Origin of the sequence: Pseudomonas putida NBRC 14164 (assembly GCF_000412675.1) — a bacterium.
Taxonomy (GTDB): Bacteria; Pseudomonadota; Gammaproteobacteria; order Pseudomonadales; family Pseudomonadaceae; genus Aquipseudomonas; species Aquipseudomonas putida.
The window spans coordinates 4336424-4394094 of sequence record NC_021505.1 but is presented as its reverse complement, the minus strand read 5'-3'; the positions used below and the strand labels follow the sequence as shown (position 1 = coordinate 4394094).

General features: G+C 63.9%; 46 protein-coding genes, 8 tRNA genes and 1 pseudogene (2 of these 55 running past the window's edge). 43 read left to right on the top strand and 12 right to left on the bottom strand.

Features of this window, described 5'->3' with window-relative positions; translation table 11 throughout:
* The 9 genes from PP4_RS19400 to PP4_RS19360 form a co-directional block, all read left to right on the top strand.
* A tRNA-Ala gene (locus tag PP4_RS19400) sits at positions 1–5 on the top strand; it begins 71 nt to the left of the window's first position.
* Positions 6–47: 42 nt separating this feature from the next.
* Positions 48–123 (top strand) — tRNA-Glu (locus PP4_RS19395).
* A gap of 62 nt (positions 124–185) precedes the next feature.
* A tRNA-Ala gene (locus PP4_RS19390) sits at positions 186–261 on the top strand.
* 42 nt (positions 262–303) lie between these two features.
* Positions 304–379, top strand: a tRNA-Glu gene (locus PP4_RS19385).
* A 171-nt stretch (positions 380–550) separates the two neighbouring features.
* Positions 551–1090 (top strand): TetR/AcrR family transcriptional regulator, encoded by a 540-nt coding sequence (locus tag PP4_RS19380; protein WP_016500877.1) that lies wholly within the window; start codon positions 551–553, stop codon positions 1088–1090.
* Positions 1091–1105: 15 nt separating this feature from the next.
* On the top strand, positions 1106–1939 hold the full coding sequence (locus PP4_RS19375) for an alpha/beta fold hydrolase (RefSeq protein ID WP_016500876.1): 834 nt from the start codon (positions 1106–1108) through the stop codon (positions 1937–1939).
* A 185-nt stretch (positions 1940–2124) separates the two neighbouring features.
* Positions 2125–2559, top strand: a complete 435-nt coding sequence (locus PP4_RS19370) for an acyl-CoA thioesterase (RefSeq protein ID WP_016500875.1) — start codon at positions 2125–2127, stop codon at positions 2557–2559.
* Between the two features lie 50 nt (positions 2560–2609).
* Entirely contained in the window at positions 2610–3581 is a 972-nt protein-coding gene (locus PP4_RS19365; RefSeq protein WP_016500874.1) for a tRNA dihydrouridine synthase, read from the top strand.
* A 225-nt stretch (positions 3582–3806) separates the two neighbouring features.
* Positions 3807–4250, top strand: coding sequence for an Hsp20 family protein (locus PP4_RS19360; RefSeq protein ID WP_041168109.1), 444 nt, complete (start codon positions 3807–3809; stop codon positions 4248–4250).
* 63 nt (positions 4251–4313) lie between these two features.
* Here PP4_RS19360 and PP4_RS19355 read toward each other — a convergent pair whose 3' ends face one another.
* Together PP4_RS19355 and PP4_RS19350 are read right to left on the bottom strand one after the other, a co-directional pair.
* Positions 4314–7610, bottom strand: coding sequence for a PAS domain S-box protein (locus PP4_RS19355; protein ID WP_016500872.1), 3297 nt, complete (start codon positions 7608–7610; stop codon positions 4314–4316).
* A gap of 61 nt (positions 7611–7671) precedes the next feature.
* Positions 7672–8550: a LysR family transcriptional regulator gene (locus PP4_RS19350; RefSeq protein WP_016500871.1), complete on the bottom strand. Its 879-nt coding sequence runs from the start codon at positions 8548–8550 to the stop codon at positions 7672–7674.
* A gap of 131 nt (positions 8551–8681) precedes the next feature.
* On the opposite strand from PP4_RS19350, the gene leuC reads away from it, so the two are divergent.
* The 21 genes from leuC to PP4_RS19245 all read left to right on the top strand — a co-directional run bounded on the left by leuC (position 8682) and on the right by PP4_RS19245 (position 28956).
* On the top strand, positions 8682–10115 hold the full coding sequence (leuC, locus tag PP4_RS19345) for a 3-isopropylmalate dehydratase large subunit (RefSeq protein ID WP_016500870.1): 1434 nt from the start codon (positions 8682–8684) through the stop codon (positions 10113–10115).
* Complete coding sequence (leuD, locus tag PP4_RS19340) at positions 10112–10756, top strand: 3-isopropylmalate dehydratase small subunit (RefSeq protein WP_016500869.1); 645 nt, start codon at positions 10112–10114, stop codon at positions 10754–10756. Before leuC ends, leuD begins: the two co-directional genes overlap by 4 nt.
* Positions 10757–10903: 147 nt before the next feature.
* A complete protein-coding gene (locus PP4_RS19335) occupies positions 10904–11668 on the top strand; it encodes a class I SAM-dependent methyltransferase (RefSeq protein ID WP_016500868.1) in 765 nt (254 codons plus the stop codon).
* Positions 11669–11722: 54 nt separating this feature from the next.
* Positions 11723–12805 (top strand): 3-isopropylmalate dehydrogenase, encoded by a 1083-nt coding sequence (gene leuB / locus PP4_RS19330; RefSeq protein ID WP_016500867.1) that lies wholly within the window; start codon positions 11723–11725, stop codon positions 12803–12805.
* 63 nt (positions 12806–12868) lie between these two features.
* A complete protein-coding gene (gene asd, locus PP4_RS19325) occupies positions 12869–13981 on the top strand; it encodes an aspartate-semialdehyde dehydrogenase (protein ID WP_016500866.1) in 1113 nt (370 codons plus the stop codon).
* A 251-nt stretch (positions 13982–14232) separates the two neighbouring features.
* Positions 14233–15237, top strand: coding sequence for an aspartate-semialdehyde dehydrogenase (locus PP4_RS19320; RefSeq protein WP_016500865.1), 1005 nt, complete (start codon positions 14233–14235; stop codon positions 15235–15237).
* A 71-nt stretch (positions 15238–15308) separates the two neighbouring features.
* On the top strand, positions 15309–18062 hold the full coding sequence (locus PP4_RS19315; protein ID WP_016500864.1) for a FimV/HubP family polar landmark protein: 2754 nt from the start codon (positions 15309–15311) through the stop codon (positions 18060–18062).
* A gap of 194 nt (positions 18063–18256) precedes the next feature.
* The gene (truA, locus tag PP4_RS19310; protein WP_016500863.1) at positions 18257–19117 is read left to right on the top strand and encodes a tRNA pseudouridine(38-40) synthase TruA; all 861 of its coding nucleotides are present in this window, start codon (positions 18257–18259) and stop codon (positions 19115–19117) included.
* Positions 19118–19178: 61 nt separating this feature from the next.
* Positions 19179–19799, top strand: a complete 621-nt coding sequence (locus tag PP4_RS19305) for a phosphoribosylanthranilate isomerase (RefSeq protein WP_016500862.1) — start codon at positions 19179–19181, stop codon at positions 19797–19799.
* A gap of 216 nt (positions 19800–20015) precedes the next feature.
* Positions 20016–20909, top strand: coding sequence for an acetyl-CoA carboxylase, carboxyltransferase subunit beta (gene accD / locus PP4_RS19300; RefSeq protein WP_009686024.1), 894 nt, complete (start codon positions 20016–20018; stop codon positions 20907–20909).
* Positions 20909–22216, top strand: a complete 1308-nt coding sequence (gene folC / locus PP4_RS19295) for a bifunctional tetrahydrofolate synthase/dihydrofolate synthase (RefSeq protein ID WP_016500861.1) — start codon at positions 20909–20911, stop codon at positions 22214–22216. The genes accD and folC overlap by 1 nt, the downstream gene beginning before the upstream one ends.
* The gene (locus tag PP4_RS19290) at positions 22200–22865 is read left to right on the top strand and encodes an SPOR domain-containing protein (protein WP_016500860.1); all 666 of its coding nucleotides are present in this window, start codon (positions 22200–22202) and stop codon (positions 22863–22865) included. The genes folC and PP4_RS19290 overlap by 17 nt, the downstream gene beginning before the upstream one ends.
* 196 nt (positions 22866–23061) lie before the next feature.
* A complete protein-coding gene (locus PP4_RS19285) occupies positions 23062–23619 on the top strand; it encodes a CvpA family protein (protein ID WP_016500859.1) in 558 nt (185 codons plus the stop codon).
* 42 nt (positions 23620–23661) lie between these two features.
* Complete coding sequence (purF, locus tag PP4_RS19280) at positions 23662–25167, top strand: amidophosphoribosyltransferase (protein ID WP_016485526.1); 1506 nt, start codon at positions 23662–23664, stop codon at positions 25165–25167.
* 16 nt (positions 25168–25183) lie between these two features.
* Positions 25184–26395, top strand: a complete 1212-nt coding sequence (locus PP4_RS19275; protein ID WP_016500858.1) for an O-succinylhomoserine sulfhydrylase — start codon at positions 25184–25186, stop codon at positions 26393–26395.
* Positions 26395–27165: an SDR family oxidoreductase gene (locus tag PP4_RS19270; protein ID WP_016500857.1), complete on the top strand. Its 771-nt coding sequence runs from the start codon at positions 26395–26397 to the stop codon at positions 27163–27165. The genes PP4_RS19275 and PP4_RS19270 overlap by 1 nt, the downstream gene beginning before the upstream one ends.
* A 148-nt stretch (positions 27166–27313) precedes the next feature.
* Positions 27314–27389: transfer RNA gene (locus PP4_RS19265), tRNA-Val, on the top strand.
* A gap of 65 nt (positions 27390–27454) precedes the next feature.
* Positions 27455–27531: transfer RNA gene (locus PP4_RS19260), tRNA-Asp, on the top strand.
* 100 nt (positions 27532–27631) lie between these two features.
* A tRNA-Asp gene (locus PP4_RS19255) sits at positions 27632–27708 on the top strand.
* 141 nt (positions 27709–27849) lie between these two features.
* Positions 27850–27926, top strand: a tRNA-Asp gene (locus PP4_RS19250).
* A gap of 199 nt (positions 27927–28125) precedes the next feature.
* Positions 28126–28956 (top strand): DUF2242 domain-containing protein, encoded by an 831-nt coding sequence (locus PP4_RS19245; RefSeq protein WP_041167823.1) that lies wholly within the window; start codon positions 28126–28128, stop codon positions 28954–28956.
* 354 nt (positions 28957–29310) lie between these two features.
* On the opposite strand, the gene PP4_RS19240 is transcribed toward PP4_RS19245, so the two are convergent.
* From PP4_RS19240 to PP4_RS28175, 3 genes are all read right to left on the bottom strand, one after another.
* Positions 29311–30351: an AraC family transcriptional regulator gene (locus PP4_RS19240; RefSeq protein ID WP_016500855.1), complete on the bottom strand. Its 1041-nt coding sequence runs from the start codon at positions 30349–30351 to the stop codon at positions 29311–29313.
* 4 nt (positions 30352–30355) lie between these two features.
* Positions 30356–31474 carry a nitrilase-related carbon-nitrogen hydrolase gene (locus PP4_RS19235; RefSeq protein ID WP_041167822.1) on the bottom strand — a complete coding sequence of 373 codons (1119 nt, stop codon included), beginning with the start codon at positions 31472–31474 and terminating at the stop codon, positions 30356–30358.
* A 115-nt stretch (positions 31475–31589) separates the two neighbouring features.
* A complete protein-coding gene (locus PP4_RS28175; RefSeq protein WP_016500853.1) occupies positions 31590–32531 on the bottom strand; it encodes an RHS repeat-associated core domain-containing protein in 942 nt (313 codons plus the stop codon).
* A gap of 234 nt (positions 32532–32765) precedes the next feature.
* Here PP4_RS28175 and PP4_RS19230 point away from each other — a divergent pair, with 234 nt between their 5' ends.
* Both PP4_RS19230 and PP4_RS19225 read left to right on the top strand, forming a co-directional pair.
* The gene (locus PP4_RS19230) at positions 32766–34802 is read left to right on the top strand and encodes an NADPH-dependent 2,4-dienoyl-CoA reductase (protein ID WP_016500852.1); all 2037 of its coding nucleotides are present in this window, start codon (positions 32766–32768) and stop codon (positions 34800–34802) included.
* 51 nt (positions 34803–34853) lie between these two features.
* Complete coding sequence (locus tag PP4_RS19225) at positions 34854–35744, top strand: 1-aminocyclopropane-1-carboxylate deaminase/D-cysteine desulfhydrase (RefSeq protein ID WP_016500851.1); 891 nt, start codon at positions 34854–34856, stop codon at positions 35742–35744.
* On the opposite strand, the gene PP4_RS19220 is transcribed toward PP4_RS19225, so the two are convergent.
* Positions 35735–36280 carry a cytochrome b gene (locus tag PP4_RS19220; RefSeq protein ID WP_016500850.1) on the bottom strand — a complete coding sequence of 182 codons (546 nt, stop codon included), beginning with the start codon at positions 36278–36280 and terminating at the stop codon, positions 35735–35737. The two genes, PP4_RS19225 and PP4_RS19220, sit on opposite strands and share 10 nt — an antisense overlap.
* Positions 36281–36365: 85 nt before the next feature.
* A complete protein-coding gene (locus PP4_RS19215) occupies positions 36366–37361 on the bottom strand; it encodes a DUF1853 family protein (protein WP_167332719.1) in 996 nt (331 codons plus the stop codon).
* A 43-nt stretch (positions 37362–37404) separates the two neighbouring features.
* Here PP4_RS19215 and PP4_RS19210 point away from each other — a divergent pair, with 43 nt between their 5' ends.
* From PP4_RS19210 to PP4_RS29395, 11 genes and pseudogenes are all read left to right on the top strand, one after another.
* Positions 37405–38295 (top strand): NAD(+) kinase, encoded by an 891-nt coding sequence (locus tag PP4_RS19210; RefSeq protein ID WP_008090067.1) that lies wholly within the window; start codon positions 37405–37407, stop codon positions 38293–38295.
* Positions 38292–39266 (top strand): metallophosphoesterase, encoded by a 975-nt coding sequence (locus tag PP4_RS19205; protein ID WP_172488785.1) that lies wholly within the window; start codon positions 38292–38294, stop codon positions 39264–39266. Before PP4_RS19210 ends, PP4_RS19205 begins: the two co-directional genes overlap by 4 nt.
* A pseudogene (locus PP4_RS19200) lies at positions 39263–40150 on the top strand (rhomboid family intramembrane serine protease). The gene PP4_RS19205 and the pseudogene PP4_RS19200 overlap by 4 nt, the downstream one beginning before the upstream one ends.
* A 13-nt stretch (positions 40151–40163) precedes the next feature.
* Entirely contained in the window at positions 40164–40424 is a 261-nt protein-coding gene (locus PP4_RS19195; RefSeq protein WP_016500845.1) for a YeaC family protein, read from the top strand.
* Positions 40421–41251 (top strand): DUF2797 domain-containing protein, encoded by an 831-nt coding sequence (locus PP4_RS19190; RefSeq protein ID WP_041167821.1) that lies wholly within the window; start codon positions 40421–40423, stop codon positions 41249–41251. Before PP4_RS19195 ends, PP4_RS19190 begins: the two co-directional genes overlap by 4 nt.
* Positions 41252–41264: 13 nt before the next feature.
* Entirely contained in the window at positions 41265–43922 is a 2658-nt protein-coding gene (pepN, locus tag PP4_RS19185) for an aminopeptidase N (RefSeq protein ID WP_016500843.1), read from the top strand.
* Between the two features lie 266 nt (positions 43923–44188).
* Entirely contained in the window at positions 44189–45217 is a 1029-nt protein-coding gene (locus PP4_RS19180; protein WP_041167820.1) for a WD40/YVTN/BNR-like repeat-containing protein, read from the top strand.
* Between the two features lie 20 nt (positions 45218–45237).
* Positions 45238–47613 (top strand): efflux RND transporter permease subunit, encoded by a 2376-nt coding sequence (locus tag PP4_RS19175; RefSeq protein WP_016500841.1) that lies wholly within the window; start codon positions 45238–45240, stop codon positions 47611–47613.
* A 75-nt stretch (positions 47614–47688) separates the two neighbouring features.
* On the top strand, positions 47689–47979 hold the full coding sequence (locus tag PP4_RS19170; RefSeq protein WP_004577427.1) for a DUF5629 family protein: 291 nt from the start codon (positions 47689–47691) through the stop codon (positions 47977–47979).
* On the top strand, positions 47945–49075 hold the full coding sequence (locus PP4_RS19165; RefSeq protein ID WP_016500840.1) for a lactonase family protein: 1131 nt from the start codon (positions 47945–47947) through the stop codon (positions 49073–49075). Before PP4_RS19170 ends, PP4_RS19165 begins: the two co-directional genes overlap by 35 nt.
* Positions 49076–49197: 122 nt before the next feature.
* Positions 49198–49374, top strand: a complete 177-nt coding sequence (locus tag PP4_RS29395; RefSeq protein ID WP_016500839.1) for a hypothetical protein — start codon at positions 49198–49200, stop codon at positions 49372–49374.
* Between the two features lie 35 nt (positions 49375–49409).
* Here PP4_RS29395 and PP4_RS19160 read toward each other — a convergent pair whose 3' ends face one another.
* The 5 genes from PP4_RS19160 to PP4_RS19140 form a co-directional block, all read right to left on the bottom strand.
* Positions 49410–50003: a glutathione S-transferase gene (locus PP4_RS19160; protein WP_016500838.1), complete on the bottom strand. Its 594-nt coding sequence runs from the start codon at positions 50001–50003 to the stop codon at positions 49410–49412.
* The gene (locus tag PP4_RS19155) at positions 50000–53644 is read right to left on the bottom strand and encodes an AAA family ATPase (protein WP_016500837.1); all 3645 of its coding nucleotides are present in this window, start codon (positions 53642–53644) and stop codon (positions 50000–50002) included. Before PP4_RS19155 ends, PP4_RS19160 begins: the two co-directional genes overlap by 4 nt.
* Positions 53641–54879 carry an exonuclease SbcCD subunit D C-terminal domain-containing protein gene (locus tag PP4_RS19150; RefSeq protein WP_016500836.1) on the bottom strand — a complete coding sequence of 413 codons (1239 nt, stop codon included), beginning with the start codon at positions 54877–54879 and terminating at the stop codon, positions 53641–53643. The genes PP4_RS19155 and PP4_RS19150 overlap by 4 nt, the downstream gene beginning before the upstream one ends.
* A 173-nt stretch (positions 54880–55052) precedes the next feature.
* Entirely contained in the window at positions 55053–56687 is a 1635-nt protein-coding gene (locus PP4_RS19145; protein WP_016500835.1) for a BatD family protein, read from the bottom strand.
* Positions 56684–57671, bottom strand: partial view of a vWA domain-containing protein gene (locus tag PP4_RS19140; protein WP_016500834.1) — the 3' portion only. 731 nt of this gene lie beyond the right edge of the window; 988 of the gene's 1719 nt are visible here — the last part of the coding sequence; its start codon lies beyond the right edge, outside the window — the gene reads right to left on this strand; the stop codon is at positions 56684–56686. The genes PP4_RS19145 and PP4_RS19140 overlap by 4 nt, the downstream gene beginning before the upstream one ends.

Sequence of the window (57671 nt, the reverse complement as noted above, 5' to 3'; positions counted from 1 at the left end):
CACCAATTTTGCCGCGGTTCGCGTAAGCGGGCCGGCACGAAGGTTACGTCCCCTTCGTCTAGTGGCCTAGGACACCGCCCTTTCACGGCGGTAACAGGGGTTCGAGTCCCCTAGGGGACGCCACTTTTTCCTGCGTTTTGCAGGGCTTAAAAAGGCTCGTCGATTATTGATGAGCCTTTTGTTTCGGGGCTATAGCTCAGCTGGGAGAGCGCCTGCATGGCATGCAGGAGGTCAGCGGTTCGATCCCGCTTAGCTCCACCATTTCTGCCAGGGTTCACGCAAGTGAATCTTTGCGAAGGTTACGTCCCCTTCGTCTAGTGGCCTAGGACACCGCCCTTTCACGGCGGTAACAGGGGTTCGAGTCCCCTAGGGGACGCCATATTTACCCGCGTTTTGCGGGACTTTAAAGGCTCATTCGCTTATTGAATGAGCCTTTTGTTTTTTTCCCTTCCGAAAATTGTGCGGCTGACAAGCGGCGTGAAATTTCGCTTGCCAAAAAATATGATATAGATAATATTTCGATCATCATATTTTGAATGGCGAATGCCCGATGACCGACAAGAAGAGCAGAACCCGCGAGCGCATCCTGGAAGCGGCACGCAGCGCGCTGATCCAGCACGGCCCGGCCGAGCCCAGCGTCAGCCAGGTAATGGGCGCAGCAGGGCTGACCGTCGGCGGTTTCTATGCCCACTTCGACAGCAAGGACGAGCTGATGCTCGAAGCCTTCCGCCAGCTGTTGGGTGAGCGCCGCGCCTTGCTCGCCCAGATCGATCCCAACCTCGATGGGGCGGGCCGCCGGGCGCTCGCCAGTGCCTTCTACCTGTCGCGCAAACACCGGGATGCCGAGGTGCATGCTTGCCCGCTGCCCAACTCGCTGGGCGAGATGCAGCGCCTTCCGGAGGTTTTCCGCGAGGTATTGGCCGAGCACATCGAGCTGATGACTGCAGCCATGGTCGACCGCCCTGAAGATGCCGACAAGGCCCTGGCCGACCTGGCGCTCATGGTCGGTGGCCTTGCCCTGGCCCGGGCCTTGGGCACCAGCGAGCTGTCTGACCGTATTCTGCGCGCCGCCAAATCGGCGGTGCTTTAACCCTGGAGCATGGCGATGACTACCCTGAGCTGGATTCGTGGTGTCAATGGCACCCTGGGCCGCCTGGCCCCCGAGCATGTCGCGGGCAAGATGCGCCGTGCCTTCATGACCCCGCGCAATCTGCCGCCTCGGGATTGGGAGCTGCCCGTACTGGCCAACGCCGAGCGCATCACCCTGCGCTTCGGGTTGTCTGCCTTGCGCTGGGGGAAGGGGCCGACGGTGCTGCTGATGCATGGTTGGGAAGGGCGCCCGACCCAGTTTGCCGCCTTGATCGAAACCTTGGTCCAGGCCGGGCACACGGTGGTGTCGCTGGAGGGGCCGGGCCATGGCCGCTCGCCTGGTGAACAGGCCAATGTGGTGCTGTTCGCCCGGGCGCTGCTGGAGGCCGCCGCCGAGCTGCCACCGCTGCGGGCGGTGATTGGCCACTCCATGGGCGGTGCCAGTGTATTGCTGGCCTTGCAGATGGGGCTGCGCACAGAGGCAGCAGTCAGTATTGCTGCCCCGGCGCGGCTGCTGGGCGTGCTGCGCGGTTTTGCTCATCATCTGGGGATGCCGGCGCGTGCGCGGGCGGCGTTCATTCGCCAGGTAGAGCGAGATGTGGGCATGCAGATCGCGCGGCTGGATGTTACCGGTTACCAGCTGGAGCTTCCGGGGTTGGTGGTGCATGCCGCCGATGATGCCCTGGTGGCCGCCGATGAAGCCCAGGTTATTCACAAGGCCTGGTTCGACAGCCGCCTGATGCTGCTGGAGCAGGGCGGCCACCAGCGGGTGCTGTCCGATCCGCGGCTGGGTGAGGCCGTGCTCGAATTGCTGGCCCGGGCTGACGTGCGAGCGCGACAAACCGCCTGATGGTGTTGCCTGTGCTGGCCTCATCGCCGGCAAGCCAGCTCCCACAGGTATGGCGCAAACCTGGAATCCTGCGCCGTTTTTGTGGGAGCTGGCTTGCCGGCGATGAGGCCGGTAAATCTTGCGCAGGGGCTGGACATTGCCCTGCAGGTCGCTGCTAAATCGACTTTTTTGCCAAGGAAGCGAACATGAGCTGGGACCTGGCAACACCCTTCGTCATCGACCTGCGCGTCGGCAGCGAGGACATCGACGGCCTCGGCCACGCAAACAACGCGGTGTACGTCACCTGGCTGGAGCGGTGCGCCTGGCGTCACTCCCAACGGTTAGGCCTGGACCTGGCCGAGTATCGGCGCCTGGACCGGGCGATGGCTGTGGTGCGCCACGAAATCGACTACCTGGCCGCCGCCTATGAGGACGACGAACTGCAACTGGCCACCTGGATCATCGACTGGGATCAGCGCCTGCGCATGACCCGGCGCTTCCAGCTCAAGCGCCCGCGTGACGGCGTAACCCTGCTGCGCGCGCAAACCACCTTTGCCTGCATCGAGTTGTCCAGTGGCAAGCCCAAGCGCATGCCGGCGGAATTCGTCGAAGGTTACGGTCCGGCGCTGATCGGCGCCTGAATCGCCGGCAATTTTTGTTAGACTGCCGGCTTTTCCGCCGAGACCCCGACATGCAAATTGCCCTGGCCCCCATGGAGGGGCTGGTTGACAACATCCTGCGCGACGTATTGACCCGCGTGGGCGGTATCGACTGGTGCGTCACCGAGTTCATTCGCGTGTGCGACCGCCTGCTGCCGGCGTCCTCGTTCGACAAGCTGGCGCCCGAGTTGCGCCAGGGTGCACGCACGGCCGCCGGGGTGCCGATGCGCGTGCAGTTGCTGGGTTCGGACCCGGTATGCCTGGCGGAAAACGCGGCGCTGGCCTGTGAGCTGGGTGCGCCCGTGATCGACCTGAACTTCGGCTGCCCGGCCAAGACCGTGAACAAGTCACGGGGTGGTGCCGTGCTGCTCAAAGAGCCGGAGTTGCTGCACGCCATCGTGCGTGAGGTGCGCCGCGCGGTGCCGGCGCATATCCCGGTAACCTCGAAGATGCGCCTGGGCTTCGAGAGCCCGGACGGCGCGCTGGAGTGTGCCACTGCGTTGGCAGAGGGCGGCTCGGCGCACCTGGTGGTGCATGCGCGGACCAAGGTCGAAGGCTACAAGCCGCCGGCGCATTGGGAGTGGGTGGCGCGGGTGCAGGATGTGGTCAAGGTACCGGTGTTCGCCAATGGCGAGATCTGGACCGTCGATGACTGGCGCCGCTGCCGCGAGGTGAGTGGGGCCGAAGACATCATGCTGGGTCGAGGGCTGGTATCGCGCCCTGACCTGGGCCTGCAGATTGCCGCCGCGCGTGACGGGCGCGACTATCAGCCGATGAGCTGGGATGACCTGCTGCCGTTGTTGCGCGAGTTCTGGCGTCAGGCCCAGGCCAAACTGTCACCGCGCTATGCGCCGGGGCGGATGAAGCAGTGGTTGGCGATGCTGACCCGCAGTTACCCCGAGGCGGTGGTGCTGTTTGCCGAGTTGCGCAGGGAAGATGACTGCGCGCGGATCAGCCGGTTGCTGGGGGTTGAGGTGCAGGCTTTGGAGGCCTGTGTTGCCTGAGCTGGCCTCTTCGCGGGCGCGCCCGCTCCCACAGGTAGTCCACTGGTCCTGAGGCCTGTGGCGATCCTGTGGGAGCGGGCATGCCCGCAAAAAGGGCTACACCCATTTCAATTTTTTTACTCATTGCCCCTTGAAAGCTTTTCCCTCGGCCATATCTTTTGAGTACGCGATGCCGAAGCCGGGTCGCGTAATGACTTACTTGCTGAATCTCAGGAGTTTATGACCATGACTACCGCTTTCTCTCTTGCTCCACTGTTCCGCCATTCCGTTGGTTTCGACCGTTTCAACGACCTGTTCGAATCCGCGGCACGTAATGAGGCCGGTAGCAGCTACCCGCCCTACAACGTGGAAAAGCATGGCGAGGACCACTACCGCATTGTGGTTGCCGCAGCCGGTTTCCAGGAGCAGGACCTCGACCTGCAGGTCGAGAAAGGTGTCCTGACCGTAACCGGTGGCAAGCGCGACAATAGCGCCACTGAAGTGACCTACCTGCATCAGGGTATCGCGCAACGCGCCTTCAAGCTGTCGTTCCGCCTGGCCGACCATATCGAAGTGAAAGCCGCCGGCCTGGCCAACGGCCTGCTCAGCATCGACCTGCTGCGCATCGTGCCTGAAGAAGCCAAGGCCAAGCGCATCCCGATCAATGGCGAAAAACCAGCGCTGAACTGATCACGCTGCAATGAAGAAGGGCACCCTCGGGTGCCCTTTTTTTTGTGGTCGCCTGCATCTGCTTCAGTAGTCTGCCGGCGCCTCCTGCAACAGTTTGCGAAATTCCGGCAACGGCAACGGCCGGCTGTGCAGGTAACCCTGGTACAGGTGACAGCCCAGCTGTTCGAGAAACTCAAGTTGCTCGGTCAGCTCCACCCCCTCGGCAATCACTGCCAGGTCCAGGCTGCGGGCCATGGCGACAATGGCGCGGACGATTTCGGCGTCGTTGGGGTCGATCGGTGCATCGCGCACGAAGGTCTGGTCGATCTTCAGCGCATCGACCGGCAGGCGCTTGAGGTAAGTCAGCGACGAATAGCCAGTGCCAAAGTCGTCCATGGCGAAACTCACCCCGTAACGCTTCAGTTCGCGCATCTTGCTGATGGTGTCTTCCAGGTTCTGGATGACGATGCCTTCGGTGATCTCCAGCTTGAGCATGTGCCGAGGCAGCCGGTAATCGTCCAGGCTGCGCAGCACGCGCTCGACAAAGTTGTTCTGGCGGAACTGTCGCGGGCTGATGTTCACGCACAGGCTGAAATCATCCGCATCGATCAGGCCGTCGGTCAGCATGCGTGCACAAGCATCGCAGGCTTCATCCAGGATCCAGCTGCCAACTTCAAGGATCAGGCCGCTTTCCTCCAGCACTTGAATGAACTGTGCGGGCGGCTGCTGGCCCAGTTGCGGGTGGTGCCAGCGCAGCAGCACCTCGGCGCCGACGATACGGTTGTCGCGGGCATCCACCTGCGGCTGGAAGTGCAGCGCCAGTTCGCCACGGGCCAGGGCAAGGCGCAGGTCGTTTTCCATGCGCAGGCGCTCGCTGGCAGCTTTCTGCATGGTGGTGTGGAACAGCTGGGTGGTGTTGCGCCCGGAGTCCTTGGCCCGGTACAGGGCGATATCGGCACGCTTGAGCAGATCGGCCGGGGTGGTGCCGTGGTCGGGGATCAGCGCCACGCCGATGCTGGGCGTTACCTGCAGGCGCTGGCCATCCAGCGACATCGGTTCGGCCAGCAGTTCACGCAGGGTGTCGGCCAGTTCACGGACTTTTGCCTCCACCAGCTCACGGCTGCCCTCCAGGCCGCTGAGCAGTACCACGAACTCGTCGCCACCCAGGCGGGCCACGGTGTCCTCCAGGCGCACACTGGCTTCCAGGCGGGCGGTGATGATCTTCAGCACCGTGTCGCCCACCGGGTGGCCCAGTGAGTCGTTGATGTGCTTGAAGTGGTCGAGGTCGAGGAACAATAGGGCGCCGCGCAGGTTATGGCGCTTGAGCAGGGCGATCTGCTGGCTCAGGCGGTCCATCAGCAGGGCGCGGTTGGGCAGGTTGGTCAACGGGTCGTGATAGGCCAGGTGGCGGATCTGCGCCTGGGCGTTCTTCAGCTGGCTGACGTCGCGGGCAGTCAATAGCAGGCAGTCGACTTCGTTGAGGGTGATCGGCTCGACAGAGACTTCAACGGTGAGGATATCGCCGCGCTTGTTACGGCCGAGCATTTCCCGGTGATGCACCCGGCCGCGGTCGCGCAATTCGGCCAGCAACGCGCTGCGCTGCTTGTCGTCGGCCCAGATACCGATTTCGTACACCGTGTGGCCGACCACATCGGCGGCGCTGTAGCCAGTCAGGCGGCAGAAGCCGTCGTTGATTTCCAGGTACCGGCCGCTGTGGCGTTCGGTGATGGTGATGGCGTCGGGGCTGGAGTGGAAGGCCTTGGCAAACTTCTCTTCGCTGGATTTGAGCGCCGCCTCGGCGCGTTGCTGCTGGGTGATGTCGCGCAGGGTGGTAACGCTGCAGGGCTGGTCGTCAACGGTGATCAGGCGGCTGGAGATCACGCAGGTCAACGGCGCGCCGTTGCGGTGGTTGACCACCACGGCGACGTTGCTCAAGGCCTGTTCGCGGATCACCCGCTCGATACGTTGCGCACGCTCGATGGACTCGGCCCACAGGCCGATTTCCTCGGCGGTGCGGCCGATCACCTGGCCGCTGTCCCAGCCAAAGGTCTGGCTGAACGCCGGGTTGATCTCGATGAACTGGCCGGTGTCCTGGCGGGTCACGCAGATCGGGTCGGGGCTGACCTGGAACAGGCTGGCGAACTTCTCTTCCGAGGCGCTCAGGCGCTGCTCGCGCTCTACCTGGTCGGTGATGTCGAGCAGGGTGCCGGCCATGCGCAGCGGGTTGCCCTGCTCGTCGCGGTACAGCCGTGCGCGGCTTTCGATGTAACGCGAAATCCCGCTTTCCAGCTGCACCCGGTAGGTGATCTGGTAGTTGCCGGCGGGCCCTTCGCGCAGGCTGCGGTAGGCCTGGCGCATCGAGTTGCGTTCCTGCTCTGGCACCCCCTCGAAAAACGCATCGAACGATTCGTGAAAAGGGGTGGGCGGCAGGCCGTGCAGTTGCGCGGCGCGGGCCGAGCCGTAGAGCATGCCGCTGGGGATGTGCCAGTCCCAGGTGCCCAGCTGCGCCGAGTCCAGGGCCAGGTCCAGGCGCTCCTGGCTGTCCTTCAGCGCCTGCTCGGCGCGCTTGCGTTCGGTGGTGTCGACAAAGGTGCTGATCAGGAAGGTGACGCCCTCCAGTTCGATGCCCTGCGTGCAGAGGATGCCGTCATGCACCTTGCCGCTGGTGGCGCGGAACTGCACCTCCATGATCAGCGGGCCGCCGCTGGCGCGGGTCGACTCCATCACCTGGTGGCGCTGTTCGGGGTTGACCCACAGGCCCAGCTCCAGGCTGGTCTTGCCTATTACCTGGCTGCCGGGCCAGCCGAACATGTCTTCGAAGTGCTGGTTGACCTCGAAGATCATGCCGTCGTGGCGGCGGGTGAGAAGAATGGCGTTGGGGCTGAGGTGGAACAGGGTGGCGAAGCGCTTTTCCGAATTGATCAGCGCTGTTTCCCGTTCGCGCTGGCGGGTGATTTCGCGGATCACCCCGATCATTTGTGGCCGGCCATGCTGGTCGTGGGTCAGGCTGCCGTTGATCTCCAGCCAGTGCAGGCTACCGTCCGGCCAGCGAATACGGTGACGCATGGCCTGTTCCACCGGCTCGCCGTTGAACACCGCCTGGAATACCTGGCGCGTGCGCGCGCGGTCTTCCTCGGGCAGCAGGTCGAGGTAGTCGACATCGGCGGGCAACGGCCGCTGCGGGTCGAAGCCGAACAGGGCCTGGGTGCCCCGTGACCAGCTGACCCGGCCGCTTTCGATATCCCATAGCCAGGCCCCCAGGCGCGCACCGTTGAGGGCTGCCAGCAGTTGTGGGGCGTTCTGCCAGGCCTGTTCCGACTCTTGGGGATCGGCCGCTGGGATACGCGGCAGGCGCAAAAAGCGGTTTGCTGATTTGGGCATCGGTACCAGACCTTTGGCGTATGACGCGTCCTTGAATTGGAAGTACCGGGCTGACGGCCGGTCAGGCGGGCCCTGCGTGGCTGTCGAGCAGGGCCATGAATGCCCTGGCCGCGTTCGATAGCGTTCGCTCCGTATGCAGAATGTAGCCTAGCTGGCGCGACAGCTGTATGCCCGGCAAGGCGATGGGTGCAACCTGTTCGTCGAGCATGGTGCGCGGCAATACGCTCCAGGCCAGGCCGATCGACACCATCATCTTGATGGTTTCCAGGTAGTTGGTGCTCATGGCGATGTTCGGCGTAAGGCCCTGGCTTTCGAACAGGCGCTGGACGATATGGTGGGTGAAGGTGTTGCCGCCAGGGAATACCGCCGGGTGGCGGGCGACATCCGCCAGGCTGACCTCATGGTTGTTGGCCAGCGGGTGCTCGGGGGCGGCGACGAAGTCCAGGGCGTCGTCCCACACCGGCACGGCTTTGACCAGGTGATGCGGGTCGGGCGCCAGGGTGATCACGGCAATTTCGGCGCGGCCATGCAGAATTTCGTCGTAGGCCTGTTCGGAATCCAGAAACTGAATATCCAGCGCCACGGCCGGGTACTGGCGGGTGAACGCCCGCAGCAGTGGCGGCAGGCGGTGCAGGCCGATGTGGTGGCTGGTGGCCAGGGTCAGACGACCGCTCACGGCCCCGGTCAGATTGGTCAGGGCGCGTCGGGTATCATCAAGGACATTGAGGATCTGGTAGGCCCGTGGCAGCAGGGCGCGCCCGGCCTCGGTCAAAGTCACCTCGCGGCCCAGCCGGTCGAACAGGCGCACCCCCAGTTGCTGCTCCAGCCCGGCGATGCGTTTGCTGATGGCCGGCTGGGTCAGGAACAGCCGTTCGGCAGCCCCGGAAAAGCTGCCGGTTTCGGCAATGGCGATAAAGGCACTGAGGTTGGCCAGGTCCATGTAGTCGTATTCCTTTGGGTTATCCAAAGCATAAAAATTATGAATTTGAGTTATTCAATCTAACCCCCTAGCATCGTCCGTACAAGCCAAGGGGTCTTTGGCATAGAAAGACGCTGATGAGGAACAGTCTGATGGCTGGCAAAACGCTCTACGACAAACTCTGGGAAGCCCATGAGGTCAAGCGCCGTGATGACGGCTCGTCCTTGATCTACATCGACCGCCACATCATCCACGAAGTGACGTCGCCCCAGGCCTTCGAAGGCCTGCGCCTGGCCAACCGCAAACCGTGGCGCATCGACACCAACATCGCCACCCCCGACCACAACGTGCCGACCACGCCAGAGCGCAAGGGCGGTATCGAGGCCATCGTCGACCAGGTGTCGCGCCTGCAGGTGCAGACCCTTGACGAAAACTGTGACGAGTACGGCATCGTCGAATTCAAGATGAATGACGAACGCCAAGGCATCGTCCACGTCATCAGCCCGGAGCAGGGGGCCACCTTGCCTGGCATGACCGTGGTCTGCGGCGACTCGCACACCTCCACCCATGGCGCCTTCGGTGCCTTGGCCCACGGCATTGGCACTTCCGAGGTTGAGCACGTGCTCGCCACCCAGTGCCTGGTCGCCAAGAAGATGAAGAACATGCTGGTGCGCGTGGAAGGCCAATTGCCTGCCGGCGTTACCGCCAAGGACATCGTCCTGGCCGTGATCGGCAAGATCGGCACCGCCGGTGGCAACGGCCACGCCATGGAGTTCGCCGGCAGCGCCATCCGCGAATTGTCGATGGAAGGCCGCATGACCATCTGCAACATGTCCATCGAGGCCGGTGCCCGTGTGGGCCTGGTGGCCACTGACGCCACCACCGTTGCCTACGTCGAAGGCCGCCCGTATGCGCCGAAGGGCGAGCAGTGGAAGCAAGCGGTCGAGTCGTGGAAAGACCTGGTGTCGGATGACGATGCCGTGTTCGACACCGTGGTCGAGCTGGATGCCAGCCAGATCAAGCCACAAGTCAGCTGGGGCACTTCGCCCGAGATGGTGTTGGCCGTCGACCAGCGCGTGCCGGACCCGGCTGCCGAAGCCGACCTGGTCAAGCGTGGTTCGATCGAGCGTGCCTTGAAGTACATGGGCCTGACCGCCAACCAGGCGATCACCGATATCCAGCTGGACCGCGTGTTCATCGGCTCGTGCACCAACTCGCGTATCGAAGACCTGCGCGCCGCGGCCGAAATCGCCAAGGGCCGCAAGGTAGCCGCTACCGTCAAGCAAGCCATCGTCGTGCCGGGCTCGGGCCTGGTCAAGGCCCAGGCCGAGCGCGAAGGCCTGGACAAGATCTTTGTCGAAGCCGGTTTCGAATGGCGTGAGCCAGGCTGTTCGATGTGCCTGGCGATGAACCCGGACCGCCTGGAGAGCGGCGAGCACTGTGCGTCCACCTCCAACCGCAACTTCGAAGGCCGTCAGGGCGCCGGTGGCCGTACCCACCTGGTCAGCCCGGCCATGGCGGCCGCTGCCGCGGTGACCGGCCACTTCATCGATGTCCGCGAGTTGATCCAAGGGAGCGCAGCATGAAAGCCTTTACCCAGCACACTGGCCTCGTCGCGCCGTTGGACCGTGCCAACGTCGACACCGACCAGATCATCCCCAAGCAGTTCTTGAAGTCGATCAAGCGCACAGGTTTTGGCCCCAATCTGTTCGACGAATGGCGTTACCTGGACGTGGGCCAGCCGTACCAGGACAACAGCAAGCGCCCGGTCAACCAGGATTTCGTGCTCAACCACGAACGCTACCAGGGTGCCAGCGTGTTGCTGGCGCGGGAGAACTTCGGTTGCGGCTCCAGCCGTGAGCACGCCCCGTGGGCACTGGATGAGTACGGCTTCCGCAGCATCATTGCGCCGAGCTTTGCCGACATCTTCTTCAACAACAGCTTCAAGAACGGCCTGTTGCCGATCATCCTCAGCGATGAAGAAGTGGACGAGCTGTTCAAGCAGGTTGAAGCCAACCCGGGCTACCAGCTGACCGTCGACCTGCAAGCGCAGGCGGTGACCCGCCCGGATGGCAAGGTGCTGCACTTCGAGATCGATGCGTTCCGCAAACACTGCCTGCTCAACGGCCTGGACGATATCGGCCTGACCCTGCAGGACAGCGATGCGATCAAGGCCTTCGAAGGCAAGCACCGCGCCAGCCAGCCTTGGCTGTTCCGTGATGCCTGAGTGATGTAGGTGAGTTTGCTGGCCTCATCGCCGGCAAGCCAGCTCCCAAAGGGTCACCACAGGCCTGAATGCTGTTGGTTCCCTGTGGGAGCTGGCTTGCCGGCGATAGGGCCAGTAGAAACAACCCAAGACCAAAAGGATTTAGACATGACCAGCACCCAACACACCGACGTGGTCCAGCGCCAGTTCGGCGAACAGGCCAGCGCCTACCTCAGCAGCGCCGTGCACGCCCAGGGCAGTGAATTCGCCCTGTTGCAGGCCGAGCTGGCGGGGCAGGCGCATGCCCGCGTGCTGGACCTGGGTTGCGGTGCCGGTCATGTCAGTTTCCACGTCGCCCCGCTGGTTGCCGAGGTGGTCGCCTACGACCTTTCGCAATCCATGCTCGACGTGGTCGCCAGCGCCGCCGCCGATCGCGGCCTGGCCAATATCACCACCGAGCGCGGCGCCGCCGAACGCCTGCCGTTCGCCGATGCCACGTTCGACTTCGTCTTCAGCCGCTACTCGGCCCACCACTGGAGCGACCTGGGCCTGGCCCTGCGCGAAGTACGCCGGGTGCTCAAGCCAGGCGGCGTGGCAGCGTTCATCGATGTGATGTCGCCGGGCAGCCCGCTGCTCGACACCTACCTGCAAACGGTCGAAGTGCTGCGCGACACCAGCCATGTGCGCGATTACTCCGCCGCCGAATGGCAGCGCCAGGTCAGCGAAGCCGGCCTGCATGTGCGCAGCCACACGCGCCAGCCGCTGCGCCTGGAGTTCACCAGCTGGGTCGAGCGCATGCGCACCCCCGAGCCGATGCGCGTGGCCATCCGCCAATTGCAGCAAGCCATGGGTGAAGAAGTACGGCAGTATTACCAGATCGAGGCCGATGGCTCGTTCAGCACCGATGTGCTGGTGTTGTGGGCCGAGCGTTAAGCACTTTTCGGTGGGGCCCGTCTGGCCGCACCGCGTGAATGGATAGAGGAAAGCATGAGCAAGCAGATTCTGATTCTCCCAGGTGACGGTATCGGCCCGGAAATCATGGCCGAAGCGGTCAAGGTGCTGGAACTGGCCAACGACAAGTTCCAGCTCGGCTTCAGCCTGGAGCACGACGTGATCGGTGGCGCCGCCATCGACAAGCACGGCGTGCCGCTGGCCGACGAAACCCTGGAGCGTGCGCGCAAGGCCGATGCCGTGCTGCTGGGCGCCGTGGGTGGCCCGAAGTGGGACAAGATCGAGCGTGACATCCGCCCGGAGCGCGGCCTGCTGAAAATCCGTTCGCAACTGGGCCTGTTCGCCAACCTGCGCCCGGCCATCCTCTACCCGCAACTGGCCGATGCCTCGTCGCTGAAGCCGGAAATCGTTTCGGGCCTGGACATCCTCATCGTCCGTGAGCTGACCGGTGGTATCTACTTCGGTGCCCCGCGTGGCCAGCGCGAGCTGGAAGGCGGCGAGCGCCAGGCCTACGACACCCTGCCGTACAGCGAAAGCGAAGTGCGCCGCATTGCCCGTGTCGGCTTCGACATGGCCCGTGTGCGCGGCAAGAAGCTGTGCTCGGTGGACAAGGCCAACGTCCTGGCGTCCAGCCAGCTGTGGCGTGAAGTGGTCGAAGACGTGGCCAAGGACTATCCGGATGTTGAACTGAGCCACATGTACGTCGACAACGCTGCCATGCAGCTGGTACGTGCACCCAAGCAGTTCGACGTGATGGTGACCGACAACATGTTCGGTGACATTCTGTCGGATGAAGCTTCCATGCTGACCGGTTCCATCGGCATGCTGCCTTCTGCATCGCTGGATGCCGACAACAAGGGCATGTACGAGCCGTGCCACGGCTCGGCACCGGACATCGCCGGCCTTGGCATCGCCAACCCGCTGGCGACCATCCTGTCGGTGTCGATGATGCTGCGTTACAGCTTCAATCAGTCGGCTGCTGCCGAGACGATCGAGAAGGCCGTCAGCCTGGTTCTGGACCAGGGCCTTCGCACCGGCGACATCTTCTCTGAAGGCTGCCGTAAAGTTGGTACGCAGGAAATGGGCGACGCAGTAGTCGCAGCGCTGCGGAATCTGTAATCTCTCTGGCCCGCCACCCAAAATTCCCGGTGGCGGCCCACTTTTAGCAAAGGTGTAGTTGCGATGAAACGTGTAGGTCTGATCGGTTGGCGCGGTATGGTCGGTTCCGTGCTCATGCAGCGGATGCTGGAGGAGCAGGATTTCGACCTTATCGAGCCGGTGTTCTTCACTACTTCCAACGTGGGTGGCCAAGGCCCGAACGTGGGCAAGGATACAGCGCCGCTCAAGGACGCGTATTCGATTGAAGAACTCAAGACCCTCGACGTTATCCTGACCTGCCAGGGCGGCGACTATACCAACGAGGTCTTCCCCAAGCTGCGTGAAGCCGGCTGGCAGGGTTACTGGATCGATGCTGCCTCGTCCCTGCGTATGCAGGATGACGCCGTGATCGTCCTCGACCCGGTCAACCGCAAGGTCATCGACCAGCAGCTGGACGCCGGTACCAAGAACTACATCGGCGGCAACTGCACCGTCAGCCTGATGCTGATGGGCCTGGGTGGCCTGTTTGAAGCCGGCCTGGTCGAGTGGATGAGCGCCATGACCTACCAGGCAGCCTCGGGTGCCGGCGCGCAGAACATGCGCGAGCTGATCAAGCAGATGGGTGCCACCCACGCCGCCGTCGCCGACGACCTGGCCAACCCGGCCAGCGCCATCCTCGACATCGACCGCAAGGTCGCCGAAGCCATGCGCAGCGAAGCCTTCCCGACCGAGAACTTTGGCGTGCCACTGGCGGGTAGCCTGATCCCGTGGATCGACAAGGAACTGCCGAACGGCCAGAGCCGTGAAGAGTGGAAGGCCCAGGCCGAGACCAACAAGATCCTCGGCCGCTTCAAGAGCCCGATCCCGGTCGACGGCATCTGCGTGCGCATCGGCGCCATGCGTTGCCACAGCCAGGCGCTGACCATCAAGCTGAACAAGGATGTGCCGATCGCCGACATCGAAGGCATGATCAGCCAGCACAACCCTTGGGTGAAACTGGTGCCGAACCAGCGTGAAATCAGCATGCAGGAACTGAGCCCAACCAAGGTCACCGGCACCTTGAATATTCCGGTTGGCCGCCTGCGCAAGCTGAACATGGGCTCGCAGTACCTGGGCGCTTTCACCGTGGGTGACCAGCTGCTGTGGGGCGCTGCCGAACCGCTGCGCCGCATGCTGCGGATTCTGCTGGAGCGTTGATCGTTCTGCTTTGACTAAAAACCCGCGCTGGCGACAGCGCGGGTTTTTTTGTGTTCGGGGGTGAGGGTTTCAGCGCCTGTGAGATCGAGCGCCGCGCGGGCGGCGCTCGATCTCACAAACACCGCAAATCCCAAGCCATCCCCGCTAGCCCTCACGCAACCCACAGCGACGAAGATACGGCCAGCACAGACAAACTCCTACAATCCGAGTAAAGTGCCGCCCCCGCCGTTTTCTGCAAGAGGATCCCTACCATGACACACCCTTTGGACATTGCCGTCGTCGGCGCCACCGGCAGCGTCGGTGAAGCCTTGGTGCAGATCCTCGAAGAACTCGCGTTCCCGGTCGCCACCCTGCACCTGCTGGCCAGCATGGAGTCGGCAGGCAGCAGCGTGATGTTCGCCGGCAAGAAGCTCAAGGTGCGTGAAGTGGACAGCTTCGACTTTGCCCAGGTCAAGCTGGCCTTCTTCGCCACTGGCGCCGCAGTCAGCCGCAGCTTCGCCAGCAAGGCGCTGCAGGCGGGCTGCACGGTCATCGACCTGTCTGGTGGCCTGGACGACGCCCTGGCCCTGGTGCCAGAAGCCAACGCAGAGCGCCTGGCCGGCCTGACGCTGCCGGCGCGCATCGTCAGCCCATGCTCGGCCGCGGTTGCCGTGGCGGTCGCGCTGGCACCGCTCAAGGGCCTGCTGGACATTGAGCGGGTGCAGGTGATGGCGTCGCTGGCGGTGTCCGCGCAAGGCCGCGAAGCGGTCAGCGAACTGGCCCGGCAAACGGCCGAACTGCTCAATGCCCGGCCACTGGAGCCGCGTTTCTTCGACCGCCAGGTGGCATTCAACCTGCTGGCCCAGGTGGGGGCCGCCGATGAGCAAGGCCATACCGCGCCGGAGCGCCGCCTGGTCAGCGAGTTGCGCGTGCTGCTGGGCATGCCTGAATTGAAGATTTCCGTGAGCTGCGTTCAAGTCCCGGTGTTTTTCGGCGATAGCTTCAGTGTGGCCGTGCAGAGCCGTCGCCCGGTCGACCTGGCAGCGGTCAACCAGGCACTGGAGGCAGCTGATAGTGTCGAGCTGGTGGAACGTGATGATTATCCGACCCCGGTCGGTGACGCAGTGGGCCAAGACGTGGTCTATGTTGGTCGTGTACGTCACGGTGTTGATGAAGACCAGCAGCTCAACCTCTGGCTGACCACCGACAACGTGCGCAAAGGCGCCGCGCTCAACGCCGTGCAAGTGGCACAATTGTTGATTAAACAGATGCCGTAAAAGATACTGGCGAGCACTTTTGTCCTGCTCTGCTTGCAGGTTTCGGGACGATTCATACAAGGGAAGAGGTCATGCTTCGAATTCGCAAACTGGTTCTGGCCATGGCTGCAGCATCCGCGCTGTCGTCTGGCATGGCGAATGCGCTGGGCCTGGGGGAGCTGACCCTGAAGTCGGCACAGAATCAGCCGCTGGACGCCGAGATCGAATTGCTCGACGTGCGCGACCTCAAGGCCGCCGAAGTGGCGCCAAGCCTGGCGCCACCGGAAGAGTTCAGCAAGGCCGGGGTGGCGTTTCCGACCTACCTCGAAGACCTGACCTTCACACCGGTGATCAACCCCAACGGCAAGAGCGTGCTGCGGGTTACCTCCAGCCAGCCGCTGCCGGGGCCAGTGGTCAAGTTCCTGGTCCAGGTGATGTGGCCGCAGGGCCGCCTGCTGCGCGACTACAGCGTGCTGCTCGACCAGGCCAAGGCCCAGGGCGACAAGCCAGCAGCAGGCAATGTCACACCGGCCACAACCGGTGCCAGCAGCTACACCACCCAGCGCCGCGACACCCTGTGGCAGATTGCTGCGCGCAACACCCAGGGTGGCTCGATCCAGCAGACCATGATCGCGATCCAGGCGCTGAACCCCGACGCCTTCATCGGCAACAACATCAACCAGCTGAAGGTTGGCCAGGTACTGCGCCTGCCCGACCAGCAGCAGATCCAGAACATTGCCCAGGGCGAGGCAAACAGCGAGGTGGCCGAACAGTATGCCGCCTGGCGTGAAGGCCGCCGCCTGGGCCCGCGTGCCCGCCAGCTCGACGCTACCCGCCGTGGCGCCGCCGAAGCTGCCCCGGCGCGCATCGCCCAGGGTGACAACCTGCGCCTGGTAAGCCCGGGTAACCAGACCGGTGCCGGCCAGGCCAAGGCACTCAACGACAAGCTGGCCGTGGCCCAGGAAAGCCTGGACACCAGCCGCCGCGACAACGACGAACTGAAAAGCCGCATGACCGACCTGCAGAGCCAGCTGGACAAGCTGCAGCGTCTGATCGAGCTGAAGAACGACCAGCTGGCGCGCCTTGAAGCCCAGGGTGCAGCCGCCCCGGCAGTGGCTGCTGCAACGCCGGCGCAGCCAGCAGCGGCAGCCCAGCCGGTGGTCAAGCCGGCACCTGCTGCCGCCGATACCGCGCCCAAGCCGGTGCCGGCCGCCAAGCCTGCGCCAGCCACCCAGCCGAACAGTGCACTCGACCAGGTCCTGGGCAACCCGTGGCTGCTTGGGTTGATTGCCGGCTCCAGCATTCTGGTGCTGGCGTTGCTGCTGTGGTTGCTGGCGCGCAAGCGCAAGGCCCAGCAAGAAGCTGAAAAGCACCTGCGCATGGCGCGGGCGCTGGAAGAAGAGCAAGCCCCAGGTTTTGACACTGATACCGAGAGCCTCGACGGCGTCGAAGTCTCGGAGCCGAGCGTGACCTTGTCGCCAGCCGTGGTCGCAGCTTCGGCTGCCGCTGCCGTTGCTGCGGAGAAAGTGGCAGCGCCAGCCGCCGAGGCAGAACTCGAGCCCGAGCCGTACGCACATCCGCACGCCGCGCTGTTGGCCGAAGTCGACCAATGCCTGGCCGAGGGCCGCCTGAACCGCGCCACCGAGCTGCTGGAGCCCGCTGTGGCCGCCGCGCCAGAGCGTGACGACCTGCGCCTGAAACTGATGGATGTGTACGCCCGCCAGGGTGACCAGAGCGCGTTTGCCGAACAGGAGCGCAAGCTGCCGGCCAGCGAGCAGAACACTGCCCAGGTTGCCGACCTGAAAGAGCGCTACCCGGCCATGCTTGGCCTGGCCGCGGCCGGCCTGGGTGCGGCGGCACTGGCTGCCGAAATGGATGAGCAGTACGTGCAGGAGCTGCTGCACGACGAGCCTGAGGCGCCGGTGGTTGCCGATGTGGTGCCTGACGAGGTGCCTGAGTTCGAGCCAGGGGCGGACGCTGAGCCGGAGGCTTTGGCGCAAGCAGAGCCTGAAGCCGAGCTGGACGCCTTCGAAGAAGTGCCAATCCTTGATGCACCGGGTCTGGATGAGCCGGACCTGGACAGCGACTTTGACCTGAGCCTGGGTGAAGACCTGCCGGAAGAAGATCCGCTGGCAGCGCCGTTGCTGGACGAGCCGGCGGCACAGGAACCTGTACCCGACGAGCTGGTAATTGCCGAGCCTGTGCTGGATGAGCCAGCGCTGGAAGAGGCTCAGCCAGAAGAGCAGCCGTTTGCCGTGGATGCCGAACTGCAAGCCGACGCCGACGCTGATTTCGAGGCCATGCTGGCCCAGGCAGAGCCACAGCCTGCGGTGGACCTGTCCGATTTCGACCTCGATGTCACTGAGCCGGTTGCCCCGGCCGCCCCGCAAGCGGTGGAAGAGGCCCCCGTGGACATCGCCGCCGAACTGGCTGCCTTCGACAGCGTGCCGGAGTTTGACCCGGTTTCCGAGTTCGACATGCCGTCGGACTTCGACCTGTCGCTGTCGCTGGACGACGATTCGCCGGCCGCCAAAAGCTTTGCCTCGGAGCTGGACGACGTCAACGCCGAGCTGGACAAGCTGTCGCAGAGCCTCGAATCGCCATCGCTGGAGCCACACTTCACCAGCGAGGACGCGGTTGCGCAACCTGAGCCCGAGCCCTTGGACGACCTGGACTTCGACTTCTTCTCCGGCAGTGACGAAGTAGCCACCAAGCTCGACCTGGCCCGCGCCTACATCGACATGGGCGACAACCAGGGCGCGCGCGACATCCTTGATGAAGTGGTCAAGGACGGCGACGACACCCAGCGCCAGGAAGCCGAGGACATGCTCTCTCGCCTGGTCTGATGCAAGCAGGGCAGGCCTCTTCGCGGGCTTGCCCGCTCCCACAGGGTCTCCACAAGTCTTCGACCTTGTGAGTAACCTGTGGGAGCGGGCGCGCCCGCGAAGACGCCCGCAAGCGCTACACACCTCCAATGGCAGCCCTACAAGGCTGCCGTTGTCGTTATAATCCCCGCCATTCCGTACACCCCACAGGTTTCATGCGCTTGGACATCATCGACACCGCTGCCGCCGAATCCGCGGCCGAAGGCTACTCCCGAATCGCCCTGGGCGTGGAATACAAGGGCGCCCGCTATCGCGGCTGGCAGCGTCAGGCCAGTGGAGTGCCCAGTGTGCAGCAAGCGCTGGAACAAGCGTTGTCCAAGGTCGCCAACGAACCGATTTCGGTGATCTGCGCCGGGCGTACCGATGCCGGCGTGCATGGCTGCGGGCAGATCGTGCATTTCGATACCCGCGCCGTACGCGACGAGCGCGCCTGGACCCTGGGCACCAACTTCAACCTGCCGCACGACATCAGCGTGGTCTGGTCGCGGCCGATGCCGGCCGACTTCCATGCCCGCTTCAAGGCGTGTGCCCGGCGCTACCGCTACGTCATCTACAACGACCCGATCCGCCCGGCGCACCTGGCCGAGGAAGTGACCTGGAACCACCGCCCGCTGGATGTCGAGCGCATGGCCGAAGCGGCGCAGTTCCTGCTTGGCACCCACGACTTCAGCGCCTTCCGCGCCAGCCAGTGCCAGGCCAAGTCGCCGATCAAGCACATCTATCACCTGCGCGTTACCCGCCATGGCCAGATGATCGTGCTGGACGTGCGCGCCACCGCCTTCCTGCACCACATGGTGCGTAACATTGTCGGTGTGCTGACAGCCATCGGCGCCGGCGAGCGCCCGGTCACCTGGGCGCGTGAAGTGCTGGAAGGGCGCGACCGCCGTGAAGCCGGGGTCACCGCCCATCCGTACGGGCTTTACCTGGTCAAGGTGGAGTACCCCGAGGAATATGTGCTGCCCCAGCGTTACATCGGCCCACACTTTTTGACCGGCTACGAAGCGTTGGCAGACTGACGGACGAAAAGCCATTTGCTAACATCCGGCCTTTCACCGTAACAATCAGGGTTCGCTGTCCATGAGCAATGTTCGCAGCAAGATCTGCGGGATTACCCGTATCGAAGACGCACTGGCCGCTGCCGAAGCGGGTGCCGATGCCATCGGCTTTGTCTTCTATGCCAAAAGCCCGCGGGCCGTGGACGTGCGACAGGCACGGGCGATCATTGCCGAGTTGCCACCGTTCGTGACCACGGTCGGGCTGTTTGTCAACGCTTCGCGTTGCGAGCTGAACGAGATCCTCGAAGTGGTTCCGCTGGACCTGCTACAGTTCCACGGCGATGAAACCCCGCAAGACTGCGAAGGCTACCACCGCCCCTGGATAAAGGCCCTGCGTGTGCGCCCGGGCGATGACCTGGAAGCGGCCTGCCAGCTTTACGCAGGGGCCCGCGGCATATTGCTGGACACCTACGTGGCAGGCGTACCCGGGGGAACCGGTGAAGCGTTCGACTGGTCACTGGTGCCGGCACACCTGAGCAAGCCCATCATCCTGGCGGGCGGGCTGTCGGCCGATAACGTCGGCCAGGCGATTGCCCAGGTGCGGCCTTATGCGGTGGATGTCAGCGGTGGCGTCGAACAGGCCAAGGGCATCAAGGACGCGGCGAAGATCGAGGCCTTCATGCAGGCGGTGAAACAGGCGTGATGGCAGATGTGACGGCTGGCTGCGCGCCATCGTCCATAGCTTTCGCAGCCCTGCGGGGCAGCCGCCGGTGGCGGCACAACAACACATTAGCGGTGGAGTGGCACGCTGGAAGCCCCGGCGGCCGGTCCATCATCGTTTCATAAAAGATTTTGAGCTCAAGGGCAGGGCAGGGCCGGTGAAGCCGACCCCCGCTTGCCAATACTGGAGAAAGAAAGCATGAGCAACTGGTTAGTCGACAAACTGATCCCTTCGATCATGCGTTCCGAGGTGAAGAAGAGCTCGGTGCCTGAGGGCCTGTGGCACAAGTGCCCGTCCTGCGAGGCCGTGCTGTATCGTCCGGAGCTGGAAAAGACCCTGGATGTCTGCCCCAAGTGCAACCACCACATGCGCATCGGCGCACGTGCGCGCATCGATATCTTCCTCGACGCGGAAGGCCGTGCCGAACTGGGTGCCGACCTGGAGCCGGTCGACCGCCTCAAGTTCCGTGACGGCAAGAAGTACAAGGACCGCCTGACCGGCGCCCAGAAGCAGACCGGCGAAAAGGACGCGCTGATCTCCATGAGCGGCACCCTGATGGGCATGCCGATCGTGGTCAGCGCCTTCGAATTCTCGTTCATGGGCGGCTCCATGGGGGCCATTGTCGGCGAGCGCTTCGTGCGTGCGGCCAACTACGCCCTGGAACACCGCTGCCCAATGGTCTGCTTCTCCGCTTCGGGTGGTGCGCGCATGCAGGAAGCGCTGATCTCGCTGATGCAGATGGCCAAGACTTCGGCCGTGCTGGCGCGCCTGCGCGAAGAAGGCATCCCGTTCATCTCGGTGCTGACCGACCCGGTATACGGCGGCGTTTCCGCCAGCCTGGCGATGCTCGGCGACGTCATCGTCGGTGAGCCAAAGGCCCTGATCGGCTTCGCTGGCCCACGTGTGATCGAGCAGACCGTACGCGAGAAGCTGCCAGAAGGCTTCCAGCGCAGCGAGTTCCTGCTTGAGCACGGTGCTATCGACCTGATCATCTCCCGTGGCGAACTGCGCCCGCGCCTGGCCCGCCTGCTGGCGCAGATGACCGGCCAGGAAACCCCGGAGCAAGCGCGTGAGGCGGCTGCCGTCGCGTGATGAAACAACGATCCCTGGGCGAATGGCTCGCCTACCTCGAGCAGTTGCACCCCTCGGCCATCGACATGGGCCTGGAGCGGTCGCAGAAGGTGCTTGCCCGGCTGGCGCTGGGCAAGCTGGCGCCACGCGTAGTGACGGTGACCGGCACCAACGGCAAGGGCTCGACCTGCGCCTTCGTGGCCTCGCTGCTGCGCGCCCAGGGGCTCAAGGTCGGCGTGTACAGCTCGCCGCACCTGTTGCGTTACAACGAGCGGGTAGTGATCGATGGCCAAGAGGCCAGTGATGAGCGCCTGTGCGAAGCCTTTGCCGCCGTCGAGGCGGCGCGGGGCGAAATTTCCCTGACCTACTTCGAGATGGGCACGCTGGCCGCGTTCTGGTTGTTCTACCAGTCGCAGCTGGATGCCGTGGTGCTGGAAGTGGGCCTTGGTGGCCGCCTGGACACCGTGAACATGGTGGATGCCGACCTGGCCCTGGTGACCAGTATCGGCGTCGACCATGTCGATTACCTGGGCGATACTCGCGAGCTTGTGGCCTTCGAGAAGGCCGGCATCTTCCGCGCGGGCAAGCCGGCCCTGTGTGGTGACCTGGACCCGCCGAAGCCGTTGCTGGACAAGGCTGCCGAACTGGCAGCGCCGCTGTTCCTGCGCGGTCGTGACTTCGATCTGGCCAGTGCCGATGGCAACTGGAGCTGGCGCGGTACGGCGGCTGATGGTGCGCAGGTAGAACTGCGTGACCTGCCTTTGCTTGACCTGCCCATGGAAAACGCCACGCTGGCCCTGCAGGCTTACCTGCTGATGGGGCTGCCGTGGGATGCCGCGCAGGTGCGCCAGGCACTGCTGGCGACCCGTATCACCGGCCGCCTCGACCGCCGCCTGCTGAACTGGCAGGGCAAGCCGGTGGAGCTGCTGCTGGATGTGGGGCACAACCCCCATGCAGCGGAGTACCTGGCTCGGCGCCTGGCGGCCCGACCGCTCAAAGGGCGTCGCCTGGCGGTGTTCGGCCTGCTCGCCGACAAGGACCTGGACGGCGTTGTGGCGCCGCTGCAGGGCCTGGTCGACGACTGGGCCGTGGCGCCCCTGGATACCCCCCGCAGCCGCCCGGCTGCGGAACTGGCCACGGCCTTGACGAACCTCGGTGCTGCGGTGAAGTCTTATGTCAGCGTCGATGCCGCCCTTGAAGGGCAATGCGCGCAGGCGACGGCGGATGATCAGATCTTGCTGTTCGGTTCGTTTTTCTGTGTTGCCCAGGCGCTGGAGTGGCTGGAGCGGCACGCCCAGGAGGGTGGAGTAGATGGCAGTGCTGGATAAAGGGATGAAACAGCGCATGGTGGGTGCGCTGGTGCTGGTGGCGCTGGCGGTTATTTTCCTGCCGATGCTGTTCACCCGCGAGGACGAGATGCGCCAGGTGCACGTCGAAGCCCCGCAGGCACCGGCCATGCCAAGCCTGCCGGAAGTGAAAGTGGACCCGGTCGCCGTGCCGGAGCCGCAGGTCATTCCTGAAGAGCCGCAGCAGCCACCGGTGGTGGTCGACGAGTCCACTGCGCCGGCCGCTACACCCAGCCAGCCAATTACTCCATCGCCGCAGACCCAGGCGCAGGTTCAGCCGGCCAAGCCGCAGGTCCCGGCACCCAAGGTCGAGCCCAGGCCGGCGGCCACCCCGGCACCTGCCACGGCAGTGGCCAAGCCAGCTGCCCCCTCGAAAATCGACGTCAATGGCTTGCCTGTCAGCTGGTCCATCCAGTTGGCCAGCCTGTCCAACCGAGCCGGTGCCGAGAAGCTGCAGCAAACGCTGCGCAGTCAGGGCTACAACGCCTATATCCGCTCGGCGGGCGGGATGAACCGGGTGTATGTCGGGCCGTTGATCGAGCGGGCCGAAGCCGAGCGCACGCGCGACGCCATCAACCGCCAGAACAGCCTCAAGGGCTTTGTGGTGCGTTTCCAGCCAGAGCGCAGCTGATACCCAGTAGCGGCCTTGCTGGCCATTCGCGGGTAAACCCGTTCCCACAGGATGTGAGCAGACCATGCTGTGGCGCGGTCCCTGTGGGAACGGGTTTACCCGCGAATCGCCCAACACCAATCCACCCCACATTCCGCTTACTCCCAGCCCGTCGCTCTGGTAAAATGCGCCGCCTCAAACGTATGCAGGCAGCACCGTGGCATTTACCTTGGTTGATTGGGCGATCATCGCGATCATCGCCGTCTCCACACTGATCAGTCTCAAGCGCGGCTTCGTCAAGGAAGCCTTGTCTTTGCTCATCTGGATCATTGCCGGTGCGGTTGCCTGGATGTTCGGCGGTTCGCTCTCGGTGTATCTTGAGAGCTATATCCAGACGCCATCGATGCGCGTCATCGCCGGCTGCGCCATTCTTTTCGTCGCCACCTTGCTGGTGGGGGCCATGGTCAACTTCCTCGTCGGTGAGCTGATCCGTGTGACCGGGCTGTCCGGTACTGATCGTTTCCTGGGCATGGCCTTCGGCGCCGCGCGCGGGGCCTTGCTGGTAGTGGTGGCCATCGGCCTGATCAGCCTGGGGCCTGTTCAACAAGACACCTGGTGGCAGGAATCACGCCTGATACCACAATTTCTCTTGGTCGCCGACTGGTCGAAAAACCTGATTTTGGGTTTCACCGGCCAGTGGTCGCCCAGTGGGTTGATCAGCGCTCCGGCTGATCTTCCGTTCAAGGAACAGTTGCTCGGTCCGTCCCGGCCCTGAGCGCTATTCACTCAAGTTTCGTCAAAGTAGGGGTTGCGTCGCATGTGTGGCATCGTCGGTATCGTCGGTAAGTCGAACGTCAATCAGGCGCTGTATGACGCGCTTACGGTCCTCCAGCACCGCGGCCAGGACGCTGCCGGTATCGTGACCAGCCATGACGGCCGGTTGTTCCTGCGCAAGGATAATGGCCTGGTGCGCGACGTCTTCCAGCAGCGCCACATGCAGCGCCTGGTAGGCAGCATGGGCATTGGCCACGTGCGCTACCCGACTGCGGGCAGCTCGACCTCGGCCGAGGCCCAGCCGTTCTACGTCAACTCGCCATATGGCATCACCCTGGCCCACAACGGCAACCTGACCAACGTCGAGCAGTTGGCCAAGGAGATCTACGAGTCCGACCTGCGCCACGTCAACACCAACTCCGACTCGGAAGTGCTGCTGAACGTGTTCGCCCATGAGCTGGCGGTGCGCGGCAAGCTGCAGCCGACCGAAGAAGACGTGTTCGCTGCTGTTTCCCACGTGCACAGCCGCTGCGTAGGCGGTTACGCCGTGGTGGCGATGGTCACCGGGTACGGCATCGTCGGTTTCCGCGACCCCCACGGCATCCGTCCGGTGGTGTTCGGCCAGCGTCACACCGACGAAGGCGTGGAATACATGATCGCCTCGGAAAGCGTGGCCCTGGACGTGCTCGGCTTCACCCTGATCCGCGACCTGGCGCCGGGCGAAGCGGTGTACATCACCGAAGAAGGCCAGCTGTTCACCAAGCAGTGCGCCGAATCGCCAAAACTGCAGCCATGCATTTTCGAGCACGTCTACCTGGCGCGCCCGGACTCGATCATCGACGGTATTTCGGTGTACAAGGCCCGTCTGCGCATGGGTGAGAAACTGGCCGACAAGATCATGCGCGAACGCCCGGAGCATGACATCGACGTGGTCATCCCGATCCCGGACACCAGCCGCACTGCCGCGCTGGAGCTGGCCAACCGCCTAGGCGTCAAGTTCCGCGAAGGCTTCGTCAAGAACCGCTACATTGGCCGTACCTTCATCATGCCCGGCCAGGCCGCGCGCAAGAAATCGGTACGCCAGAAGCTCAACGCCATCGAACTGGAGTTCCGCGGCAAGAACGTGATGCTGGTGGACGACTCGATCGTGCGCGGCACCACCTGCAAGCAGATCATCCAGATGGCCCGCGAAGCCGGCGCCAAGAATGTCTACTTCTGCTCCGCAGCCCCGGCAGTACGCTACCCCAACGTCTACGGCATCGACATGCCGAGTGTTCACGAACTGATCGCCCACAACCGTACCACCGAACAAGTGGCCGAGTTGATTGGCGCCGACTGGCTGATCTATCAGGACCTGCCAGACCTGATCGACTCGGTCGGTGGCGGCAAGATCAAGATCGATCACTTCGATTGCGCGGTGTTCAACGGTGAGTACGTCACCGGCGATATCGACGATGCCTACCTCGAGCGTATCGAGCAGGCCCGTAATGACCTGGCCAAGGTCAAGAACCAGGCCGTCAGCGCGATCATCGACCTCTACAACAACTGATTCAGGGAGCGACGGCATGACGGATCAATGGGATGCCGGGCGACTGGACAGCGACCTCGAGGGTGTCGGTTTCGACACCCTGGCGGTGCGCGCCGGTCAACACCGTACACCCGAGGGCGAGCACAGCGAAGCGCTGTTCCTGACCTCCAGCTACGTGTTCCGCACGGCCGCCGACGCGGCCGCGCGCTTTGCCGGTGAAACGCCGGGCAACGTCTATTCGCGTTACACCAACCCGTCGGTGCGTGCCTTCGAGGAGCGTCTGGCGGCCATGGAAGGCGCCGAGCAGGCCGTGGGCACCTCCACTGGCATGGCAGCCATCCTGGCCGTGGTGATGTCGCTGTGCAGCGCCGGTGACCACGTGCTGGTGTCGCAGAGCGTGTTCGGCTCGACCATCAGCCTGTTCGAGAAGTACTTCAAGCGTTTTGGCGTGCAGGTGGACTACGTGCCACTGGTCGACCTCGGCGGCTGGGAAAAGGCCATCAAGGCCAATACCAAGCTGCTGATCGTCGAGTCGCCGTCCAACCCGCTGGCCGAGCTGGTTGATATCACCGCGCTCAGTGAAATCGCCCATGCGCGCGGTGCCATGCTGGTGGTGGACAACTGCTTTAGCACCCCGGCGCTGCAGCAGCCACTGAAGCTGGGTGCCGACATCGTGTTCCACTCGGCCACCAAGTTCATCGACGGCCAGGGCCGTTGCATGGGGGGCGTGGTTGCCGGCCGTGCCGAACAGATGAAAGAAGTGGTGGGCTTCCTGCGTACTGCAGGCCCGACGCTCAGCCCGTTCAATGCCTGGATCTTCACCAAGGGCCTGGAAACCTTGCGCCTGCGCATGCGTGCCCACTGCGAAAGCGCCCAGGCCCTGGCCGAATGGCTGGAGCAGCAGGACGGCGTGGAGAAGGTGCATTACGCCGGCCTGCCCAGCCACCCGCAGCACGAACTGGCCAAGCGCCAGATGAGTGGCTTTGGTGCGGTGGTGAGCTTCGAGGTCAAGGGCGGTAAAGAGGGCGCCTGGCGCTTCATCGACGCCACCCGGGTGATTTCCATAACCACCAACCTGGGTGACAGCAAGACCACCATCGCCCACCCGGCCACCACCTCCCACGGCCGCCTGTCGGCGCAGGAGCGTGAAGCCGCCGGTATCCGCGACAGCCTGATCCGCGTTGCCGTGGGCCTGGAAGATGTGGCTGACCTGCAGGCTGACCTTGCACGCGGGCTGGCCGCACTGTGATGGAAATCCGCGGCAGTACCCCGGGCCAGAATGGCCGGGTAGCCTTGGTCACCGGTGCCGCGCGCGGCATCGGCCTGGGCATTGCCGCATGGCTGATCTGTGAAGGCTGGCAGGTGGTGCTGAGCGACCTGGACCGACAGCGTGGCGGCAAAGTGGCCAAGGCCTTGGGCGACAACGCCTGGTTCATCACCATGGACGTCGCCGACGAGGCCCAGGTCATTGCCGGGGTGTCCGAAGTGCTTGGGCAGTTCGGTCGGCTGGACGCGCTGGTGTGCAATGCCGCCATCGCCAACCCGCACAACCAGACGCTGGAAAGCCTGAGCCTGTCACAGTGGAACCGGGTGTTGGCGGTTAACCTCAATGGCCCGATGCTGCTGGCCAAGCATTGTGCGCCTTACCTGCGTGCGCACAACGGGGCCATCGTCAACCTCACTTCTACCCGGGCGCGGCAGTCCGAGCCCGACACCGAGGCCTACGCAGCGAGCAAGGGCGGCCTGGTGGCCTTGACCCATGCCCTGGCCATGAGCCTGGGCCCGGAAATTCGTGTAAATGCAGTGAGCCCGGGCTGGATCGATGCCCGTGACCCGTCGCAGCGTCGTGCCGAGCCGTTGACCGAGGCCGACCATGCCCAGCACCCGACGGGCAGGGTAGGCACCGTGGAAGATGTGGCGGCGATGGTTGCCTGGCTGTTGTCGCGCCAGGCGGCGTTTGTCACCGGTCAGGAGTTTGTGGTCGATGGCGGCATGACCCGTAAGATGATCTACACCTGAGCTCGGCGCTGTAAGGGAAGGGGACCGAAAGGTCCCTTTTCTGTTTTTGCTTTTTTTGAAAAAAATTCAATGGGGCTATTGACTTAGCTTCGCCACCTGCGTAAATTTCGCGGCCTCAGAGAAGCAAACGCAACAAGCAACATCGCGAGGGTGATTAGCTCAGCCGGGAGAGCATCTGCCTTACAAGCAGAGGGTCGGCGGTTCGATCCCGTCATCACCCACCACTTCCTGAGAAGTTCCTGGTGCAAAGGTCTCGCAAGAAGCCGATAGCCAGAGAGGAACGCACTGCGCAGCGGTAGTTCAGTCGGTTAGAATACCGGCCTGTCACGCCGGGGGTCGCGGGTTCGAGTCCCGTCCGCTGCGCCATTTTTCAGTAACAGATGGGTGCCATGCACCGGTCTGAAGCCACAAGGCAAAATGCCTTTGGCTGATCCCAGTTTCAATCAGGCGCAAGCCTGAACGATACGCAGCGGTAGTTCAGTCGGTTAGAATACCGGCCTGTCACGCCGGGGGTCGCGGGTTCGAGTCCCGTCCGCTGCGCCATCTTCGTTTCAAGGTCCCTAGAACACCTTGAAGCAAACACAAAAGAAGCGATCCTGTTGTCGCTTTTTTTGTGCCTGCCCTGAGGCCATTGCGCCGGAAGGGTAGACCCAGGTTTCAATCGGGCGCAAGCCCGGATGATACGCAGCGGTAGTTCAGTCGGTTAGAATACCGGCCTGTCACGCCGGGGGTCGCGGGTTCGAGTCCCGTCCGCTGCGCCATCTTAGCCTCAAGGCCCCTTGAACGCCTTGAAGCACGAAAAAAGCGACCTTCGGGTCGCTTTTTTTGTTTCTACGGCTGGAAACCCTCGGCTTTACCCAGATTTACACCAACCTGACAGACTCTTCACCGACCAGTGGTTCCTGTGCCTGCCTGCTGTGTTGCACAATAGGCACCTTCTCGACTTACCCGGAATTCGCAATGACCAGATCTTCCGTCTTTGGTGCGCTCGGGCTGGCCCTGGTGCTGGCGGGGGTGGCAGGTTGTTCCTCGAAAAAAACCGCCGTGTACGAGCACGAGAACTTCGATGACTCGGGTACCTTCTCGCGCAGTTTTCCGGTGAGCGATGCCGGCTCCTGCGAGGCCGCCCGGCGTGCCTTGCTCAGCCAGGGCTACATCATCACCAACAGCGGCGCCAACCAGGTGGTGGGCAACAAGAGCTTCCAGCAGAACAGCGAGAACCACCTGCAGATCAGCTTCAACGTGACCTGCGCGCCGGATGTGAGCGACGAGCAGCGTTCGACCCTGTTCGCCAACGCCCTGCAGGACCGTTACGCGCTGAAAAAGTCCAACACCTCCGCCAGCCTTGGCGTGGGCGTGCTGGGTTCGGTATCGATGCCGATCGGCTCCAGCGACGACTCGATGGTCAAGGTGGCCAGCGAAACGGTGACGGCGGCGCAGTTCTATGACCGGTATTTCGCCCTGGTAGAGAGCTACCTGCCCAAGCCCAAGCCGAAGAAGGTCGAAGAGGCCAAGGTCGAGGCGCCCAAGGTGCAGAAACCCGCGGTGGAACTGGGGCTGCCGGAGCAGGCAGCTGCGAACCCGGTGGCACCTGCCCCGGCTCCGGAAGCCGTACCTGTGGCGCAAGTTGCACCAGCGGCTACGGCCGTTGCCCCGGCCAGTGAAGCAGCAGCGGCACCGGTGGTGAATGACAGCCAGGGCTCGCAGCCTGTCGCGCCGCCGGCCGAAGCGGCGCCGATTCAGGTGCAGCCCGAAGCCCAGCCTGCCGAGGCCGCATCGCCTTCCCTTTGACTGTTTGCCTGTACCGGCCTCTTCGCGGGTAAACCCGCTCCCACAGGTACTGCACAGAATTTGAGATCGGTGCAGTACCTGTGGGAGCGGGTTTTACCCGCGAAGAGGCCGGTACGGGCTGTAAACATTCCCTGTTACAGACACCCCGCGATAACTTCCTGAACACCTGCTACGTTTACCACTCATAAGCTTGTCATCATCTCTTCATCCCACCTGCCTAGGCTGAAGGTGATACCTACGAAGACAAAACGAGCAAAGAGGACGCAGGGCGATGGATGAATACCAGGAAGAACTACTCGAAACCCAGGCTTACGAACTGGACACCCCGGAACCGGCTGAAGACGCTACCGAGCTTTAGCCCGCCCGCCGCTGGCTGCGGCGGAACTCCCCCGGCGTTAGGCCCGTCCAGCGCTTGAACGCGCGCTGGAAGGCCTCGGCCGAAGCAAACCCCAACAGATAGGCAATCTCGCCAAAGGCCAGCTCCGTGTCACGGATATAGGTCTCGGCCAGGTCGCGCCGCGTTTCATTGAGCAAGTCGCGAAAGCGCGTGCCTTCCTCGGCCAGCTTGCGGCGCAGGGTCCAGGTGGGCAACTGCAAGTGCAGCGCCACTTCTTCCAGGTCCGGTTCACGGCCGCCATTGAGCAGCGGGCCCAGCAGATGAGTAATGCGCTCACCCAGGCTGCGCACCCGCGTAAGCTGTTGCATTTGCGCCTCACACAGCTGCAGCAGGTGCTGCCAGGTGCTCGGGCAGTGCCTGGGGTTGGCCAGCTGCAGTGTGGCGCGGCTCAGACGCAGCTGGTTGCCCTCGGCCGCGAACTGTACGGGTGCGCTGCACAGCGGCTGATAGCGCGCCGCATAGGGAGGCGCGGAAAATTCGATGTCCAGGCGCTCGGCCTGCACCGTTGTGCCAGCCAGATCGGCCAGCTGCGCCAGCCAGCCGGCAAGCAGTGAATCGACCACAAAGCGGTTGTAGGCGTTGTAGGGGCTGATGGAGTAGAAGCGCAACCAGGCGCCCTGGGCATCTTCCTCGAAGCTGGAATGGCCACGGTAGTTGGCCGCGTACAGTGGCTCGAAGCGCAGCAGGGTGCGCGCCGCATCGCCCAGGGTCGGCGCCTGGGCGGCGGTGACCCCGGCCAGGCCGGCATGCGCCAGTCGGCTCAGGCGCCCCATGTGCAGGCCCAGCGCGGCCTCACCGCACAGCTCGATGGCGGCGTGGCCCAGGTGCATGTAACGGGGGATCGACAAGCGCCCGCCGGCTTCTGCGAGGCGGGGTGCATCCAGGCCATAGCGGCGCAGCAGAGGCTCAGGCTCGTGCCCCAGTTCGCGCAGGGCTTCGGTCAGCGGCTGGACAAAGCCTACCGAAAGGTCGCCCAGGCGTACACGGGGGCGGGCCATGGGCCTATAGCCACAGGTTCAGCAGGCGAGCGCCATGGGTGGGGGTACCCGCCAGCAACTCACCCGACTGGCGGGCAAAGCCCTGGCCGTCGCTGGCCTGTTCCCAGAACTGCCCGCGCATGAACACGCTCATGCTGCTGACGCTGGCCCCTGCGGCCTCGGTCAGGCGTTGCCAGGCGCTCTGTTCGCTGACTTCGCCACGTTGCAGGGGCAGCCCGGCGCTGGCCTCCTGGTGGCGATTACCACGCCATGGCGCTTCCCAACTGCCCTTGCCGCTGAGGAATACCGGGTTGGCGATCAGTTGTACCGCTTGTTGTGCCAGTTGCTGATGGTTTTCCGGGTACCAGCTGTCACTGCCAACCAGTACACCCAGGCGCCCGGCAGGGGTTTGCACCACTTGCAGGGGTTGTTGGCGGCCATCGTGGACATAGCGGCGCATTTCACTGTCGGGGAACTGCTGGCGCTGTGGCTGGCCCAGCAGTGAGCCATCACCGGCAAACACCAGGCTGCTATTGAACAGCGGGCCACTGCCGGCGTGCAGCACGCCCTGTTTCACGTAAGGCGCAGGCAGCACGATGGAGCCAGCCACCAGGGTAACGCCAAACTCCTTGGCCAGCCCGCCGAACAGCTGTTGGTAGTCCGCGGCCATCTGCTCGGCCTTCATGCGCAGGTGTGCATCCGCGCGCCAATCGTCGCCGTCGGCACGCAGCATGGCCAGGCCGTAACGCAGCGGGTTGCTCAGCTCCAGCCATTGCAAGGCCTCGCGGCTTTGCGTGACCTGATACAGCTCGTTCTTTTCCCCGCGAGCCCATAGCCAGGTACCGATGTGCTCCGGCAGCACCACCACCGTGCGCTGGCTCACCAGGCCCTGGGCGCGGGCCTGCTCCAGATAGGCTGCCAGCTTGCGGTGAAGGCGTTGCAGGTTCTGGTAGTCGCCCGGGTACAGCAGCGGCTCGACGCCAAGCAGGTTGCCGTGCTCGCCCGGTACGCCATGGTTGAGTGCCAGCTCGATGCGCAGGTCGGAAAGGTAGTGGCCTTCCGGGCGCTGCTGGGTCCAGAAGCCGTAGCCGCAAAGGGCGGCAATCATCACCAGCGCCAAGGCGCTTGCCAGGAGTTTTCGCATGAGGCTTTGGTTTTTATCTAAAGCTGAGGCATGAACTTATCATACATGCTGTAGTGAAAAAAGGGCGGCGTCTGTTCTCCTGGCTTGATTTGAAAGCAGGGGTTGAAGCATATGTTTATATGCTGTGGCGACGTGAATTTCCACTGCCGCTTGTGAAGCTTCTGATATCAGCGGTTTCATCTTTCGGGTCTAGCGCTTTTTTTAATAATCTCTCGGCGGTGCTGACAATGTAAGCGTTGGTATTCTGCGCGTCTTGCACTAATGGCTTGGGAGAAAAAGTGTAAAAATCTCTGGTCGGCCTGCCCTCGTCATCAAGAGATTTTGCCGCGTGCTGTAAATACTGATTTCTAATGATTGTTCTACCCTCAGGTGTTTTTTTTAGCTCGTGGAAGTTGGTGATGAAGCGTTGGTTTTTTGTATACTCTCGGTATTGATTTTCCAGGACTGGTACGGTAGTCGTTCGATTTTTATCTGTAAAAACGTCGAATACCGCATGGTTTGCTATTTTTTTGGTGGTTACATGAAATCTAGCGTCTTCAGGGCCTTGGAAGGAAATCTTGGTCTTTGAGGTTTGTATGTAGGTAACGGATTGAATATGGGAATTGGATATTGGCGCGTGGCCGGTCGGGTCGCTATAGTTAATGGGGTCGCCTGAGCAGAACGTGTAAGGATTCAGGCCACCTTTCAGAAAGGGACTTAGGTCATCAGTTGAGTGGAATCGCATCAATCGGGAATTATAAATACGATAGCTGTGGGGTACATAGTCACCCAGCACCCTGTCAAAGTACTCACCATTGAAGCCGAGCAGTGAATAGAGTTCTGTGCAAAAACCATAAGGCGTATACGCATGGCTATGGTTTGCACTGGCCTGCGCGGTGCCGAAGGTGGAGCCTTTTATATCGGATGTAAGCAGGGTAGAGGCCGTACCTTTGACGTTGCGCTCTGCCAGCGTAATGTCACCCATGCGAAACAGGCTGCAAGGCTCGTCACCCTGCAGCCTGGTAAGGAGTTTGTCATCTTGGTAGAAGAAGAGAGAGCGCTTTGGCGACCGATTCATGTCTGGTGCTCGTAGACTGAGGGAGACGTTGATTTGTCTCCATTATGAAAACTCCGGCCAATCCTTCAACTGGCAAAAATGATAGGGCGTCGCGTTCACCAGGATCAGTAACTTGTCAGTTTCGATCATTGAGCCAATTCAAACGGCTGTTTAACGTCGCTGACAGACAAACGACGGGCCCCGCCGACCAGTGAGGTGCCCGCATACCGTGATCACGCCACCAGGGGACCTTCCATGGCCGCCGACCGCTACCCGCACCTGCTCGCTCCGCTCGACCTGGGCTTCACCACTTTGCGCAACCGCACCTTGATGGGCTCCATGCACACCGGCCTCGAAGAGCGCCCTGGCGGCTTCGAGCGCATGGCCGCGTACTTTGCCGAGCGCGCTCGCGGCGGCGTCGGCCTGATGGTCACTGGCGGCATTGCGCCCAACGATGAAGGCGGGGTGTATTCCGGCGCGGCCAAGCTCAGCACCGAGGAAGAAGCCGACAAGCACCGGATCGTCACCGAAGCGGTGCACGCCGCCGGTGGCAAGGTGTGCCTGCAAATCCTGCATGCCGGGCGCTACGCCTACAGCCCACGGCAGGTGGCACCTAGCGCAATCCAGGCGCCGATCAACCCGTTCAAGCCCAAAGAGCTGGACGAGGAGGGCATCCAGAAACAGATCGCCGACTTCGTCAATTGCGCGGCGCTGGCCCAGCGCGCCGGCTACGACGGCGTCGAGATCATGGGTTCGGAAGGCTACTTCATCAATCAGTTCCTGGCTGCCCATACCAACCACCGCACCGACCGCTGGGGCGGCAGCTACGAAAACCGCATGCGCCTGGCGGTGGAAATCGTCAGCCGGGTGCGCGGCGCGGTAGGGCCGAATTTCATCATCATCTTCCGCCTGTCGATGCTCGATTTGGTCGAGGGTGGCAGCAGCTGGGACGAGATCGAGCTGCTGGCCAAGGCCATCGAGCAGGCCGGCGCGACCTTGATCAACACCGGCATCGGCTGGCACGAAGCGCGTATCCCGACCATTGCCACCAAGGTGCCGCGTGCGGCATTCAGCAAGGTCACCGCCAAGCTGCGTGGCGTGGTGAGCATTCCGTTGATCACCACCAACCGTATCAATACGCCAGAAGTGGCTGAAGCCGTATTGGCCGAAGGCGATGCCGACATGGTCTCGATGGCACGGCCGTTCCTGGCCGACCCGGACTTCGTCAACAAGGCAGCGGCTGGCCGCGCCGACGAGATCAATACCTGCATCGGCTGCAACCAGGCCTGCCTGGACCATACTTTTGGCGGCAAGCTGACCAGCTGCCTGGTCAACCCGCGTGCGTGCCACGAAACCGAGCTCAACTACCTGCCAGTACGGGCAGTGAAGCGCATTGCCGTGGTTGGCGCCGGCCCCGCCGGTTTGGCTGCGGCCACCGTGGCAGCCGAGCGTGGCCATGCGGTGACGCTGTTTGACGCCGCCAGCGAAATCGGCGGCCAGTTCAACGTGGCCAAGCGGGTGCCGGGCAAGGAGGAGTTCTTCGAAACCCTGCGCTATTTCCGCAACAAAGTGAAAAACACGGGCGTGGACCTGCGCCTGAATACCCGTGTCGACGTACAGGCGTTGGTGAGCGGCGGCTACGACGAAATCATCCTGGCCACTGGCATCGCACCGCGTACCCCGGCCATCCCAGGTGTCGAGCATGCCAAGGTGCTCAGCTACCTGGACGTGCTGCTTGAACGCAAGCCGGTGGGCAAGGCGGTTGCGGTGATTGGTGCGGGTGGCATCGGTTTCGATGTGTCCGAGTACCTGGTGCACGAGGGCGTGGCCACCAGCCAGGACCGTGAGGCGTTCTGGAAGGAGTGGGGCATCGATACCCATCTGGAGGCGCGGGGTGGCGTGGCCGGGGTCAAGGCCGAGCCGCATGCCCCGGCGCGCCAGGTCTACCTGTTGCAGCGCAAGAAGTCCAAGGTGGGTGATGGCCTGGGCAAGACGACCGGCTGGATTCACCGCACCGGGTTGAAGAACAAGCGGGTGCAGATGCTGAACAGCGTCGAGTACCTGGGTATCGACGATGCCGGTTTGCACATTCGCGTGGCGGACGGCGAGCCGCAGGTGCTGCCGGTGGACAACGTTGTGATCTGCGCCGGGCAGGACCCGCTGCGTGAGCTGCAGGACGGCCTGGTGGCGGAGGGGCAGTCGGTGCACCTGATTGGCGGGGCCGATGTGGCGGCCGAGCTGGATGCCAAACGGGCGATCAACCAAGGTTCAAGGTTGGCGGCGGAACTCTGAGATTGCTGGGGCTGCAAAGCAGCCCCAGGATTTCGCTGGTAAACTCGCACGATGCTTTTCGACTTCCCTCAAGCGCCCCTGCAACCCCTGAGCCTGCCTTGGCTGGCGACTGCCAATGTCGAGGCCGCCATCCTGCGGCTGGACCTGATAGACCCGCTGGTCAGCGGCAACAAGTGGTTCAAGCTTCGCAATCACCTGCAGCAAGCCAGCGTCAGTAAAGCCCCGGGCCTGATCAGCCTCGGCGGCAACCACTCCAACCACCTGCACGCCCTGGCCGCCGCCGGCAAGCGCTTCGGCTTCGCCACCGCCGGCCTGCTGCGGGGTCACGCTCAGGAAACACCTACGGTGCGTGACCTTCAGGCGCTGGGCATGAAGCTGCACTGGCTGGGCTACGGCGGCTACCGCGCGCGCAACGAACCCGGATTCTGGGGGCCCTGGCAGGCACGCTACCCAGGCTGGCATTGCATTCCTGAAGGCGGCGGCGGGCCGGCCGGTGCGCAGGGCTGTGCCCTGATCATGGAACAGGCACGCGCGCAGATCACGGCACTGGGCTGGCCGGGCTACGATGCCTGGTGGCTGGCTGCCGGAACCGGTACTACCTTGGCCGGCCTGGTACTGGCCGAGGCGGGTGCACATGCCGTCCATGGCGCGCTGGCTGTGCCCAGGGATCATGGTGTGCCGGACGCGGTGGTAGCATTGGCCGGTGCGCACGGCTACCAGCTCCACGACGCTTGCCGTGGCGGTTTCGGCAAATTCGACGATGAGCTGCTGGCCTTCGTCGCCGAGTGCGAGCTGCACAGCGGTGTACCGCTTGAAGCCCTTTACACCGGCAAGGCCCTGCTGGCATTGCGTGATAAGGTCGAGGCCGGGCTGTTCGCGCCCGGCGCCCGCCTGATCGTCGTGCATACCGGTGGCCTGCAGGGCCGGCGAGGTTACTTGTAGGGCAGCATGCGCAGCAGCGTGTTGTCACGCTGCACATAGTGGTGGTACAGCCCGGCCACCGCGTGCAGGCCGATCAGCCAGTAGCCCCAGCTGCCCACGCGTTCATGCCAGCCTTTGATGAACTTGGCCTGGTCCGGGTCCGGACCGATCAGGTGCGGCAGCTCCAGGCCGAAGAACGGCACCGGTTTGTCGGCGGCGCTGAGGATCAGCCAGCCGGCGAGCGGCATGCCGATCATCAGCAGGTACAGCGCCAGGTGCATCAGGTGCGCAAGGCCGGTCTGCCAGGCCGGCGGCTTGGGCACGATGGGCGGGGTAGGGCGGCTCAGGCGCATGGCCAGGCGCAGCCAGACCAGCACGAACACGCTGAGCCCGAGCATGAAGTGCAGGTCCTTCATCAGGTTGCGTTCGGCACTGTCCTTGGGGAACAGGCCGCGCAATTCGATGAGTGCATAGACCGCGGCCAGCAGCACCAGCATCAGCCAATGCAGGGCGATGGACAGGCGCGCGTAATGGGTCGTGGGGGTGGATGAAACCATGATCGGTCCTCGTCATCAGTTCAAAATGGCGCTCTTGCTGGCGCTCAGGTACCACTGTAGTGGTTACCAGAAACAAATCTTTGCGCTAGGTCTGTGAAAAATGTGTTGCCTGCGCTGAAAATGGCCAACTGTCAGCCACCAGAAACACCCGCTCCACCTCCTGCCAGGCACCCTCGGCATCAGGCTCCAACCTCACCAGCAACTGCGCCGGCGCCTGCCGCTCCAGCACATGCAACCAGGCCGCAAACTGCTCCACCGTCCAGCCTTCGCCTCGCTCGACCCGCGCAGGTGCCAGCCAGGCATGCCGCTGCAAGGGCTGCCAATGCTCCCCCTCTGCCATGACCCAGTCCCGCCGGCGCACCCACCGCCCGCGCAAGTGCTGCGGGTTTGCGCCCGCAGGTGGTTCGGCATGCCCAGGCCACGGATAGAACAGGTAGCCACCCAGCCACACGTGTGCCTGCACCTGCTCAACCCCCAACCGCGCCAACAGCTCGCGGCTGTGCGCGCCGTTTGACATGGGCAACTGGTGGCCCGTCAGGTGCGCAAGTTTGCTCCCCAGCCGGTCATGGCACCCAGGCCCCAGCCAGGCATGCGGGTCGTACCCGGCGTCTTGCGGCCCCAGGTACAACTTGATCGCCAGCTCAAGGTGGTGCACACCGTCGCGGTCGCGCAGCACTACGTCCAGTTCGCCCAGGGTGTGGCCACCGTCACGGATTGCCAGGTTGGCCGCCAGCAGCTCGATGCCGGGTGCCTGGCCCAGGGCAAATTGCCACAGCCGTTCGTAGTAAAGCCCCAGCCGCCGGCTGCCGAGCTTTGCCAGCCACTCGCGCAACGGGCGATCGTCGGCATCCAGCGCCCGCAACCAGCCCTCCAGGCGCTGCGGCTGCTCCGCCCAGAGGCTGCCCGTCAGCGGGTGGCGCTGGGGGCAGGGCGGGGCGCTGAGCAGGGGCGGCGACAGCAGGGCCCAGGCCAGGTCGCGCACGGCGGGGCGGCGTAGCTGCCGGGGCAGGTCGTTGAGCAGGGCGAATGGCATCATCCAGCGAGCATAGCCGGTTTGCCGCTGCCCGGTGGTTTCGCCCATAATCGGTCCATCGTCACCCGTCGCAGAGCCCCGCAGGAGCCCCATGGAGCAATTTCGCAATATCGGTATCATCGGTCGCCTTGGCAGCTCGCAGGTGCTCGACACCATTCGCCGACTGAAAAAATTCCTCCTCGAGCGCCACTTGCATGTGATTCTCGAAGACACCATTGCCGAAGTACTGCCCGGCCATGGCCTGCAAACCTCCACCCGCAAGCTGCTGGGCGAGGTCTGTGACCTGGTCATCGTGGTCGGCGGTGACGGCAGCCTGCTGGGCGCCGCCCGTGCACTGGCCCGGCACAACATTCCGGTGCTGGGCATCAACCGTGGCAATTTGGGCTTCCTCACCGACATCCGCCCTGACGAGCTGGAAGAGAAAGTTGCCGAAGTGCTCGACGGCCACTACCTGGTCGAAAACCGCTTCCTGCTGCAGGCCGAGGTGCGTCGCCACCACGAAGCGATCGGCCAGGGTGATGCGCTGAACGACGTGGTGCTGCACCCGGGCAAGTCCACGCGCATGATCGAGTTCGAAATCTACATCGATGGCCAGTTCGTCTGCAGCCAGAAGGCCGACGGGCTGATCGTCGCCACCCCCACCGGTTCCACCGCCTACGCGCTGTCGGCCGGTGGCCCGATCATGCACCCCAAGCTCGACGCCATCGTCATCGTGCCAATGTACCCGCACACCCTGTCGGGCCGGCCGATCGTGGTCGACGGCAACAGCGAGCTGAAGATCGTGGTGTCCAAGGACCTGCAGATCTACCCGCAGGTGTCCTGTGACGGCCAGAACCACTTTACCTGCGCCCCCGGCGACACCATCACGGTGAGCAAGAAACCGCAGAAGCTGCGCCTTATCCACCCGCTGGACCACAATTACTACGAGGTCTGCCGCACCAAACTGGGTTGGGGCAGCCGTCTGGGGAGCAGGGACGACTGATGCTCGATCCGGCGCGAAGTTTCGACATCATTGGTGACGTGCACGGCTGTGCTCTGACCCTTGAACGCCTGCTCGACGCCCTCGGTTACAAGCGTGTGGCCGGCGTGTGGCGCCACCCAAGGCGCCTGGCGCTGTTCCTGGGCGATATCGTCGACCGCGGGCCACGCATTCGCGAGGCGCTGCACATCGTCCATGACATGGTCGAGGCCGGCCAGGCGTTCTGCATCATGGGCAACCACGAATACAACGCCCTGGGCTGGGTCACCCCGGCGCTGCCCGGCAGCGGCAAGGCCTATGTGCGCGAGCACACGCCACGCCACGCCCGGCTGATCGACGAAACCCTCACCCAGTTCGCCCACCACCCCGGCGACTGGCACGACTTCGTCAACTGGTTCTACCAGCTGCCGCTGTTCATCGACGCCGGGCGCTTCCGCCTGGTGCACGCCTGCTGGGACGCGCGGTTGATCGAGCCGCTGCGCCAGCAATACCCTGACGGGCGCATTGATGAACACTTCATCCAGGCCTCGGCGGTGAGTGGCAGTTTCGCCGACACGGTGTGCAACCGCCTGCTGCGCGGCACCGACATGCGCCTGCCGGACGGCCTGACCCTGACCGGCGGCGACGGCCTGACCCGTGCCTTCTTCCGCACCAAGTTCTGGGAAGAAGACCCGCAAACCTACGGCGACATCGTGTTCCAGCCCGATGCCCTGCCCGAAGAAGTGGCCAGTACCCCGCTCAGCCACAGCCAGAAGAACGCCTTGCTGCGTTATGCCGAAGACGAGCCCTTGCTGTTCGTTGGCCACTACTGGCGCAGCGGCCGGCCAGCGCCGATCCGCGCCAACCTGGCCTGCCTGGACTACAGCGCCGTGCTCTACGGCAAGCTGGCCGCCTACCGGCTGGATGATGAAACCCGCATCGACCCGCACAAGTTCGTCTGGGTCGACGTCGACCGCCCACAGGCCAACCAATGAACATTATCGAAGTGATGCGCCTGCCGCTGTCGGTCGACCTCAGCGGCTTCATCCACCTGCTGCAGCGCCTGCAGGTGCCGCACCGGGTGAGCGAGGACGGCGATGCCCAGGTGCTCTGGGCTCCTGACACCCTGGTTGAAGACGTGCTGCAACTCTACCAACGCTACCCCGACGGCAATGCCGACATCCAGGTGGCAGAGGAACCGGGGCAAGCGAGCATGCCCGCGAATAGCCCCACACAGCCCTCCCTGGTAGAACAGGCCAAAGCCTGCAAGGTCACCACCCTGACCCTGCTGTTGTGTTTCATCGTCGCCGGCCTCACCAGCCTGGGCGACAACTTCACCACCATCAGCTGGTTCACCTTCCTCGACTTCCGCGTCCAGGGCGACTACCTGTATTTCAGCTCGCTGGCGCAAGTTCTGGACGAAGGCCAGTGGTGGCGCCTGGTATCGCCCATGCTGCTGCACTTCGGTGTGCTGCACCTGGCCATGAACAGCCTGTGGTACTGGGAGCTGGGCAAGCGAATCGAACTGCGCCAGGGCCCCTGGATGCTGCTGGGCCTGACCCTGCTGTTCAGCCTGGTGTCCAACCTGGCCCAGCACTACACCAGCGGGCCGAGCCTGTTCGGCGGCCTGTCTGGCGTGCTGTAGGGCTTGCTCGGGCATATCTGGCTGTATCAGTGGCTGGCGCCCAATCGTTACTTCAACCTGCCAAAGGGCGTGCTGGTGATGATGCTGATCTGGCTGGTGGTATGCCTGACCGGTGTGGTCGGCACGCTGGGCCTCGGCCAGATCGCCAACGCCGCCCATGTTGGCGGGTTGCTCATCGGATGCCTGACCGGGCTCTTGGGTGGGGCGCTGGCCCGGCGTAAACTGTCGGCTTGAATCAGGAGACACTATGTCCACTTTCGCGCAAATGATTGAAAACATCACACCGGAAATCTACGAGAGCCTGAAACTGGCCGTGGAAATCGGCAAATGGTCCGACGGCCGCAAGCTCACCGCCGAGCAAAAAGAGCTGTCGCTGCAAGCCGTGATCGCCTGGGAGATCCAGAACCTGCCCGAAGACCAGCGCACCGGCTACATGGGCCCGCAGGAATGCGCATCGAAGTCTGCGCCGATCGCCAACATTCTGTTCAAATCGGACTCGGTACATTGATCGAACTCGCTCGTGGCTCGTTGAGCAAAATGGCGGTAAGCCTGCAGGCACCCGTGGTGCAATACAGCTTCCGCCTGGATGACACGCAGGTGCCGGTCAACCCGCTGATCGGCCAGTGCCTGCGCCTGGAATACCTCGGCGCCATTCACTGCAACCACTGCGGCAAACGCACCAAGACCAGCTTCAGCCAGGGGTACTGCTACCCGTGCATGACCAAGCTGGCCCAGTGCGATGTGTGCATCATGGCCCCGGAAAAATGCCACTACGACGCTGGCACCTGCCGCGAGCCGTCGTGGGGCGAACAATTCTGCATGACCGACCACGTGGTCTACCTGGCCAATTCGTCAGGGATCAAGGTCGGCATCACCCGCGCCACTCAGCTGCCCACCCGCTGGCTCGACCAAGGCGCCAGCCAGGCCCTGCCGATCATGCGTGTGGCTACCCGTCAGCAGTCAGGCCTGGTCGAAGACGTGCTGCGCAGCCAGGTGCCGGACCGCACCAACTGGCGCGCGCTGCTCAAAGGCGATGCCGAGGTGCTCGACTTGCCGGCTATCCGTGATCAGATCTTCGACGCCTGCGCCGATGGCCTGCGTGAGTTGCACGGGCGCTTTGGCCTGCAGGCGATCCAGCCGCTGCCCGACGCCGAAGTGGTGCAGATGAAGTACCCGGTCGAGGCCTACCCGAAAAAGATCGTCAGCTTCAACCTCGACAAGGACCCGGTGGCCGAAGGCACGCTGCTGGGTATCAAAGGTCAGTACCTGATCTTCGACACCGGTGTGATCAATATTCGCAAGTACACGGCCTACCAGTTGGCCGTGCTCCAGTAAAAAGGACCTGCACATGCGTACCGAACAACCGCAAGTGATCTACCTGAAGGATTACCAGGCGCCCGAGTACCTGATCGACGAGACGCACCTGACCTTCGAGCTGTTCGAGGACCACACCCTGGTTCACGCGCAACTGGTCATGCGCCGCAACCCGGCACGCGGTGCCGGCCTGCCGCCGCTGGTGCTCGACGGCCAGCAGCTGGAACTGCTGCGCGCCGCGCTGGACGATCAGGAACTGCAGGCGGGCGACTACCAGCTCGCAGCCGACAGCCTGACGCTGCAGCCCAAGGCCGAGCACTTCACCCTCGACACCAGCGTGAAGATCCACCCCGAGAGCAACACTGCACTGGAAGGCCTGTACAAGTCGGGCAAGATGTTCTGCACCCAGTGCGAGGCCGAGGGCTTCCGCAAGATCACCTACTACCTCGACCGCCCGGACGTGATGAGCACCTTCACCACCACGGTGATTGCCGAGCAGCATCGCTACCCGGTGCTGCTGTCGAACGGCAACCCGACCGGCAGCGGGCCGGCTGAAGATGGCCGCCACTGGGCAACCTGGGAAGACCCGTTCAGGAAGCCGGCCTACCTGTTCGCGCTGGTGGCCGGTGACTTGTGGTGCGTCGAGGACAACTTCACACGTCAGTCTGGCCGCGATGTGATGCTGCGCATCTATGTCGAGCCCGAAAACCTCGACAAGTGCGACCACGCCATGGTCAGCCTGAAGAAGTCCATGCGCTGGGACGAAGAAGTCTACGGCCGCGAGTACGATCTGGACATCTTCATGATTGTTGCGGTCAACGACTTCAACATGGGCGCCATGGAAAACAAGGGCCTGAACATTTTCAATTCCAGCTGTGTGCTGGCCCGTGCCGAAACCGCCACCGATGCCGCGCACCAGCGCGTCGAAGGCGTGGTCGCCCACGAGTATTTCCACAACTGGTCGGGTAACCGTGTCACCTGCCGTGACTGGTTCCAGCTGTCGCTGAAAGAAGGCTTCACGGTGTTCCGCGATGCCGAGTTCAGCGCCGACATGAACTCGCGCACGGTCAAGCGCATCGAAGACGTCGCCTACCTGCGCACCCACCAGTTCGCCGAAGACGCCGGCCCCATGGCCCATCCCGTGCGCCCGGACAGCTTCATCGAGATCTCCAACTTCTACACCCTGACCGTGTACGAGAAGGGCGCCGAAGTGGTGCGTATGGTCCGTACCTTGCTGGGTAACGAAGGCTTCCGCAAAGGCAGCGACCTGTACTTCGAACGCCATGATGGCCAGGCGGTGACCACCGACGACTTCATCAAGGCCATGGAAGACGCCAACGGCGTCGACTTCACCCAGTTCAAGCGCTGGTACAGCCAGGCCGGTACCCCGCGCCTGGAAGTCAGCGAAGCCTATGATGCTGCTGCGCAGACCTACAGCCTGACCTTCCGCCAGAGCTGCCCGCAAACCCCGGACAAGGCCGAGAAGCTGCCGTTCGTGATCCCGGTCGAGCTGGGCCTGCTGGACGCCGAAGGCAATGACCTGCCGCTGCGCCTGGCCGGTGAAGCCGCTGCTGGCGGCACCAGCCGCGTGCTGTCGGTGACCGAGGCCGAGCAGACCTTCACCTTCGAAGGTGTCCAGGCCAAGCCGCTGCCCTCGCTGCTGCGCGGCTTCAGTGCGCCGGTGAAGCTCAGCTTCCCTTACGACCGCGACCAGCTGATGTTCCTGATGCAGCACGACAGCGACGGCTTCAACCGCTGGGAAGCGGGCCAGCAGCTGTCGGTGCAGGTACTGCAAGAACTGATCGGCCAGCATCAACGCGGCGAAGCCCTGAAACTCGACCAGCGCCTGATCACGGCCTTGGGCACCGTGCTGGGTAACGCGTCGCTGGACCCGGCCATGGTTGCCGAAATGCTTTCGCTGCCGGGCGAGGCCTACCTCACCGAAATCAGCCAGGTGGCCGACGTCGACGCCATCCACGCTGCCCGTGAGTTCGCCCGCCAGCAGATCGCCGCACAGCTGTTCGACCCCCTGTGGGCGCGCTACCAGGCCAACCGTGACGTGTCGCGCAACACTGCCTACGTGGCCTCTGCCGAGCACTTCGCGCGCCGTAGCCTGCAGAACATCGCCCTGTCGTACCTGATGCAGAGCGGCAAGCCGCAGGTGCTGGAAGCGACCCTGGAGCAGTTCGATCAGTGCGACAACATGACCGAACGCCTCACCGCCCTGGCGGTGCTGGTGAATTCGCCGTTCGAAGCCGAGCGGGCCAAAGCCCTGGAAGCCTTTGCCGAGCACTTCAAGGACAACCCGCTGGTCATGGACCAGTGGTTCAGCGTGCAGGCGGCCAGCGCGCTGCCGGGCGGGCTGGCGCGAGTCAAGGCGTTGATGCAGCACCCGGCGTTCACCCTGAAGAACCCGAACAAGGTACGTGCACTGGTGGGTGCGTTTGCCGGGCAGAATCTGGTCAACTTCCATGCGGCAGATGGCTCGGGCTACCGTTTCCTGGCGGACCTGGTGATCGAGCTGAATGCGCTGAACCCGCAGATTGCTTCGCGTCAACTGGCACCGCTGACCCGCTGGCGCAAATATGACGCTGCGCGTCAGGCGCTGATGAAGGGTGAGCTGGAGCGGATTCTGGCTTCGGGTGAGCTGTCCAGTGATGTGTATGAAGTGGTGAGCAAGAGCCTGGCTTGAGTTTTCTGTAGTCAGTGCCGGCCTCTTCGCGGGTAAACCCGCTCCCACAGGTACTTCACCGTTTTCATGGACGGTGTAGCACCTGTGGGAGCGGGTTTACCCGCGAAGCTTTTTGGGCCGACAACAAAACATAACACCCCGCCCGTTGTATCCCCGGCAACATCCCCGCTACGATCCCCTCAAGCTATTGCAGGCCTCTAGATCAGGCTTTTCGCAGTGCCTGCAATGCATTGACCCACCAACAAGAACACAACAAGGGGGCAGTCATGAGGGAACCGCTACGGGCGCCAGCCAGGCGTGGTGCCTGGCCATGGGCGGCCAGCGCAGTGCTGGCACTGGCTTTGGGGGTGTGGGCCGACAGTGCCCAGGCCGCCGCCGCCGACGAATACTCCACCGAATCCGCCAAGGCCAGCCAAAGCCTGTTGATCGACGCCACCCATGCCGGCAAGCGCCTGGTGGTGGTGGGTGATCGCGGCCACATTCTGTTCTCCGACGACCAGGGTAGCACCTGGACCCAGGCCCGGGTCCCCACCCGGCAGCTGCTCACCGCCGTGTTCTTCCTCGATGACAAGCGCGGCTGGGCGGTCGGCCACGATGCGCAGATCCTCGCCAGCAACGACGGCGGGGCCACCTGGAGCAAGCAGTTCGAAGACCTCGCCCGCGAAGCGCCCTTGCTCGATGTTGCCTTCCTTGACGCCCAGCACGGCTTTGCCGTGGGTGCCTACGGCGCCTTGCTGGAAACCATAGACGGCGGTCAGCACTGGCAGGACGTGGCCGAGCGACTGGACAACCCTGACCAGTTGCACCTGAACGGTATCGCCCGGGTGCGTGACGCCGGCCTGTTCATCGTAGGCGAGCAGGGTGGCATGTTCCGCTCCGCCGACAACGGCCAGACCTGGTCCAAAGTCCAGGGCCCTTACGAGGGCTCGCTGTTCGGCGTGATCGGCACCGCCCAGCCGAACGCCCTGCTGGCGTATGGCCTGCGAGGCAACCTGTTCCGTTCCACCGATTTTGGCGACAGCTGGCAGCCGATCGAGCTCAAGGTCGCGCGCGGCAACCTCGAATTCGGCCTGGCAAGCGCTACGCTTCTCGATGATGGCACCCTGGTGCTGGTCGGCAACGGCGGCAGCGTGCTGCGCAGTGCCGATGGCGGCCAGACCTTCAGCGTGTACAACCGTGCCGACCGCATCGCCCTGGCTGGCGTCAGCGGCCTGGCCAATGGCGGCCTGCTGCTGGTAGGGCAGGGCGGCGTACACCTGGCGGATGCCCAGGGTGCCGAGGGGGCGAGCCAATGACCAGCAGGGAGAGCATTACCATGCACCCGCACCACCAGGACAAGGCCACGCTGCTCGAACGCCTGATCTTCAACAACCGCCCCGTGGTCATCGCGCTGTGCGTGCTGGTGAGCATTTTCCTGTTCTGGCAGGCCACGCAGATTCGCCCGTCCACCAGCTTCGAGAAGATGATCCCGCTGCAGCACCCGTTCATCGAGCAGATGATGGAGCACCGCAACGACCTGGCCAACCTCGGCAACACCGTACGCATTTCGGTCGAGGCGGTGAATGGCGACATCTTCGACAAGGACTACATGGAGACCCTGCGCCAGGTCCACGACGAGGTGTTCTACATCCCCGGCGTCGACCGTGCCGGGCTGAAGTCGCTGTGGAGCCCCAGCGTGCGCTGGAGCGAGGTGACCGAAGAGGGCTTTTCCGGTGGCGAGGTAATCCCCAACACTTACAACGGCTCACAGGACAGCCTCGATACCCTGCGCGACAACGTGCTCAAGTCTGGCCAGGTGGGGCGCCTGGTGGGTAACAACTTCAAGTCCAGCATCGTCGACGTACCGCTGCTGGAGAGCTACCCCGATCCGCAGGACCCGGGCAAGCAGGTGAAGCTGGACTACCAGCAATTCTCGCACCTGCTGGAAGAGAAGATCCGCGACAAGTTCCAGGCGCAGAACCCCAATGTGAAAATCCACATTGTCGGCTTTGCCAAGAAGGTCGGTGACCTGATTGATGGCCTGGTGATGGTGGCGATGTTCTTCGGCGTCGCCCTGGCCATTACCTGGGTGCTGCTGTACTGGTTCACCTGGTGCATCCGCAGCACCATTGCCGTGCTCATCACCACCCTGGTGGCGGTGGTCTGGCAGCTTGGGCTGATGCATGCGGTGGGCTTTGGCCTGGACCCTTACTCGATGTTGGTACCGTTCCTGATCTTCGCCATCGGCATTTCTCACGGGGTGCAGAAGATCAACGGCATCGCCTTGCAGTCGAGTGACGCCGACAACGCCCTCACGGCGGCCAGGCGCACCTTCCGCCAGCTGTTCCTGCCGGGCATGATCGCCATCCTCGCCGACGCGGTGGGCTTCATCACCCTGCTGATCATCGATATCGGGGTGATCCGCGAGCTGGCCATCGGTGCGTCCATCGGCGTGGCGGTGATCGTATTCACCAACCTGATCCTGTTGCCGGTGGCTATTTCCTACGTTGGCATCAGCAAGAAGGCCATCGAGCGCAGCAAGAAGGACGCCACCCGCGAGCACCCGTTCTGGCGCCTGTTGTCGAACTTCGCCAGTGCCAAGGTGGCGCCGGTGTCTGTAACCCTGGCGCTGGTCGCCTTCGCCGGCGGCCTGTGGTACAGCCAGAACCTGAAGATCGGAGACCTCGACCAGGGCGCGCCTGAGCTGCGCCCCGACTCGCGCTACAACCAGGACAACAGCTTCATCATCAGCAACTACTCGACCAGTTCCGACGTGCTGGTGATCATGGTCAAGACCCCGCCGGAGCAGTGCTCGGTCCACTCGACCATGGCGCCGATCGACGAGCTGATGTGGACCATGCAGAACACCCCGGGTGTGCAGTCGGCGATTTCCCTGGTGACCGTGTCCAAGCAGGTGATCAAGGGCATGAACGAGGGCAGCCTGAAATGGGAAACCCTGTCGCGTAACCCGGACATCCTCAACAACTCCATCGCCCGTGCAGATGGCCTGTACGACGGTGACTGCTCGCTGGCGCCGGTGCTGGTGTTCCTCAACGACCACAAGGCCGAGACCCTGGAGCGGGTTACTGCCGCGGCCAAGGCGTTTGCCGACAGCCACAACAAGGAAGGCCTGCAGTTCCTGCTGGCGGCGGGCAACGCCGGGATCGAGGCAGCGACCAACGAGGTGATCAAGTCGGCCGAGCTGACCATCCTGACCCTGGTGTACATCTGTGTGGCAGTGATGTGCCTGATCACCTTCCGCTCGTTCGCCGCCACCCTCTGCATCGTCCTGCCGCTGGTACTGACCTCGGTGCTGGGCAATGCGCTGATGGCCTACATGGGCATCGGGGTGAAGGTGGCGACCTTGCCGGTAGTGGCGCTGGGCGTGGGGATTGGCGTGGATTACGGCATCTACATCTACAGCCGGCTGGAAAGTTTCCTGCGTGCCGGGCTGCCGTTGCAGGAGGCCTATTACCAGACCCTGCGTTCGACGGGTAAAGCCGTGCTGTTCACTGGCTTGTGCCTGGCCATCGGCGTGTGCACCTGGATCTTCTCGGCAATCAAGTTCCAGGCTGATATGGGGCTGATGCTGACCTTCATGCTGCTGTGGAACATGTTTGGCGCGCTGTGGCTGCTGCCGGCGCTGGCACGGTTCCTGATAAAGCCGGAGAAGATGGTGGGCAAGGAGGGGGGCTCGATTTTCGCCCACTGAATCGCAAGGGGCCGCTTTGCGGCCCATTCGCAGCACAAGGGTTATAATGCCGCCACATCTCCCACAGGTACCCCCATGTCCCCCCTCGCCACCGCCCTGCAGTCCTGCGACATGCTCCTGATCGACGGCCTGCACGCCTTCGATTTCACCGCCGACGCATCCGGCCTCACTGTCGAATGCATGGACGGCCGCCAGCTGCGTCGCTGGTCCTTCACCCCCGAACAAGTCGCTGCGGCTATTGCCACCGGTGATGAATGGCAACTCAACGATGCCAACGGCGAGCATCGGCTAGTCTGTATGAGTGCCTTTCGCGCCCCGGATGATGACCAAGATGAACCGGACCTGGACGAGCCTGCTGACCGCTAGCCTGATGAGCCTCACGATCAATTCCCACGCCGCTACCTTGCTGGTGGGCAGCTATACCGATGGTGCCAGCCAGGGCATCTACCGGTATCAGTTCGACGACAAGGCCGGCCGTATCGACTCCACGCCCCTGCAGGTGGTGAAGAGCGTCAGCCCTTCCTGGCTGGTGCTGTCGGCCGACCAGCGCCAGCTGTTTACGGTGAATGAGACCCCGCAGGGCCATGCCAGCAGTTTCAGCATCAGCAGCAAAGGCGAAATCAAGCCGCTCAACCAAGTGGCCACCCAGGGCGACGAGCCCACCCACGCCAGCCTCAGCCGTGACCAGCGCTACCTGTTCGTGGCCAACTACGCGGTCAACCCTGACCCCGGTGGCAGCCTGGTGGTGATCCCGGTTACCAAGGACGGCACGCTCAAGCCCGTGGTGCAACAGGCCCGGCATAAGGCGAGCGGGGTCAACCCTGAGCGCCAGGCCGGTGCCCACGTGCATTCGCTGGTGCTGTCGCCGGATGGCCAGCACCTGTATGCCAGCGACCTGGGTGCCGACAAGGTGTTCATCTACCGCTACGACGGTGCCAGTGCGGACCACCCGCTGACAGCGGCGATACCTGCGTCCGTGGCCTTGCCGCCGGGCAGCGGGCCGCGTCACCTGCTGTTCGACGCCAAGGGCCGGCACGCCTACCTCACCCTGGAAATGAACGCCGAAGTGGTGATGTTCGATGTGCAGGACGGCAACCTGATTGAACGCCAGCGCTTACCCCTGACCGAGCGCCAGGAGGCCGCAGCGAAGGCAGCAGGTGGCTTGCACCTGTCGGCGGACGGGCGCTTCCTGTACGTGAGCAACCGTGGCACGGCCAATGAAATTGTGGTGTTCAGCGTAGGCAAGCAGGATGGCCAGTTGACGTTCCTGCAGCGTCGCCCGGTAGAAGGCGATCACCCTCGGGAGTTTGCCCTGGACCCGAGTGACAACTTCCTGCTGGTGGCCAACCAGAAGAGCAACCAGATCGTGGTGATACGTCGCGATCCGCGCAGTGGCAAGCTGCTGGAGACGGTGCAGACGCTGCAGCAGGATGCACCGTCGGACCTCAAGTTCATCGAGTGATATCGATCAGCGTGATAATCGGTACTGCCGCAATGAATTTTTGCGTGCGGCCTCGGCGGCGTAAGTTTGACCCAAGGCCCAAACGGGCCACCGTCAAACCACCGCCGTCGAGGTCAGCCCAGATGAACTTCAATCTCTTCCCGGTTATTGCCGCATCCGCCATTTCCGCATCGGTCGTACTGCCGGCGCATGCCCATGCCGACAGCAGCAAGGCTTCTGCCACCCACAGCTACACCGAGCAGTACCTGCGCCAGAGTGCCAATTTCCATGCGGCGTTGAGTGGCAAACAGCAGCACTGAGCCTTGTGCGGTCTCCTACGAGGGATCGCGTGAACTCATTTGGCCATGACTGACCTGAACAGCTCCGAAGCCAACCACCCCTCCAGCCAGCTCCGCACCCGCGGATAAGCCGCCTCGGCGAACCACTGCGGTTCGACCCCGGCAAACTGGCGCATCAGGGGCAGCAACGCGGCATCGGCAATGCTCGGGTGGTCGGCCAGCAGGTAGGGCCGGCCGGCCAGCAGGCCTTCGAGCTCCGCCAGCCAGGTTTCAGCCTGCTGGCGGTAATGCTCGCGGGAGTGCTCCGGGTAGCGTTCGGCATACTTGTACAGGTTCACCTGCGCCTTGAATGTGCTGTCATTGCGAGCAATCAGGGCTTCAGCTTGCTGCGCGGCCACAGGGTCAGCCTGTAGCTGCCAGCCCTGCGGGTCGTTTTGCGTCAACGCCCAGCGCATGATGTCCAGGCTTTCTTCCAGTACCCCGGCACCGGTATCCAGCACCGGCACCGTGCCCTTGGGCGACAAGGCCAGCAGTGCTGCCGGCTTGTTCTTCATCGCCACCTCACAGATTTCCACCTCGCACCCGGCATAACGCAAGGCCAGGCGCGCGCGCATGGCCCAGGGGCAGCGGCGGAACGAGTAGAGGATCACCCGCACACCTCCACGTCACTCAGGCCATTGCCTTGGCGACGCACCTGGATCTGCACCGGGATGCGCTCGTGCATTTCCTGCACGTGGGAAATCACCGCCACTTTTCGGCCCTGAGCCTGCAAGCCGTCGAGGGCGTCCATGGCCAGTTGCAGCGACTCGGGGTCGAGGCTGCCGAAGCCTTCGTCGATGAACAGCGATTCGATGCGCAGGGTGCTGGAGGCCATCGAGGCCAGGCCCAGGGCCAGGGCCAGCGAGACCAGGAAGGTTTCCCCGCCCGACAGCGAGTGCACTGAGCGCAGTTCGTCCCCCATCTCGGTGTCCAGCACCAGCAGGCCGAGGGCGCTGCCGCCGCGCTTGAGGCGGTAGCGGCGGGCCAGCTGGCGCAGCTGGGTATTGGCGTGGTGCAGCAGCAGGTCGAGGTTGTAACCCTGGGCAATCTTGCGGAACACATCGCCCGAGGCCGAACCGATCAGGGCGTTCAAGCGGGCCCAGCGTTGCCATTGCTGATGGGCCTGTTCGATTTCTGCCGCCAACGCCTGGTGTGCCTGCTGGCGACGCTGGTCGTCGGCCTGCTGTGCGCGCAGTTCGGCGCATTGCTGCTCGTGGCCGGCCAGGCGCTCGCGCAGCTCGGTCAGGGCTTGTTCCAGGGCTTCGGCCGAGGTGTCCACGGTCATTTGTGCGGCGTGTTGTTGCAGGCGTTGTTCACGTTCCTGCAGCAATACGCGACCTTGTTCGATGGCTTTCTCGGCGTTTTGCAGGTGCTGGCGCAGTTCACTGACTTGCGCATCGTCCATGGCCAGCAGGCGATCCAGGCCTGCGTCATCCAGTTCCGGATGCTCGCTGCGCCACTGGGCGATCTGCCCTTGTAACTGCTGGCACTCGGCGTCCAGCGCCTGTTGCTGCTGGGCGTTGGCCTTGAGCTCACTGGCCAGTTGCACACCCTGGGTGCGCAGGTCCTGCAGGCGTTGTGCGGTGTCGGCGTCGAGGGCGCGGGCATGTTCCAGCGCGCAGTCCATGTGTTGTTGCCAGGCTTCGGCGCTGGCATGTTCGCCGAGCAGTTCGCCGAGCGAGGCCAGGGCTTGCTGGCGTTGCGCGTCGAGGGCGGCCAGATTCTGCTGCAATTGCTGCTGGCCTTGCACACGCGCTTGTTGCTGGTCGCGCAGCTTGTCCAACTGGGCCTGGCGGGCTTGTTGTTCTTCCTGTTCGTCCTTGCGTTGCTCCAGTTGTTGCAAGCGCTGGGCAATCTGCTGGTCCAGGGCGAGGAAAGCATTGGCCGGGTCGTCGTTAAGGGCCTTGACGGCTTCCTCAGGCAGCACGCCGGTCAGGTCGTTCAGGCTTTGCTGCAGTTGCTGTTCGTCGGTGGCCAGGGCCTGGTGCTGGTGCTCCAGGTGGCGCTGGGCCTGCTGTTGTGCTTCATGGGCGGCCTGCAACTGCTGGTTGAGGCGGGATGCATCTTTTTGCAGGGCGAGCAGGGCGCTCTGGCGCTTTTGGTCCTGACTGATTTCTTCTTCAAGACGCCGCAGCTGGCTGTCGAGCCAGGTGCTGCGGGCCTTGTCGTCCTGCGGGGCGAGGGCAGGCCACAGGCTGTGCGCCTGTACCTCGGCCACCAACGGTTGCAGTTGTTCGCCCAGTTGCTGCTGTTGTTGCTGGTAGTCCTTGAGCTGAGCGTTGATCACGCCCAGCTGGGTACGCAGCTCTACCAGCTTGCTGCCGAGGGCTTCGACCTGCTGCTGCGCGGCGTCTACTTCGGCCTGATCGTGGCGACCCAGGCTTTGCAGCAGCGCTTCGGGTTGATGGAACGGGTGCTCGGCGCTGCCGCACACGGGGCACGGTTCGCCATCGCGCAGCTGGCCGCGCAGTTCTTCGACGCTGGTATTGCGCGCCAGGCGCTGGCGTTCCAGCAGCTGGCGGGTGAGGTTCAGCGCTTGCTCGGCGGCTTCCAGCTCGGCCTTGGCGGCGGTGCCTTCGGTAATCAGTTGCTGGCGTTGCTGCATGGCCTGCTGCTGCCGTTCGCGCACGGCATGCAGCTGCTGGCGTAGCTCTTGTTCACGGCCATGCAGGCGCGACAGTTCTTCGACGGCGCGCTGCTGCTTGCGGTTGTCCTGCAGCATGCCACCGAGCAGGTCGATTTGCTCGGCAAGGGCCTGCGGTTCGGCCTTGGCTTCGCGGAACAGCAGGTCGTAGGCGTCGCGCTCGGCCTGCAAGTGTGCATTGGCCTGGCTGGCCTGGGCCTGAAGGCCGGGCAGTTCTTCACGGCCTTTGGCCAGGCGCCCACCGGTCAGCATTACCTGCTTCAGCTGTGGCAGGTAGGCGTGCCAGGCATTTGCCAGGCCTGCCAGGTGCTGGCTGTCGGCCAGCGCGGTGTCGATCTGGGCCAGTTGCTGCAGGCTGCGCTGCTGGTTGTCTTCAAGCTGCTGCAACTGCTGCTGGCCGTCGGCGACCTGCTGTTCAGCCTGTTGGCTGGTGCTGCGCTGCGCGGCCAGTTCCTGGTCCAGGCGCGCCAGGTTGTCCTGGGCGGCAAAGGCCTGGCGCAGGCGCGGTGCGTTTTCGCCATGCTGGGCCTGGCTGTCGGCAAGCGCCTGGCGTGCGGCGGCCAGCGCCTGTTCGAGCTCAAGGGTGCGCACCTGCAGCTCGGCTTGCTGCTGCTGTTGCTCAGCGATTTTCGCGGCCACGGGTGCCAGTTGCGCAGTCAGCGCCTGCTGGCGGTGGAACTGGTGGCGCTGGGGGGCCAGGCGCTCCAGGCGAACGAGGGCCAGACGGGGTTCGGCCAGTTGCTGCCAGCTTTGTTCGGCGGCCTGTAGCGCGGTGCCGGCTTCGGCATGTTGGGCTTGCAGCTGGCGTTGTTCATTCAGCCAGTTGCGTTGCTGTTCCAGTTGGCGCTCGCCAGCCTGGTCGGCCTTGAACTGCTGCTGCGCCTGCTCCAGGCGCTGGTCAAGGTCGGTGCGGGCTTCGGCGGCCATCGGTAGCAGGTGGCTGGCGCGCTCCTTGAGGGCGTTGTGGGCCTCGCCGGCTTCACGGGCCTTGCTGAAGGCACGCTGGCCAAGGCGGGTGTAGATGGCGGTATTGGTGAGTTTTTCCAGCAGCTCGCTGCGCTCTTTGTCGTCCGCCTTGAGGAAAGCGCCGAACTCGCTCTGGGCCAGCATTACCGCACGGGTGAACTGCTCGAAGTTCAGGCCAAGGCGGGCCTCGACCAGTTGCTTGTATTCGTTCTTGCCACTGCCCAGCACCTGTTCGCTGTCCAGGTCGTAGAAGCTCTGGCGGCTGTGTTGCAGCTTGCCGTTGGCCTTGTCGCGGGCGCGGTTGGCTTCCCAGCGGGCGCGGTAGCGGCGGCCGTCGATGCCGACGAAGTCGACCTCGGCAAAGCCACTGCCGGTGCCACGGCGCAGCAGGTTACGCGGGTCGTAGGTGGGGATTTCGCCGTCGGCGTCGGGCACCTTGGCCTCGCGGCCGATGTCGTTCAGGCGTGGCACTGTGCCAAACAACGCCAGGCACAGGGCGTCGAGCAGGGTGCTTTTGCCGGCCCCCGTTGGCCCGGTGATGGCGAACAGGCCAGCGCTGGCCAAGGGTTCTGCGGTGAAGTCGATTTCGACCGGGCCGGCCAGCGATGCCAGGTTCTTCAGGCGAATGGCGAGAATCTTCATGGCTGCTCCTCTTCCTGCTGCACGTCCTGCAACAGCAGGGCAAAGTCGGCCAGCGCCTGCTCATCTGCGGGGTTGCCGTAAGCCTGCTCCCAGGCGCGGCTGAACAGGTCTTGCGGGGTCATCTGGGAAAGCTCGACAAAGGCCAGGTCATCGTCTTCGGCGTTATTGCGGCCGGCGTATTCGGCGCTGATGCGGATCAGCCGCACAGCCTTGCCTTCCAGTGCAGTTTCAATCTGCTGGCGCAGGTCGGGTTGCGGCTCGTCCAGTATCACCCGCACCTCCAGCCAGGGCTGGCGGTTGGGGTCTTCGAGCAGGTCGATCACGGGCAGGTCGGCCAGCTGTTGCAGCAGTTCGCCCAAGGGTGCCGGGCCAACCCGTTGCAGGGCCACCGCGCGCGGTACCGGGCGCGGTTCGACGCTGACCAGTTCGGTGCCGTCCAGCTCCACTTCCAGCACCTGGTGCGGGTAGTTGATTTCGGCGAACGACAGCGGGATCGGCGAGCCGCTGTAGCGGATGCGTTCTTCGCGGTTGACCTTCTGCGGTTTGTGCAGGTGGCCCAGGGCGACATAGCTGATGGCCTTGTCGAACAGCTTGGCCGGCAGTGCCTCGGCGTTGCCGATGATCAGGCTGCGCTCCGAGTCTTCCGACACCGAGCCACCGGCCATGTGCGCATGGCTGATGGCGATCAGCGCCTGGTCTTTCTTGCGCTTGGCTTGCGCGGCGGTGATCAGTTGCTGGTGGACCTGGGTGATGCCTTGCAGGTAGTCGTCGCCCAGGCTCGGGCCGGTGACCTCGGCCGGGCGCAGGAAGGGCAGGGCCAGGCACCATGCGGCGACCTTGCCGCGGCCGTTGGTCAGTGGGATCAACAGGCGCTCGGCATCCAGCTGGCCTTCGTCCAGCCAGTGCACACGGCCCAGGGCATGGGTGCGCAGGCGCCGCATCAATGCGGCGGGCAGCTCGATGCGCGAGCCGGAGTCGTGGTTGCCGGCGATCATCACGATATCCAGCTTGGGCTGTTGCTCATGGGCCTGGACGATGAAGTCGTAGAGGCGCTCCTGGGCTTTGACCGGCGGGTTGACCGTGTCGAAGATGTCGCCGGCAATCAGCAGCGCATCGGGCTGGCGCAGGCGCAGCTGGCCGAGCAGCCACTCGAGGAAGCAGGCGTGTTCGAAGTCGCGTTCCTGGCCGTGCAGGCTTTGGCCCAGGTGCCAGTCGGAGGTATGAAACAGACGCATGGATGACCTGTTGGTGTCGAGTCGGACAAGCGGGGAAAGGGCGGTATGGTAACCCAAGGTTGGGGCTGAGAGGTGCCTGCCTGGAGATGTTTGGCGGCTGTGAGATCGAGCGCCGCCCGCGCGGCGCTCGATCTCACAGGCGCTGAAAACCTTGTGGCGAACACCCTGGTGGCCTACTTGGGATAGAGCGGCGGCAAGCTGCCGCTGTCACTCGTCGGCAGCAACACCTGCTCAGCCGGCGGAATGGTGCCAATCGCCCGCCACAAATCCTCACCCTGCCAATACTGCCCTGTTTCGCTGTACAGCGCCCCGTTCAGCCCATCCAGCGCATCCGACAACGGCACGAAACGCGCGGCCATCTCGGCCAGGGTTTCCGGCTGTTGCCGGGCCCATGCATCCAGCGCCTGGCGTGTGGCCTGTGGGTCGTTGGCCTGGCATGCACGCTTGAGGTCGTCCAGCAATGTGCGCGGGCTTGGCCCGTTTTGCGCCGCGCGCAGCACCGCTGGCCGCGAGCGGGCACGCCACCACAGGGCGAAGCCCAGCACGGTGGTCAGGGCGAACAGCAGTGTGGCCAGTTGCCAAGGCCACAGCAGGGTGCTGGCGCTGCTGTTGTCGCCCACCGGGGTGTCTGCGCTCAGCGCCGGGTTGTCTTGCACGTTCAATGTGCGCGCTGGCAGGCTGCTGTGTTCCAGATGGTCTTCGCGGGTGTTCCACCATGCCACTTCCAGTGCCGGCAAGGTCAGCGCACCTGCGTGGGTCGGCACCAGGGCTTCGCGCTCTTCGCGGTTGGCGGTCATGCCGCGCTCGCTGATTTCGTTGCGCAGCAGCGGCTGGTCGGGGTAGCGGCGCAGGCCGATGATTTCTGTGGCGGGCAGCGGCGGCAGTTGGGTGCTGGACAAGCCCTCGGCACGCAAGGTGATGTTGCGCGTCAGCGAGTCGCCAATCTGCACTTGCTGGCTGCCCGGGTCGGGGTTCCAGTGCTCTTCCAGGGTCAGGCTGCGGGCTGGCAGCCACGGTACGCCAGCGGGCCAGGCCGCGGGAATCGGCCGCACGTTCAGGCGCAAGGGCAGCGAACTGACCTGCACCTGGCGGCCGGCGCGGGCCGTGCCATTGGCCTGTGAGGCTTCGTCGTTGCTGGCGGCAGCAGTGGCGGTAAAGGTCAGCGGTGGAATGTCGAGGCTGCCGCTTTGCTGGGCGTACACCGCATAGCGGGTTTCGATCACGCCATGACGCACGCCGTTGATTTCCTTTTCATACGTGCGCGATTCGCCCAGTGGTTCGACCTTGGCGTTCTCCAGTTGCAGGGGGCTGAGGTTGCTGTCGTCGTACAGCGCCACCGAATGGTAGATGCGCAGGGTCAGCACGGCCTGGGCCTGGACGTAGACATCGCTGCTGTCCAGGGTCGCTTCGATGAACACTTGCGAGGCGCTGTCCTGGCGATTGGCATCGGCCTGCAGCACTTGCAGTTCGATGGCCTGGCTGTGCGACTGGCCCAGCTGCAGTTCGGGGATACGCAGGCTGCCGCTGCGCCGTGGCAGCAGGGTGATGATCCAGCGGGTGCTTGCGCGGGTTTCGCCGTCGAGGGTGTGCAGGCTGTTCAGCTGGCGCGTGCCACGCACTTCAAAGTCGCCTTCCAGGGCTTGCAGGTCGGGCTTGCCGAACTGGGTGACGTCCTGGCTTTCCAGGGTCAGCTCCAGGCTCTCGCCAGCTTCCAGGCGGGTGCGGTCAACGCTGGCTTGCAGCAGCGGCTCGGCCTGGGCCAGCACGGCCCATAGCAGGGTGAGCAGAAAGACGCCGAAGCGACTCATCGTGGGGTTTCCTGATGCAATTGCTGTTCATACCAGAATTTGCGCCGCAGCAGCTCCGCCGGGTTATCGGGGATCTCCCGCAGCCATTGTTCCAGGGCCTGGCGCTGTTCGGTGTCGAGGTTGGTCGACACCGGGCGCTGTGGCGGCTGGATGACGTCGTCGTCAGCACCCGCCTGGTTGCCGGGCGCGGCCTGGCTGTTATTGCTGCTTTCACCGGGCTGTTCGGCGTTGGCTTGTTCGTCGCTGCCGGGCGTGCCCTGGGCGGGGCTGCTGGCCGAGCTGCTGTTGCCCTCGGTTTCGCTGCCGGGGGTACCTTGGGCATCGCTGTTGGCCGGCTGCTCTTCGGCCTTGGCCTCGCGCTGTTGCAGCATTTGTTGCACCAGCGCCTGGTTGTCCAGCGCGGGCTGCAGGTCTGGCTGGCGCTCCAGGGCTTGCTCGTAGGCGTCCAGGGCGGCTTCCAGTTCACCGCTGCGGGCAAGGGCATTGCCTCGATTGTAGTGGGCGGCGGCGGTATCGCCTTGGGAAAACGCCTCGGCGGCACCGGCATAGTCGCCGGCCTGGTACAGGGCCATGCCGCGCCACTGCGGGTCCTGGAAGTGGCGTGCGGCGCTGGCCGGGCGGTTTTGCTCCAGCAGGCGCTGGCCTTGCTGGTCGGGGCGCAGCCACAGGTCGTTGAACTCGAACGCCTGGCTGGGCTGTGGCAGGACCAGCAGCAGTGGCAGGCAGAACAGCCAGCCGCGTCGGCCGGCACAGGCAGCCAGCAACAGCAACGGGATCAGCAGCCAGTAACCCTGGTCGGCCCAGCTGTCCAGTTGCAGGGTCTGGCCGTCATTGCGCGCGGTGCGGGGGTTGTCGAACAGGCCCAGGCCGCGCAGGTCGAGGTCGTCGATGCGGGCATGCCGGTAGCGCCCGCCAGTGCCGCTGATGAAGCCCTTGAGGCTGGCGCTGTCCAGCCGAGGCAGCAAGATTCCGCCCTGGTCGTCC

What these genes read in the sequence shown, in the direction of transcription:
- PP4_RS19230 (WP_016500852.1), top strand. Translation starts at nt 32,766, where the DNA reads ATGGCCGCCGACCGCTACCCGCACCTGCTCGCTCCGCTCGACCTGGGC.
- PP4_RS19315 (WP_016500864.1), top strand. Translation starts at nt 15,309, where the DNA reads ATGCTTCGAATTCGCAAACTGGTTCTGGCCATGGCTGCAGCATCCGCG.
- PP4_RS19305 (WP_016500862.1), top strand. Translation starts at nt 19,179, where the DNA reads ATGAGCAATGTTCGCAGCAAGATCTGCGGGATTACCCGTATCGAAGAC.
- PP4_RS19175 (WP_016500841.1), top strand. Translation starts at nt 45,238, where the DNA reads ATGCACCCGCACCACCAGGACAAGGCCACGCTGCTCGAACGCCTGATC.
- PP4_RS19375 (WP_016500876.1), top strand. Translation starts at nt 1,106, where the DNA reads ATGACTACCCTGAGCTGGATTCGTGGTGTCAATGGCACCCTGGGCCGC.
- PP4_RS19245 (WP_041167823.1), top strand. Translation starts at nt 28,126, where the DNA reads ATGACCAGATCTTCCGTCTTTGGTGCGCTCGGGCTGGCCCTGGTGCTG.
- PP4_RS19365 (WP_016500874.1), top strand. Translation starts at nt 2,610, where the DNA reads ATGCAAATTGCCCTGGCCCCCATGGAGGGGCTGGTTGACAACATCCTG.
- PP4_RS19235 (WP_041167822.1), bottom strand. Translation starts at nt 31,474, where the DNA reads ATGCGAAAACTCCTGGCAAGCGCCTTGGCGCTGGTGATGATTGCCGCC.
- PP4_RS19195 (WP_016500845.1), top strand. Translation starts at nt 40,164, where the DNA reads ATGTCCACTTTCGCGCAAATGATTGAAAACATCACACCGGAAATCTAC.
- leuB (WP_016500867.1), top strand. Translation starts at nt 11,723, where the DNA reads ATGAGCAAGCAGATTCTGATTCTCCCAGGTGACGGTATCGGCCCGGAA.
- accD (WP_009686024.1), top strand. Translation starts at nt 20,016, where the DNA reads ATGAGCAACTGGTTAGTCGACAAACTGATCCCTTCGATCATGCGTTCC.
- PP4_RS19270 (WP_016500857.1), top strand. Translation starts at nt 26,395, where the DNA reads ATGGAAATCCGCGGCAGTACCCCGGGCCAGAATGGCCGGGTAGCCTTG.
- PP4_RS19145 (WP_016500835.1), bottom strand. Translation starts at nt 56,687, where the DNA reads ATGAGTCGCTTCGGCGTCTTTCTGCTCACCCTGCTATGGGCCGTGCTG.
- pepN (WP_016500843.1), top strand. Translation starts at nt 41,265, where the DNA reads ATGCGTACCGAACAACCGCAAGTGATCTACCTGAAGGATTACCAGGCG.
- PP4_RS19225 (WP_016500851.1), top strand. Translation starts at nt 34,854, where the DNA reads ATGCTTTTCGACTTCCCTCAAGCGCCCCTGCAACCCCTGAGCCTGCCT.
- PP4_RS19335 (WP_016500868.1), top strand. Translation starts at nt 10,904, where the DNA reads ATGACCAGCACCCAACACACCGACGTGGTCCAGCGCCAGTTCGGCGAA.
- PP4_RS19165 (WP_016500840.1), top strand. Translation starts at nt 47,945, where the DNA reads ATGAACCGGACCTGGACGAGCCTGCTGACCGCTAGCCTGATGAGCCTC.
- asd (WP_016500866.1), top strand. Translation starts at nt 12,869, where the DNA reads ATGAAACGTGTAGGTCTGATCGGTTGGCGCGGTATGGTCGGTTCCGTG.
- PP4_RS19380 (WP_016500877.1), top strand. Translation starts at nt 551, where the DNA reads ATGACCGACAAGAAGAGCAGAACCCGCGAGCGCATCCTGGAAGCGGCA.
- PP4_RS19170 (WP_004577427.1), top strand. Translation starts at nt 47,689, where the DNA reads ATGTCCCCCCTCGCCACCGCCCTGCAGTCCTGCGACATGCTCCTGATC.
- truA (WP_016500863.1), top strand. Translation starts at nt 18,257, where the DNA reads ATGCGCTTGGACATCATCGACACCGCTGCCGCCGAATCCGCGGCCGAA.
- PP4_RS19360 (WP_041168109.1), top strand. Translation starts at nt 3,807, where the DNA reads ATGACTACCGCTTTCTCTCTTGCTCCACTGTTCCGCCATTCCGTTGGT.
- leuC (WP_016500870.1), top strand. Translation starts at nt 8,682, where the DNA reads ATGGCTGGCAAAACGCTCTACGACAAACTCTGGGAAGCCCATGAGGTC.
- folC (WP_016500861.1), top strand. Translation starts at nt 20,909, where the DNA reads ATGAAACAACGATCCCTGGGCGAATGGCTCGCCTACCTCGAGCAGTTG.
- PP4_RS19215 (WP_167332719.1), bottom strand. Translation starts at nt 37,361, where the DNA reads ATGGGCGAAACCACCGGGCAGCGGCAAACCGGCTATGCTCGCTGGATG.
- PP4_RS19290 (WP_016500860.1), top strand. Translation starts at nt 22,200, where the DNA reads ATGGCAGTGCTGGATAAAGGGATGAAACAGCGCATGGTGGGTGCGCTG.
- PP4_RS19370 (WP_016500875.1), top strand. Translation starts at nt 2,125, where the DNA reads ATGAGCTGGGACCTGGCAACACCCTTCGTCATCGACCTGCGCGTCGGC.
- leuD (WP_016500869.1), top strand. Translation starts at nt 10,112, where the DNA reads ATGAAAGCCTTTACCCAGCACACTGGCCTCGTCGCGCCGTTGGACCGT.
- PP4_RS19355 (WP_016500872.1), bottom strand. Translation starts at nt 7,610, where the DNA reads ATGCCCAAATCAGCAAACCGCTTTTTGCGCCTGCCGCGTATCCCAGCG.
- purF (WP_016485526.1), top strand. Translation starts at nt 23,662, where the DNA reads ATGTGTGGCATCGTCGGTATCGTCGGTAAGTCGAACGTCAATCAGGCG.
- PP4_RS19275 (WP_016500858.1), top strand. Translation starts at nt 25,184, where the DNA reads ATGACGGATCAATGGGATGCCGGGCGACTGGACAGCGACCTCGAGGGT.
- PP4_RS19155 (WP_016500837.1), bottom strand. Translation starts at nt 53,644, where the DNA reads ATGAAGATTCTCGCCATTCGCCTGAAGAACCTGGCATCGCTGGCCGGC.
- PP4_RS19240 (WP_016500855.1), bottom strand. Translation starts at nt 30,351, where the DNA reads ATGGCCCGCCCCCGTGTACGCCTGGGCGACCTTTCGGTAGGCTTTGTC.
- PP4_RS19350 (WP_016500871.1), bottom strand. Translation starts at nt 8,550, where the DNA reads ATGGACCTGGCCAACCTCAGTGCCTTTATCGCCATTGCCGAAACCGGC.
- PP4_RS19180 (WP_041167820.1), top strand. Translation starts at nt 44,189, where the DNA reads ATGAGGGAACCGCTACGGGCGCCAGCCAGGCGTGGTGCCTGGCCATGG.
- PP4_RS29395 (WP_016500839.1), top strand. Translation starts at nt 49,198, where the DNA reads ATGAACTTCAATCTCTTCCCGGTTATTGCCGCATCCGCCATTTCCGCA.
- PP4_RS28175 (WP_016500853.1), bottom strand. Translation starts at nt 32,531, where the DNA reads ATGAATCGGTCGCCAAAGCGCTCTCTCTTCTTCTACCAAGATGACAAA.
- PP4_RS19320 (WP_016500865.1), top strand. Translation starts at nt 14,233, where the DNA reads ATGACACACCCTTTGGACATTGCCGTCGTCGGCGCCACCGGCAGCGTC.
- PP4_RS19220 (WP_016500850.1), bottom strand. Translation starts at nt 36,280, where the DNA reads ATGGTTTCATCCACCCCCACGACCCATTACGCGCGCCTGTCCATCGCC.
- PP4_RS19150 (WP_016500836.1), bottom strand. Translation starts at nt 54,879, where the DNA reads ATGCGTCTGTTTCATACCTCCGACTGGCACCTGGGCCAAAGCCTGCAC.
- PP4_RS19210 (WP_008090067.1), top strand. Translation starts at nt 37,405, where the DNA reads ATGGAGCAATTTCGCAATATCGGTATCATCGGTCGCCTTGGCAGCTCG.